The 47,080-nt window shown below is 57.6% G+C and carries 48 protein-coding genes and 6 pseudogenes (1 of these 54 only partly in view); 18 read left to right on the forward strand and 36 right to left on the reverse strand.

The window, feature by feature from the left end:
- Nucleotides 1–56: the 5' end (the start) of a CheR family methyltransferase gene (locus GA0061101_RS17500; RefSeq protein WP_167669568.1), read on the reverse strand. 754 nt of this gene lie to the left of the window's left edge; the window shows 56 of its 810 coding nt (coding positions 1–56); its start codon is at nt 54–56; its stop codon lies off the left edge, out of view.
- Nucleotides 57–1,024: 968 nt separating this feature from the next.
- Nucleotides 1,025–1,240 (reverse strand): hypothetical protein, encoded by a 216-nt coding sequence (locus tag GA0061101_RS17505; protein ID WP_092574322.1) that lies wholly within the window; start codon nt 1,238–1,240, stop codon nt 1,025–1,027.
- 101 nt (nt 1,241–1,341) lie between these two features.
- Between GA0061101_RS17505 and GA0061101_RS40115 the strand changes: the two are divergent.
- Nucleotides 1,342–1,449: pseudogene (locus GA0061101_RS40115) on the forward strand (YkgJ family cysteine cluster protein); the annotation flags it as partial.
- 250 nt (nt 1,450–1,699) lie between these two features.
- On the opposite strand, the gene GA0061101_RS17515 reads toward GA0061101_RS40115, so the two are convergent.
- From GA0061101_RS17515 to GA0061101_RS17525, 3 genes are all read right to left on the reverse strand, one after another.
- Nucleotides 1,700–1,855, reverse strand: coding sequence for a helix-turn-helix domain-containing protein (locus tag GA0061101_RS17515; RefSeq protein ID WP_081938671.1), 156 nt, complete (start codon nt 1,853–1,855; stop codon nt 1,700–1,702).
- Nucleotides 1,856–1,955: 100 nt separating this feature from the next.
- Nucleotides 1,956–2,201 carry a 30S ribosomal protein S21 gene (gene rpsU, locus GA0061101_RS17520; RefSeq protein ID WP_037191410.1) on the reverse strand — a complete coding sequence of 82 codons (246 nt, stop codon included), beginning with the start codon at nt 2,199–2,201 and terminating at the stop codon, nt 1,956–1,958.
- Nucleotides 2,202–2,343: 142 nt separating this feature from the next.
- Nucleotides 2,344–3,636: a cation:proton antiporter gene (locus tag GA0061101_RS17525; protein ID WP_092574323.1), complete on the reverse strand. Its 1,293-nt coding sequence runs from the start codon at nt 3,634–3,636 to the stop codon at nt 2,344–2,346.
- 846 nt (nt 3,637–4,482) lie between these two features.
- Between GA0061101_RS17525 and GA0061101_RS40120 the strand changes: the two are divergent.
- A pseudogene (locus GA0061101_RS40120) lies at nt 4,483–4,607 on the forward strand (alpha/beta hydrolase); the annotation flags it as partial.
- Nucleotides 4,608–4,842: 235 nt separating this feature from the next.
- Here the strand turns inward: GA0061101_RS40120 and GA0061101_RS17530 are convergent.
- The 7 genes from GA0061101_RS17530 to tkt all read right to left on the reverse strand — a co-directional run bounded on the left by GA0061101_RS17530 (nt 4,843) and on the right by tkt (nt 12,232).
- Nucleotides 4,843–5,916: an NAD(P)/FAD-dependent oxidoreductase gene (locus tag GA0061101_RS17530; protein WP_245297492.1), complete on the reverse strand. Its 1,074-nt coding sequence runs from the start codon at nt 5,914–5,916 to the stop codon at nt 4,843–4,845.
- 372 nt (nt 5,917–6,288) lie between these two features.
- Complete coding sequence (locus GA0061101_RS17535; RefSeq protein WP_092574326.1) at nt 6,289–7,170, reverse strand: hypothetical protein; 882 nt, start codon at nt 7,168–7,170, stop codon at nt 6,289–6,291.
- A 153-nt stretch (nt 7,171–7,323) separates the two neighbouring features.
- Nucleotides 7,324–7,926, reverse strand: coding sequence for a general stress protein (locus GA0061101_RS17540; protein ID WP_092574327.1), 603 nt, complete (start codon nt 7,924–7,926; stop codon nt 7,324–7,326).
- A 40-nt stretch (nt 7,927–7,966) separates the two neighbouring features.
- On the reverse strand, nt 7,967–8,284 hold the full coding sequence (locus GA0061101_RS17545) for a PepSY domain-containing protein (RefSeq protein ID WP_037191400.1): 318 nt from the start codon (nt 8,282–8,284) through the stop codon (nt 7,967–7,969).
- Between the two features lie 519 nt (nt 8,285–8,803).
- Nucleotides 8,804–9,250 (reverse strand): PRC-barrel domain-containing protein, encoded by a 447-nt coding sequence (locus GA0061101_RS17550; protein ID WP_037191397.1) that lies wholly within the window; start codon nt 9,248–9,250, stop codon nt 8,804–8,806.
- Nucleotides 9,251–9,528: 278 nt separating this feature from the next.
- Complete coding sequence (locus GA0061101_RS17555) at nt 9,529–9,978, reverse strand: response regulator (protein WP_425350001.1); 450 nt, start codon at nt 9,976–9,978, stop codon at nt 9,529–9,531.
- 217 nt (nt 9,979–10,195) lie between these two features.
- Nucleotides 10,196–12,232 (reverse strand): transketolase, encoded by a 2,037-nt coding sequence (gene tkt / locus GA0061101_RS17565; RefSeq protein WP_092574330.1) that lies wholly within the window; start codon nt 12,230–12,232, stop codon nt 10,196–10,198.
- A gap of 446 nt (nt 12,233–12,678) precedes the next feature.
- Between tkt and GA0061101_RS17570 the strand changes: the two genes are divergently transcribed.
- Nucleotides 12,679–12,897: a hypothetical protein gene (locus GA0061101_RS17570; protein WP_047555541.1), complete on the forward strand. Its 219-nt coding sequence runs from the start codon at nt 12,679–12,681 to the stop codon at nt 12,895–12,897.
- Between the two features lie 185 nt (nt 12,898–13,082).
- Entirely contained in the window at nt 13,083–14,540 is a 1,458-nt protein-coding gene (locus GA0061101_RS17575; protein WP_092574332.1) for a PAS domain S-box protein, read from the forward strand.
- A 747-nt stretch (nt 14,541–15,287) separates the two neighbouring features.
- On the opposite strand, the gene GA0061101_RS17585 is transcribed toward GA0061101_RS17575, so the two are convergent.
- Complete coding sequence (locus GA0061101_RS17585) at nt 15,288–15,473, reverse strand: DUF3008 family protein (protein ID WP_037191382.1); 186 nt, start codon at nt 15,471–15,473, stop codon at nt 15,288–15,290.
- Between the two features lie 133 nt (nt 15,474–15,606).
- Entirely contained in the window at nt 15,607–16,905 is a 1,299-nt protein-coding gene (locus GA0061101_RS17590) for an NRAMP family divalent metal transporter (RefSeq protein WP_047639743.1), read from the reverse strand.
- A 280-nt stretch (nt 16,906–17,185) separates the two neighbouring features.
- Between GA0061101_RS17590 and GA0061101_RS17595 the strand changes: the two genes are divergently transcribed.
- Nucleotides 17,186–17,407 (forward strand): hypothetical protein, encoded by a 222-nt coding sequence (locus GA0061101_RS17595; RefSeq protein ID WP_047639805.1) that lies wholly within the window; start codon nt 17,186–17,188, stop codon nt 17,405–17,407.
- On the opposite strand, the gene GA0061101_RS17600 is transcribed toward GA0061101_RS17595, so the two are convergent.
- From GA0061101_RS17600 to GA0061101_RS17620, 5 genes are all read right to left on the reverse strand, one after another.
- Nucleotides 17,369–17,596, reverse strand: a complete 228-nt coding sequence (locus GA0061101_RS17600) for a hypothetical protein (protein WP_092574334.1) — start codon at nt 17,594–17,596, stop codon at nt 17,369–17,371. The genes GA0061101_RS17595 and GA0061101_RS17600 overlap by 39 nt on opposite strands.
- The gene (locus GA0061101_RS17605; protein WP_092574335.1) at nt 17,593–18,765 is read right to left on the reverse strand and encodes a DNA topoisomerase IB; all 1,173 of its coding nucleotides are present in this window, start codon (nt 18,763–18,765) and stop codon (nt 17,593–17,595) included. The genes GA0061101_RS17600 and GA0061101_RS17605 overlap by 4 nt, the downstream gene beginning before the upstream one ends.
- 52 nt (nt 18,766–18,817) lie before the next feature.
- A complete protein-coding gene (locus GA0061101_RS17610) occupies nt 18,818–20,911 on the reverse strand; it encodes a catalase (RefSeq protein WP_092574337.1) in 2,094 nt (697 codons plus the stop codon).
- A 452-nt stretch (nt 20,912–21,363) separates the two neighbouring features.
- Nucleotides 21,364–21,528, reverse strand: coding sequence for a DUF1328 domain-containing protein (locus GA0061101_RS17615; RefSeq protein ID WP_037192009.1), 165 nt, complete (start codon nt 21,526–21,528; stop codon nt 21,364–21,366).
- 174 nt (nt 21,529–21,702) lie between these two features.
- Entirely contained in the window at nt 21,703–22,227 is a 525-nt protein-coding gene (locus GA0061101_RS17620) for a hypothetical protein (RefSeq protein ID WP_092574338.1), read from the reverse strand.
- Nucleotides 22,228–22,792: 565 nt separating this feature from the next.
- Here GA0061101_RS17620 and ku (GA0061101_RS17625) point away from each other — a divergent pair.
- Entirely contained in the window at nt 22,793–23,599 is an 807-nt protein-coding gene (ku, locus tag GA0061101_RS17625; RefSeq protein WP_092574339.1) for a non-homologous end joining protein Ku, read from the forward strand.
- A 21-nt stretch (nt 23,600–23,620) separates the two neighbouring features.
- Here the strand turns inward: ku (GA0061101_RS17625) and ligD are convergent, their stop codons facing one another.
- From ligD to GA0061101_RS17640, 4 genes and pseudogenes are all read right to left on the reverse strand, one after another.
- Entirely contained in the window at nt 23,621–23,899 is a 279-nt protein-coding gene (gene ligD / locus GA0061101_RS40900; protein WP_342587920.1) for a non-homologous end-joining DNA ligase LigD, read from the reverse strand.
- Nucleotides 23,900–24,214 (reverse strand): annotated as a pseudogene (locus GA0061101_RS40125) (DNA polymerase ligase N-terminal domain-containing protein); the annotation flags it as partial. It lies immediately after the preceding gene.
- Between the two features lie 2 nt (nt 24,215–24,216).
- Nucleotides 24,217–25,104, reverse strand: coding sequence for a non-homologous end joining protein Ku (ku, locus tag GA0061101_RS17635; RefSeq protein WP_092574343.1), 888 nt, complete (start codon nt 25,102–25,104; stop codon nt 24,217–24,219).
- Between the two features lie 87 nt (nt 25,105–25,191).
- The gene (locus GA0061101_RS17640; RefSeq protein WP_037191360.1) at nt 25,192–25,419 is read right to left on the reverse strand and encodes a hypothetical protein; all 228 of its coding nucleotides are present in this window, start codon (nt 25,417–25,419) and stop codon (nt 25,192–25,194) included.
- 130 nt (nt 25,420–25,549) lie between these two features.
- Between GA0061101_RS17640 and GA0061101_RS17645 the strand changes: the two genes are divergently transcribed.
- The 5 genes and pseudogenes from GA0061101_RS17645 to GA0061101_RS40130 all read left to right on the forward strand — a co-directional run.
- The gene (locus GA0061101_RS17645) at nt 25,550–26,272 is read left to right on the forward strand and encodes an MgtC/SapB family protein (RefSeq protein ID WP_037191358.1); all 723 of its coding nucleotides are present in this window, start codon (nt 25,550–25,552) and stop codon (nt 26,270–26,272) included.
- Nucleotides 26,273–26,342: 70 nt separating this feature from the next.
- A complete protein-coding gene (locus GA0061101_RS38695) occupies nt 26,343–26,690 on the forward strand; it encodes a hypothetical protein (RefSeq protein WP_141694086.1) in 348 nt (115 codons plus the stop codon).
- Nucleotides 26,691–26,724: 34 nt separating this feature from the next.
- Nucleotides 26,725–26,982, forward strand: coding sequence for a BON domain-containing protein (locus tag GA0061101_RS17650; RefSeq protein ID WP_245297493.1), 258 nt, complete (start codon nt 26,725–26,727; stop codon nt 26,980–26,982).
- A gap of 15 nt (nt 26,983–26,997) precedes the next feature.
- Entirely contained in the window at nt 26,998–27,141 is a 144-nt protein-coding gene (locus GA0061101_RS39435) for a hypothetical protein (protein WP_167669569.1), read from the forward strand.
- Nucleotides 27,142–27,166: 25 nt separating this feature from the next.
- Nucleotides 27,167–27,277 (forward strand): annotated as a pseudogene (locus tag GA0061101_RS40130) (IS5/IS1182 family transposase); the annotation flags it as partial.
- 353 nt (nt 27,278–27,630) lie between these two features.
- On the opposite strand, the gene GA0061101_RS17655 reads toward GA0061101_RS40130, so the two are convergent.
- From GA0061101_RS17655 to GA0061101_RS17675, 5 genes are read right to left on the reverse strand one after another with little or no spacing between them, the layout of a single operon-like run.
- Nucleotides 27,631–29,145 (reverse strand): ABC transporter substrate-binding protein, encoded by a 1,515-nt coding sequence (locus GA0061101_RS17655; protein WP_092574347.1) that lies wholly within the window; start codon nt 29,143–29,145, stop codon nt 27,631–27,633.
- Nucleotides 29,146–29,164: 19 nt separating this feature from the next.
- On the reverse strand, nt 29,165–30,874 hold the full coding sequence (locus tag GA0061101_RS17660) for a dipeptide ABC transporter ATP-binding protein (RefSeq protein WP_092574348.1): 1,710 nt from the start codon (nt 30,872–30,874) through the stop codon (nt 29,165–29,167).
- Entirely contained in the window at nt 30,871–31,722 is an 852-nt protein-coding gene (locus GA0061101_RS17665) for an ABC transporter permease (RefSeq protein WP_047555552.1), read from the reverse strand. The genes GA0061101_RS17660 and GA0061101_RS17665 overlap by 4 nt, the downstream gene beginning before the upstream one ends.
- Nucleotides 31,719–32,657 (reverse strand): ABC transporter permease, encoded by a 939-nt coding sequence (locus GA0061101_RS17670; protein WP_092574350.1) that lies wholly within the window; start codon nt 32,655–32,657, stop codon nt 31,719–31,721. Before GA0061101_RS17670 ends, GA0061101_RS17665 begins: the two co-directional genes overlap by 4 nt.
- 51 nt (nt 32,658–32,708) lie before the next feature.
- Nucleotides 32,709–33,599, reverse strand: a complete 891-nt coding sequence (locus GA0061101_RS17675; RefSeq protein ID WP_092574351.1) for a proline iminopeptidase-family hydrolase — start codon at nt 33,597–33,599, stop codon at nt 32,709–32,711.
- Between the two features lie 127 nt (nt 33,600–33,726).
- Here GA0061101_RS17675 and GA0061101_RS17680 point away from each other — a divergent pair, with 127 nt between their 5' ends.
- Entirely contained in the window at nt 33,727–34,509 is a 783-nt protein-coding gene (locus GA0061101_RS17680) for a helix-turn-helix transcriptional regulator (protein WP_092574352.1), read from the forward strand.
- A gap of 54 nt (nt 34,510–34,563) precedes the next feature.
- Entirely contained in the window at nt 34,564–35,478 is a 915-nt protein-coding gene (locus tag GA0061101_RS17685) for a proline iminopeptidase-family hydrolase (RefSeq protein ID WP_162693731.1), read from the forward strand.
- Nucleotides 35,479–35,558: 80 nt separating this feature from the next.
- Here the strand turns inward: GA0061101_RS17685 and GA0061101_RS17690 are convergent.
- A pseudogene (locus GA0061101_RS17690) lies at nt 35,559–35,825 on the reverse strand (IS481 family transposase); the annotation flags it as partial.
- Between the two features lie 292 nt (nt 35,826–36,117).
- Here GA0061101_RS17690 and GA0061101_RS17695 point away from each other — a divergent pair.
- On the forward strand, nt 36,118–36,708 hold the full coding sequence (locus GA0061101_RS17695) for a cytochrome b (protein WP_092574355.1): 591 nt from the start codon (nt 36,118–36,120) through the stop codon (nt 36,706–36,708).
- Between the two features lie 200 nt (nt 36,709–36,908).
- Here GA0061101_RS17695 and GA0061101_RS17700 read toward each other — a convergent pair whose 3' ends face one another.
- From GA0061101_RS17700 to copC, 6 genes are all read right to left on the reverse strand, one after another.
- On the reverse strand, nt 36,909–37,679 hold the full coding sequence (locus GA0061101_RS17700; RefSeq protein ID WP_342587919.1) for an anti-sigma factor family protein: 771 nt from the start codon (nt 37,677–37,679) through the stop codon (nt 36,909–36,911).
- Nucleotides 37,679–38,206 (reverse strand): RNA polymerase sigma factor, encoded by a 528-nt coding sequence (locus GA0061101_RS17705; RefSeq protein WP_092574357.1) that lies wholly within the window; start codon nt 38,204–38,206, stop codon nt 37,679–37,681. The genes GA0061101_RS17700 and GA0061101_RS17705 overlap by 1 nt, the downstream gene beginning before the upstream one ends.
- 51 nt (nt 38,207–38,257) lie before the next feature.
- On the reverse strand, nt 38,258–39,727 hold the full coding sequence (locus GA0061101_RS17710; RefSeq protein ID WP_245297494.1) for a YncE family protein: 1,470 nt from the start codon (nt 39,725–39,727) through the stop codon (nt 38,258–38,260).
- Nucleotides 39,727–40,113, reverse strand: a complete 387-nt coding sequence (locus GA0061101_RS17715) for a DUF305 domain-containing protein (protein WP_245297496.1) — start codon at nt 40,111–40,113, stop codon at nt 39,727–39,729. The genes GA0061101_RS17710 and GA0061101_RS17715 overlap by 1 nt, the downstream gene beginning before the upstream one ends.
- Before the next feature lie 149 nt (nt 40,114–40,262).
- Nucleotides 40,263–41,117: a copper homeostasis membrane protein CopD gene (gene copD, locus GA0061101_RS17720; RefSeq protein WP_162732702.1), complete on the reverse strand. Its 855-nt coding sequence runs from the start codon at nt 41,115–41,117 to the stop codon at nt 40,263–40,265.
- 14 nt (nt 41,118–41,131) lie between these two features.
- Nucleotides 41,132–41,527 (reverse strand): copper homeostasis periplasmic binding protein CopC, encoded by a 396-nt coding sequence (gene copC, locus GA0061101_RS17725; protein ID WP_092574361.1) that lies wholly within the window; start codon nt 41,525–41,527, stop codon nt 41,132–41,134.
- A gap of 451 nt (nt 41,528–41,978) precedes the next feature.
- Here copC and GA0061101_RS17730 point away from each other — a divergent pair.
- The 4 genes and pseudogenes from GA0061101_RS17730 to GA0061101_RS17745 all read left to right on the forward strand — a co-directional run.
- A pseudogene (locus GA0061101_RS17730) lies at nt 41,979–42,260 on the forward strand (transposase); the annotation flags it as partial.
- Between the two features lie 383 nt (nt 42,261–42,643).
- Nucleotides 42,644–44,458: a methyl-accepting chemotaxis protein gene (locus GA0061101_RS17735; protein ID WP_092574362.1), complete on the forward strand. Its 1,815-nt coding sequence runs from the start codon at nt 42,644–42,646 to the stop codon at nt 44,456–44,458.
- Nucleotides 44,459–44,695: 237 nt separating this feature from the next.
- On the forward strand, nt 44,696–45,430 hold the full coding sequence (locus GA0061101_RS17740) for a helix-turn-helix transcriptional regulator (protein ID WP_037191306.1): 735 nt from the start codon (nt 44,696–44,698) through the stop codon (nt 45,428–45,430).
- A gap of 398 nt (nt 45,431–45,828) precedes the next feature.
- On the forward strand, nt 45,829–46,323 hold the full coding sequence (locus GA0061101_RS17745; RefSeq protein ID WP_037191304.1) for a hypothetical protein: 495 nt from the start codon (nt 45,829–45,831) through the stop codon (nt 46,321–46,323).
- Between the two features lie 382 nt (nt 46,324–46,705).
- On the opposite strand, the gene GA0061101_RS17750 is transcribed toward GA0061101_RS17745, so the two are convergent.
- Nucleotides 46,706–47,080: GNAT family N-acetyltransferase (locus GA0061101_RS17750; protein ID WP_141694087.1), on the reverse strand; the 375-nt coding region annotated here is incomplete at its 5' end.

Raw genomic sequence — 47,080 nt, forward strand, 5'->3', positions numbered from 1 at the left:
AACTTCCCGGTGTGACGGGTGAATTGGCGGTAGATGTATCGTCCGGCACGGAACATGGCCGGCGTTCGCCGGACTGGGTGCGGAAGTGTCTCCCAAAGAGCGCGACACAGGCGAAAGGGAGCCTGACGAAGGGAATTAAATCCAGTGATGGCGAGCGGCATTATATACTCCTTCTAACGTAGCGCCGATCCCAACGAGGATCAGGCAAACAACAGGGTTTCAAATCGGATTGGTGCAAACGCGCGCTAAGAAGCTTTCCTGCGCTATCATCGAAAGACAGGCCCGGAGATTGCCGACCCCATACCGAGGCAGGCCGGCAGGATGCGGCGTCCGGCTGCTATCGTACGCATGTCGGCTCACTTCGGAGTTCGCGTATCGCAGAAGCGAGACTATCTACCGGGAGCAGAAGTGCGCAGTCGTGTCGCGATAGAGCCTACGAGGGATACAGAAAACTCTGTTGCTCTGGAGGAAACAGTGGCAGCCCATGGGGCAAGAAGTATGCCCGGACAATCTCAGATACTGCAAAATAGAGCGAAGGGCAGATCACATCGAAGGTAGAATAAGCAGCGCTGTAGCGTTTACAGGCTTGCATCGACCGCTGGACCCGTTTGGTTCCAGCGGTGTGGCTGGACCAAATACAATCACGCGGAACGCGCGACGATCCAGCAGATAGCTCTATCCTGCCCAATTCCCGATGACCTTTTCCCGTGTGGAGATGCGGAATGTTTGCGGCAAGCGCAATCGCCGCCAAAATGCCGACGATCACGAGAAATCTTTGAGCCAAGGATATCTGAAGATTCTGCATACAGAGGTTTTAGGTCGGCCCATCACTCGCCTCAATTCGCCAAATCGGAGCGGGTCATCGTCAAAAAGGCGTAGCGCCAATTCGAGTACCTCCTCGGTTTAAGATGATGGTAGGGCAATGTAAACTTGACGCTGTGAAAACAAGATCTGGGAGTGAGATCTTGGTTCATGCGGCGTGAGGGCGCCTCTGACATCTGGAGAGAGCGCCATTGGACTATCTCTAGCGATGAGGCATATCTTTCGTCAGCTCATCAAAAGAAGGTGCTCGACGTTTTGCCTTCATGAGCAAATCGAGCTCAATCGCCGAGGGGCCAAACCGAAGGAAGAGGTCTTCGGCGGTGCCACGGTCCAGGCGGTACTTTTTCTGAAATTCCGCCAGTGAATAAGGAGCACCCCTTACGGGGCGTCGTCGTTGAAAAGTCCGTTGTGAATCCATGCCCGACTTCTCCTCGCTGTTTCGACGAAGCAAATCGATAGCGTGGCTGAAAGTTCCACTACGGCCAAAATATTGCAGAAAGGCACGTGAAAATAGATCAAGGAGGAATGCGGTGTCGCGGCGCGCGCTGTTTAGCTTTGACCGGTCACATTGGTTCGAACACATCATGCTTGGTTTATGATCTTCGGCCAGATGTTTGTCGTGCCTAAGCAAGTCGAAAGCAGCAGAGCTTTGCCGGTGGCTCGGATAGTATAAGTGAAACCCGGCGAACGGCTGACACCAGTCCTCTGGAGCGGTTCAGCGATTCATGGAATCGCCAAACCGCTCTATCTGTTATTTTTACGCAATTCCAGACGGAAAACCGCTGCGCACTTTTCCTGGAATTGCTCCAGCACGCGGCACAGTGATTTGTCGGCGGTGGTGCGCTGCTTTCCAAAACAAGGGCGATGCCATACCCTTTCAGCTGCGCATCGAAGTGACGGCTGCGAGCCTCTCCGACACGTCGCCCAGTGCCCGGCGCAATGTCTCAATCAACCGACGTATAGCCTGGCTGAGGGCCGATTGGGATATGCCGAGCCTGATGGCCGCCCGAGTGAAGCTTAAAATCGCTTGCACGGGATCTCAACGGGGTCATCGTGCAGAGCCGGTTCACACTTTTGGCTCCGCGGAAGCAGGTTTCCGCCAGGCTGCGCTTTCGGCGGAGAGTAGGTTATATCTATTTGGAGCGGGGAGCCGGCTTGGGCTTTTTAGCTGTGCTTATGCCTAGCTCGCGGTTCAGTTTCTTTTGTGCGAGCTTGCGCGCACGCCGTATTCCCTCAGCCGTTTCGCGGGCGCGCTTTTGGGAAGGCTTTTCATAATACTCGCGCAGCCGCATTTCCCGGAAAACACCCTCCTGCTGCAATTTCTTCTTCAGAAAGCGTAGCGCCTGATCGACGTTGTTGTCTCTAACAAGGACTTGCAATCTTTTCTCCTGATATAACCGTGCTCATTGTTCGGGGAGAGTCCTTACGCCCAGAGCAGAGGGCTTGGCAATACTGCTTTGGGGCAGCCATCAAGATGGAGGCATACGTGAATCAGTCGTTGATTGAGCGAACATTTTCGCTCTAGGCGTCTGCCTGGTTTTCGGTCTGTTGGCTGTCCATCGTGGTTGGGCGCAAGCTGTCAGTACCTCGTTCACGATCGATCCACCGCATTACCGGCGTGACTGCCACGCCGTGGACGATCACCGAAAAAAGGATGATTAGAAAAACCGTTGCCCAGATGACCTCGATCCCGTTGAACGAAGCTCTTCCGGAGGCGTAAGCCAAATAGTAAATCGACCCTAATCCTCTGATCCCGAAAATAGAAACGATGAGCTTCTCGGCACGCGGCTGTTGGCCGCCGATCGGGCTGATCCAGCCAGCCGCCGGTCTGACTATCGCAAGCGTCAGCACGGCCACAGTGACGACACGCCAGTCGACATGCGATATCAGCGATCCCTCCGCAAGCGCGGAGCCGAAGCCGACAAGTACGACCATCATCAGGAGTCGCTCGATCTGCTCGCCAAAATCATGGAGCTCTCCATGAAAGCTGCTCTGCCTTTCGACACTGCGCAGCGTCAGTGCTGTCACAAACACAGCGACAAAACCGTAACCATGGATCAGTTCGGTCGCGCCGTATGAAAGGCATGTGAAACCCAGTGCAGCAAGTCCGTCGCCGGTTTTAGCTATGCGACTGGACCTCGGAACCTTAAATGTCAGATATCCGAGTATGCGGCCGGTGACCCACCCCAAAGCGATACCTGCCGTCAGTCTCCAGACGACATCGAAGGCGAACCAATGAGCGATCCATCCATGATCATTGCTTCCTTGTGAGGTCACGGCGATAGCGGCCATGACGAAGGGGAAGCTGAGTCCGTCGTTGAGGCCGGCTTCCGAGGTCAGCGCGAATCTGATGTCGTCTTCTTCGCCGGTCTGCGGTGGTCCGACCTGGATATCACCCGCCAGTACGGGATCGGTAGGTGCGAGTGCCGCACCGAGCAGGAGCGCGGAGGCGGCCCCCAGCCCGAGAACACCCCAGCCGAGGAGGGCAATCATCCCGATCGAGATGGGCATGGCAATCCCGAGCAATCGCCAGGTCATCGCCCATCGCCGCCATCCCAGCGGCCGGTCAATCTTCAAGCCAGCGCCCATCAATGCCACGATCACGACGAATTCTGTTAGATGTTCCGTGAGTTCGCGACTGTCGAGCGGGTTTATCCGTGGAAATGGGGCGAGTGGCGTCCACGTCAGAAGCATGCCGATCACCACACAGCAGATCGGCAGCGATAAGGGCATATGACGCAGAGCCAGCGGTAGCCACGCAGTCAGCAGCACGATCGCTCCAAAGATGAACAACGTGACCATATATGTGTTCATCCAGGCTACGTCTCCCGCACCTATTTGATAGCCAACCCTGCCGGTGCCCGCTGCGACGGCTCAGTAAAGCGCTCCCGCGTTGCAGGATTCTCCTCGCGGGCGACATGATTGGTGGCGAGGCTTGTAGTGATGAACGTTGTCGCTCCTGCATCGTTCCGACCGATAACTCTGTTTCCGATGCGCGAACTCGCAAGGCAATAGAGGACCAGCGCGTTCCCCACGCTCAGACGCCGTCTTTTCCTGCTCTTTGATATCGGTCTGACGATAGGACTATGGGCGAATATTTCCTTGTACTCGGAGCGCGGATTCGGTCGCTCGAATTTCACATCTCAGGTGGAACTTTTATTGCAGCTAAGGACTTTCGCTCTGGAGGAGTGTTGCAATGAGCAAAAATACCGACAACCCCCGCCCCGGCCTGAGAACGACGCCGGTTGATCGGCCGGCGTGGTCTCCTTGGATCGCCATTCTTGCGGCTGTTCTGGTCGCGGCTCTGGCCTGGAGCTTTTGGTCTATCATGGGTCCATCGGACTCTCGCGTTCCGCCTGCCCAGACGACGATCCAGCCATCAGCGGCTAATTCAACTCCACCGGCAACAACACCAACTCAGTAAAGGCGATAGGGCGAAGCTCCGACGGTAAAGCATTCCATCCTGCGTTCAGCGGCGAAAGTCTGCGACTGAAGTCGTCCTAAATACCCAGAACATGCTGGGGAGCCGCTGACCCAACTCAAATTATATAATGGAAGCAACGCCGCAACATCTGGGGCGCCCTCGGGTTGCTACTCCCAATGCCGTATTCCGGTGTTTTGCACTTGCTCCAACTTCGCACCGGAGACCGAGGAGAATGCATGTTCTGCGGCTTCCAATTGGAAATGATAGACGTCGGACCTCGGGAGCTTCGCGTCCGCCATGGGGGCTCCGGCCCGCCACTTCTTCTGCTGTACGGTCATCCCGCACCCATATGACATGGGGGGCGGGTCGCAGATCTGGCATAGTTCCGAACGAGGCCATCACTTGCATCTGATCGCCCTGCAGAAATGATGGTGTGTCAACGCGCCTAAAAATACTTCGCCGAAATCAATATCGAAATTTAGTCGGATAATGAACCAAAGCCTGATGAAAGCGTCGTCGTCCAAGGCCCCACCGCTCAATGCCGGCGTTCCGGAGGTTCGTCCTTCTCTTTGTGGTAGCTCTCAGTCACAGTGAGATTAATGGATGGGGAACAGATCCCAATCGGCGTCACGATGCCCCAGGATTTCGGAAGAGATGAGATCCGCCGCAATCTTGCTGAACGTTATGCCGTTGCCGCCGAAACCCATCGTTACGAAAACGTTCTTCATTCCCGGGAGGTTGCCAATCATTGGTAACCCGTTTGGCGTTACGCCGAACGCGGCCGACCACGTAAAGTCGGGCCTGCCAATCGATATGCCGGTCAGATCGCCCAGCTTCTCAATCAGAATTTTTGCCTTCTTCGCGACTTTTGACGAATCCTTATAGGCGCCGTCGCCATCTTCGTCTTCGCCGCCGACTATGACCCGACCATCCGGCGTTGTGCGGAAATAGAGATACGGATCCGAGCCCTCCCAGATGAGATAACGATCAAGCCATTCCGGTCGCTTCAGCCGCGGCCGGCTGGCAAGTGCCCAGGTCGAGATCAGCTTCTGGCTCTTGTTCGCAATCGATTCCAGAAATTCGTAACCCGTGCAGAACACGACATGCTTTGCCGTGATCATTTTTCCTTCGGACGTCGAGACGACGACCTCCTCATCGGTATTACGCACGTCCTTGATTTCAATGCCTGCAGCGATTTCGATACCATGGACCTTCGCGTTTCGAAGTAATGCTGCGGTAAGCTGTGCCGGATCGGCTGACGCTGAAATAGCGCTGTCGATCGCTGCGTGCCGATGAAGTCCATATCGTTCTCGAAGAGTAAAGGAATCGAGTAGTTCCGCTTTGATCCCAGCCTTCGCTCTGACATCGACCTCCATCTGAAGTGCTCGAGCGCCATACTCCTCACCCGACAGGAAGAGTGTGTGCTTCCGCTCAAAGGCACATTTTAATTCGAGGTCCCGGACAAGGCTGATGAGTTCCTCAACCGCACGCGCCGAGCGCTGCCAGACACGCTGTGCCTTCTTCTCGCCAACCATCTTCGCCAGCACATGCAGGGGTACATCAATCTCATGTTGTATCATCGCCGTGCTGGCTATGGTGCTGCCACGTACAGGCTGTCTGCGATCGACGACGAGGATTCTCAATGCCTTTCCCGCCAGCGCATGCGCCATGAGCGCACCGCTGATGCCCGCTCCAACGATGATGACATCGAACGATGTGGACGATGGCCTCTTCCGCGACACCACCGAAATTCTCGGAGAAGCTGCCCACAGAGGTTGGTCGTGGCGCAGGTGCTGCTTATGGGTAAGGGGCACGGGATTGTCCAATGGAGAGGCCTAAACGAGAGGATGCGATGCAATCTGCCATCGCCTGGCGGTCGATCAACGGTGGTAATCGACCATCGTTCGATCTCGGATCTAATGAGCTCGACGGCGATCAACCGTTGCGGCTGGGGGCCTCCTTCGAGAACATGACATCCAGCGAAAAGTTCGAGCCGAAGTCGCTCGAGCGTAGGGTCGCCTGCCTTACAGGCGACCCTATTTTCAAAGTGCTTTCATATCATCGCGTTCGCGACCGCCGATGACTGCAGCGACGGCGCCAATGAATGCACCGATCAGCAGCGACAATGTCCCGAAAAGGGCGAGCTTGGCACCAGCCTTGCGAGCACCCTCTGCAGCCTGCTGAGCCTTTGCCTTGGCGTCGGCAGCATTCTTCAGAATCGTGTCGACCCGCGTTTTAGCGTCGGAGTCGGACAGGCCGGTCTTCGCAGCGACAAGCTGTGTCAGATACGTCTGGTCATCCGGGGAAATGCTGCCGGAAACCGCGCCATTGGCGAGGATTGTGGCGACCTGCGCCGCTGAGGTGTCGGTGACGTTTGCATTTGCCGGAAGCTTCCGCGGGTCGGCCGGCCGCAGCAGGCTGTCGACGAAGTAGGAGCTTCCTCCCACGCTGTCGCCGGCTTTGGAAACTGCCACGGTGGCCGCGCCAGATGTCACTGTGGAAGCGGCCTGGACCCCGGCGCCGACGATCGATGAAAGGGCTGAACCGAGGACGCCAACGACGACCAGCGTCGCCAATGCCCAGGTGAGTAGTCCGTGGGCGGTGTCCCGGAAATAGACCTCGTCCGTATGGACCGATACCCATTTCGTGCGAAGGCGGCCGGTTAGGTAGCCGCCAATACCAGCCGAAAGCCACTGGACGATGATGAGCCAGATAGCCGCTGAGATTGAAACGGTGGCGACCGCAGCGCTTTGCGAGGACCATGGCGACACCATAGTCAGGCCTAGCCCGGATCCTAGCAGTGTCAGAATCAGTGTCACACCGACAGCGGCGAGTGCTCCTGCGATGATCGGGGCCCAATTCACGCCGGAGGCGGAGGATTCAGGTGCAACAGTGCGCGCAGCATTTGCGTCGATTGTCGTCATGATGCGCTCCTATCGTACAAAGAGCATGATGAGGATGATAATCGGGATCGGAATGCCCAGGAACCAGAGAAGAATGCCGCGACCCATGAGAGCCTCCTTAAGATAGATCGGTGAGAAGGGAGAGCCCTGACCTTGAGGCCAGAGCTCATTTCATCAGACGCCTGGCTGGCGATAGCGGGCCCGCTCTTCCTCGATGGCCGCCGGTTCGTACGGATCAAGGCTATCGTCGAACTTGGTCCAGCCTTGCTTGGTATAGGCGTTGCGACGCTCAACCGGATCGACCCAGTTCGACTGCTTGAGAATTGTCTCCGTATTGAGCGCGACTGCGTCCTCGACCTTCGCGGTGACGAGCGTCCCGCCGCGACGGACACCTTCGGCATAGACATGTGCGTCAGCTTCCGGAACGCCGGAATCAGTCAGGGCACCGATCAGGCCACCTGCAGCACCGCCGGCGACTGCGCCAGCGACGGCACCAACCGCGGTCGCCGCAAGCCAGCCGGCCGCTACAACGGGGCCCACGCCCGGAATTGCGATCATGCCCAGGCCCGTCAACAGACCGCCCGCGCCACCAACGACAGCGCCAAGCCCCGCACCCGTACCGGCGCCATTGGCCGCACCCGAATGATCCTTGTCATGATCGTGAGCATTGTTCGAAACGATGCTTATCTGTTCTGAAGGCACACCAGATCTCTCAAGCGCCTCGACTGCGGTTTCGGCATCCTTGTAGTCGTCGAAAAGTGCGGAAACTGTTTTCATTTTAGTTCTCCTGAAATCGATAGATTCGGATGTGCGGCACTCACATCGCGACGATGTTGCCCTGGTAGTCGAGAGTGACCGACACGGACTTGCCGTCTTTGGTTGCTGTTGACTGCCACAGACCCTTGTCATCAAGCTTGAGCGCCGTGACGCCGCTATACCCCGCCTTCTCTATGCGTTCCTTGGCCTGTGCCTCGGTGAAGCTATTGTGGCCTGCGACGGGCGCCGTCGGGTTCTTGGTGTTGGGGGTAGCGACGGCCGGGGTGTTGGCATCGGTCGACGGGGTCGCGGATGTCTGGGCGACAGCCGTCAGCGCTGACGCTCCAAGGAGCGCCGCGGCGAAAATCATCGTTTTCATTGTGTTTCCTCATATTGCCGGATCTTCTTCACGAGACCCGTAAGTCTACAACCATGTGCGCAGCAATTGGTTCCGGCCGGACTAGACGATTGGGTGAGGGGTTGCCTTTTATTGATGCCCGACTGCAAGCCGTGCCGGCGACGACTAAGTTTAGAACTACCTTGCGGTTCACGGGTTTTGCTGGCGAGACCACAGGCCAACCGACATGAAAGAAGGGTATGGTGAGCATGGCGGTTTTTCGGTTTTCCCACCATGGTTAGCGAAACAGCACACGGGCGTACTGCCTTTCCGTCCGCGATTTCCCATCACCGCAAGAATGCTTTCAAGGCCTCCATCAGGGCCCTGGAAATTTCTGCGGGGAGGGCGTCCGCCATCGATCTACCGTTCTCCATGTCATGCGCGCGCGGAATAGCCGCATAGGAGAAGAGGCGGTGATGCGGAGCCAACGTTTTTGGAGCCGGCTCTTTTTCAGTGCAACAGGTCAGAAGGAAGAGGGCCAGCGCGAAGCTGGCCCCAGCATTATTTCCTCAATTTGGAATAGTCGAGCTTCGGGGCCATCGAGAGATCCTGTTTCGAGGTGTCGACATAAGCCTTCCAGGTTCCGTTGTCCGGCGCCAGCGCGATCGACGATGGATCGAGAACCACGTAGGTTTCACCGATGCCGAGGAAGCCGCCGACACTTGCAACAACGCCAATCACCGACTTGCCCCCACCGATGACTACGTCGGATATTTTACCAATGGTTTCGTTCTGCTTGTTGTATATGCCGATGCCGACCAATTTCGACGTGACCAGATCATCGTCCTGGATGTTGACGTATTTTAAGGGGCCGCTCGCCGTCTTGCCCATTGTGATGCCGGGGCCAGCCATGGCGGCGTCTGCGCCGGTTGCAGCAGTCGTCTGAGCGAAGGCTGCGCCACTCATAAGTGTGAGCGCCAAGCCGGCAAGGATCGAACGAATTTTCATGAGATACTCCTGTAAAGTACGGCAGACGAAGGTGCATGCCATTACCGGGAGTTAACCCTTGCGAGCGAAAAACGTTCCCTAGTTCATTGATTTATATTGTTTTTCCTCTTTGTGCGACGACAGCCGTCGGTTGGGCTTTTATTCCGTGTGCGATCAAAGGGATGGAGTCTTATGGATAACTGGGGCATACAATCCTGAGGAGCATCTATCCTTCCGACCTTATAGGCAAGCAACAAAAGCTCAGCACAAACGTGGATGATGATCAGTGTCGACCTCGCTCAGGCCGCCACCATTTCGCGTATTGCGCTGATAATTCTCTCGGGGTTGTAGGGCTTGCTGAAAAACCGCCCATCGATCGGGAGGTTCTCTTCCAGAATGGACCGGTGGCCGGATGTCACGATGATCTTGATGGGCGGCCAGCGATCTCGAACAGCGGCTGCAAGTTTCAGACCGTCCATGCTGCCGGGCATATCGATGTCGGTGAACAGGGCTTGTATTTCAGTATGGTGTTCGAGGACGACAATGGCTTCGTCGGCGTTTGCAGCCTCAAAGACCAGAAACCCGCCATCCTCCAGAGCGCTTACAATGTCTATCCTCGTTAGTGGTTCGTCCTCGACCACGAGAACGGCAATACGGGCATGGGTCATTGAAATATCAATTCTCTTGGGCCACCGCTCTTTTGAAAGTGGTGACAGCAGGTGTGAATTGGCGCAGTTCAAGGTCAGCATCAGTGGATATGTAACGCGGCTCGCCTCGAAATTGATCCGTGCCTTTCAATGTATATCGAAAGTAAGTACATGGTGACCATAAAAGCGCCTGTTCCGGGCATAAGCGTTCGCAACGCTATGTTTCCGATCAAGCGTTTGAATATCTGGATGTGGTCGTGCACCGCGAGATACTGGCAGCTATTGGGCATTTCGTGAGTGGCACGGGTGATTTCGGCGCTCAAGCCGTTCTCAAGACCGTTCGAGCGGCGCGGACCACGGCGTCGGTCGTGATATCGAACTTCTTGTAGACGTCGTCGATCTTGCCCGATGCGCCGAACTCGTGCATGCCGACAAAACGGCCGTCGAGTCCCAGATAGCGATCCCAGGAATCCTGCACGGCTGCTTCAACGGCAACACGTGCCCGGGTTTCGCCGAGAACCTTGCGTTTGTAATCATCATCCTGCTCTTCGAATATCAGGCGGCAGGGCATGGAAACGACCGCAGTCGGAATCCCTTCGCCCTGTAAGACGGCTCGCGCTTGCGTCGCAAGATGCAGTTCGGACCCGGTTGCCATGATCGTGAGGCGTCGCTCTCCGCCTTCGGCGTCGAGCAGAATATAGCCGCCCCTAGCCGAGAGATTTTCGCCACCGGCATCACGCCGAAGAAAAGGCATCGGCTGCCGGGATAACGCGATCAGCGCCGCGCGTCTGGGTGCGTCGAGGATCGCTTCCCAGCATTCGGCAGTCTCGATAGGATCGCCCGGTCGATAGACGGCAAGCCGGGGAATGGCGCGCAGCGCACTCAGATGTTCGATCGGCTGGTGTGTTGGACCATCTTCGCCAAGACCTATGGAATCGTGCGTCATCACGAAGATGGTGCGAATTTCCATCATAGCGGCAAGGCGAATGGACGGTCGGCAATAGTCGGAAAACGTCAGGAATGTTCCGCCGTACGGAATGAGGCCGCCATGTAACGCAATGCCATTCATTGCGGCTGCCATGCCATGTTCGCGGACGCCATAGTGAACATAGGAGCCGGCATAGTGACCGGGTGTGATTTCGACCTGATTTTTCGCTTTTGTATTGTTGGATGGTGTCAGATCCGCCGAACCACCGAGCATTTCGGGAATGGCATCGAACAGATGATTGAGCACGATGCCGCTTGCCTGCCGCGTCGCCAAATCCTTCTCGATGGCAAGCAGCTCGACCTTGGCCGATGCGATTGCCTGACGCCAGTGGGAAGGTAGTTCTCCTTTCATGCGCCGTTCGAAATTTTCCCGAAGCGATTCCGGCATCTCCTTCACACGATCGGCCCAGGCCATCCGTGCCTGTCGGCCCCTCGCGCCGATCTGGCGCCAGCTGTCGAGCAGCGGTTGCGGGATTTCAAATGGAGGGGCGGACCAAGCGAGGATCCGGCGGGCGCCGGCGATTTCCTCTTCTCCCGGCGCGTCGCTATGCGCCTTTTGCGTGCCGGCCTTTGTCGGAAAACCAAAGCCGATGATGGTTCGGCAAGAAATCATCGATGGCCTGTCGGTAACTTTCCGTGCCTCGATGATGGCGCTGCGAATAGCGTCCGTGTCGTGTCCGTCGATTTCCTGCACGTGCCAGTTCGAGGCACGGAAACGGTCGGCTTGATTGTCGGATTCGGCAAGGCTGGTGGCGCCGTCGATGGATATGGAATTGTTGTCGAAAAAGGCGATCAGTCTTCCGAGCTTCAGGTGGCCAGCGAGCGAAATCGCTTCGTGGCTGACGCCTTCCATCGTGCATCCGTCACCGAGGAAAACATAGGTGAAATGATCGACGAGATCGTCGCCAAAGGCGGAATTCATGATCCGTTCGGCCAAAGCAAAGCCAACCGAATTCGCCAGCCCCTGTCCCAAAGGCCCCGTGGTCGTCTCGATCCCGGGCGCGTGGTGATATTCCGGATGTCCGGGCGTCCTGCTATCGATCTGACGGAACCGTTGGATCTCTTCGATCGTCATGTCCTTGTAACCCGTCAGGTACATAAGACTGTAGAGCAGCATCGAGCCGTGGCCATTCGAGATCACGAAACGATCGCGGTCGAACCAATATGGATCGTCGGCATCGAACTTCATGAAGTCTGAAAACAGCACGGCTGCGATGTCCGCCATGCCCATCGGCATTCCCGGATGGCCGCTTTTTGCCTTTTCGACAGCATCCATGGACAGAAAGCGGATGCAATTGGCGAGCTCGCGCAGATGCTGATCTTTGGGAGCCGGTACGGCCTTGTCGGCCGCTTGAGATTGGTTTTGCATTTATTCCTCCAAGGACTTGTTGCCGTGTCATCTGACGCGCAGATGGTGATCCTGCGTAAACCGGGAACTGTTTTGGCTGGCGCCACGCCTGATTTCAGCAAGGAACCCAGAACGCCACTGGGTGGCTTTGGGTTCCTGTTTCGTGCTTCACCGGCTTTGGCGGTGCGAGCGACTAGGCATCCCTTACCCGCTTGCCTATGCCCCCGCCGCAGTCCTTGCCAAAAGGACGGAAATATCGCGGTTTGTGGGGTCTCAAGCATCCTTGTGGGCACCCCATTCCGGCAGGTAAGTCGCCTTCAACCAATGGCGGAGATCTTCCCCATACGGCCGTCGCCGCTCCTGCTAAACTTGATAGGCGCGCTGTCTGAGGTAATTCTCTTTCTGCGTCGCCATGTCGATCCTTGCCTCAGCAGAGAGAGAATAGTGCGTCACGCGTTCATTCAAGGATGCCGCACCTGATCGTGATCGCCAAGTCGTCCAAATTTTTAAACCCGGCAGAGAACAGTCATGCTTTCGATATCAGTATCGCCGCGCCCCATAAGATCTCCGGCACCGTCTCGGTCGGCGTTAACCTGGGGTCGAATTTCTCGCTGACCGGATCGCCGGCGTCGCATCGCGCACTCATAAAATGGACCTATGCGACGAAAAAAGACAATTTCTACTAATCGTTATAGTATTTTTCGATCTACAATCCCTACTCCTGCCGCCTTAATAGTTTCATCTACGAGGCCGCCCGAGTGTACTTTAATTGCGGGTGAAGAAGACCTGTCCTCGGCTTTATTACTGCGGCCATACTATCTGCGCATGAGGTCGCGGTTTTCAAGCATTGCCGGGAAACGGAGTGTACGCGATGAACCATCTGTCGATTGCTGAGAATGATGTGATCACCGAGTCCTCCGAAATTTTTGCTAAAGGTGGATCGCAACCAAATTCGCTTTATCATCCGCTGGCGCTTCAGGATGTTCTCGAGGCATTGCCGGAAGCCGTCTATACGACGGATGCCGTCGGTAGGATCACGTTCTACAACAAAGCAGCAGCTGTGATGTGGGGTGTCAGCCCCGAGCTTGGAGCGAGCGAATTTTTCGGCTCATGGAAGCTCTATCGGCCCGATGGGACACCTCTCCCGCACGACGAATGTCCCATGGCGATCGCGTTGAAAGAGCGCCGCGCCGTCAGAGGGCTGGAAGCGGTTGCCGAGCGGCCGGATGGTACACGTGTGGCTTTCCTTGCACTTCCAACTCCGATATTCGACGCCGCCGGAAATCTTAGCGGCGCAGTCAATATGCTCGTCGATCTGACCGAACTGACCGTTGCGGAAGAGGCGGCCCAAAGGTTTGCTGCAATCGTTGAATCGTCCGACGACGCGATCCTCGCCAAGGATTTGAACGGCACAATCGTCAACTGGAACCGTGGCGCCGAGCGTCTGTTCGGTTACACGGCGGAGGAAGCAATCGGCCAGCCTGTTCTCATGCTTATTCCTCTGGATCGACAGAACGAGGAGCCAGAGATCCTGGCGCGCATCCGCCGTGGCGAACGCATCGACCACTATGAAACGATCCGGCGCCGGAAGGACGGCAGGCTCGTCGAAATATCATTGTCGGTCTCGCCGATCAAAAATCGCGAAGGCCGCGTAGTCGGTGCGTCCAAGATCGCTCGCGATATAACCGAGCGCCGGCGCGCGGAAGAGCAGCAACATCTGTTGATCAGGGAGATGGACCACCGCGTCAAAAATCTGTTCAGTCTTGCAAGCAGCGTTGTGTCCTTAAGCGCGCGAGCCGCGACGACACCGGGCGAGCTCGCATCCGCTGTTTCGGCCCGATTGAACGCATTGGCGCTTGCGCATGCCTTGACGGTTCCCCGCACGTCTGACGCAGCCAGTCGCAACGAGCAGACAACCATGCTGCACGCCTTGATCCAGACGATTGTGGCGCCCTACGATGTCAGCACCGACAACCGGCGATCGCGGGCCATCATTACTGGCCCCGATGTCACGATTAGCGGCAGCGCGGTCACGAGCTTTGCATTGCTGCTGCATGAATTTGCAACCAACGCCGCGAAATATGGAGCTCTTTCCACCTCGGACGGACGCGTCGATATAACATGCGTCGAGGATGGGGAGCACTTTATGCTGACGTGGACTGAGATCGGCGGGCCGCGGGTCGAGCGGCAATCCGATGGTGATGGATTTGGCAGCATCCTCGCCAAGGCGACGGTCCGCAGCCAGCTCGGCGGCGAGATTTCTCGGGAATGGAGACCCGAGGGTTTGTCGATCCGCCTCACGGTTAGGGCAGACCGTCTCGTTGCGTAATCGCAGTCCCTGTTTCGGTCGCGGATCCAATCGACCGTTCCGCAATATTGCCGCGCCATGCCGACCGAATACTTGCCTTCTTGATCCACTCCTTAAATAACGCAATCGAAATGGTACGCGTGAGGCGGTGTTGCTGCCCGAGGCGGGCTCCCACCAGATGAGCGCTCGCAGGTGAGCCAATGGTGGATTTCAACTTTGGCGCAACACAAGGTCAAGGTTTTGACCCCGACCTGGCATTGTTCTGCGAAGTGCCAGAACTATGTCATGATTTCTTCGCGTGATCGTCAGTCGTGCGGGTGGATTGGGACGAATACTCTTTGCCGTCTCGATAAAAGAGAGCGAAAGCGTCTCGCCCCGCCGAGAGCCGGCAAGAACGGCAACGGTGCCCATACTCTCGTGAAACGAGCCAAAATAGCGCCTCGTCCCTGCGTCATATCGGATACTGATGCACATCGATATGCCAAATATGATCGCTGTCGTGCAGCGCCCGTCAAAGACGGCCTGCCGCCCCACGCTATTGCCTTTGAATTCGCACGTCAGCGCGTGGTCTGAGCCATTGGCACGCTCCAACCTGCCAGTTCCGGTAAACTGTCCGTCAAAAGTGCGAAGAAAGTCCGCATCCTGGCTGAGGGCACCGGGTGCCGACCGTGCCCATGTTGTCGTTGTGATTGCGACCAGAAGTAAGACCGTCGTAAATGCCTTGAGCATTGTGGAACGATGAGGCACCGGTCATTCCTCCACGCATCGTCATTTGGATACGTGTTCCGGTTTACCCTTTATCTTGGTCGATGCGAACTCCTCCAGTTGCCGCTCGCTCATGGATCTCTCCATTTCTTTCGAGACTCCCTTCAATTCGCTTTTCGGAGTCTCGCCACGCTTTGCGGACAGCGCTGCGCCGGCAGCCCTTTGTTGAGCTTTGGATTTCGCGGGCATTTCGATCTCCTTTGAAGATTGCCGCTTTCATGGACGGTAGTTCTATAACTTCGGAAGGCATTGAACGTTCCAAAATGCCAACCGAAAATCCCTTCGAGACGCATGCTGCAACCGCAACAACAGAGCCTCGCATCTACCAGGTTGCGAACAGGCCGATAGCGGCGGCAACCATGATAAACGTTGCCAGCCATCCGACGATCTTCAATCCGATATGCAACCGAAATTCGCCCATTGCCGGACGATGGCTCGAGAGATGCATCATCAACGCCATGACGGGAACTGCGACGACGCCGTTGATCACCGCACTCCAGAAGAGCGCCTTGATTGGATCTATCGGACTGAAATTCAGGCCAATTCCGAGGAACGTTGCGATAGCGATAGCTCCGTAGAAAGCCTTTGCCCTTCCGGCCGTGCGTGAGAGCCCCACGGGCCATCCAAAGGTCTCTCCAAGCGCATAGGCGGATGAGCCGGCGAGCACGGGCAGGGCGAGCAGCCCGGTTCCGATGATGCCGAGAGCAAAGATGAAAAACGCAAAGGGCCCCGCTATCGGCCGGAGCGCCTCGGCTGCCTGCGAAGATGTCTGGATATCGGTGACGCCGTGCGCGTTCAACGTTGCTGCGGTCGTCAAAATTATAAACAGTGCCACCACGTTCGAGATGAGCATACCGATATAAGTATCCCACTGGATACGCTGAAACTCCGGCTTCGCTTGCTCGGGCGCGCGTTTAAGCGGTTTTGCCTGCGGGCGTTCTTTGACCTCCTCAACTTCTTCTTCAGCCTGCCAGAAGAACAGGTAGGGGCTGATTGTCGTCCCGAGCACGGCAACAACCGCCGTGATGTAGGGCCCATCGAAGGTGATGTGCGGCACGACCAGATTATAGCCGACGGTGCCCCATGGAATATGCACCACGAAGGCGACGCCGACATAAGCAAAGAGCGAGAGGGTGAGCCACTTTAAAACTGAAACATACCGCGAATATTGCGAAAACACTTCCAGCAGCACCGACGCAAGGCCGAACAAGGCAACGTAGATCAACGCCGGGCCGCCGATCAGCAGCTTGAGTGCCGCCCCCATCGCGCCGAGGTCAGCCCCAATGTTGATGACATTGGCGACCACCAGCAATGATACGACGCTGTATACCACGCCAACGGGATAGTGCCTCTTCAGATTGCCGGCGATGCCTTGACCTGTTACGCGCCCGATCCGGGCACTGATTTCCTGAATGGCGCACATCAAGGGCCAGCTGAAAAGCATGACCCAGCCCATGCTGTATCCGAATTGAGCACCGACTTGCGAGTAGGTCGCAATGCCGCTCGGATCATCGTCGGACGCCCCGGTGATCAGCCCGGGACCAAGGATCTTTAACAGATTCGGACGCTCTGACTGTTTGCTCGCCGCCTCAGGCGATGGCTCGGTAGAATTGGCGTCCATCGAAAATGTCTCACCTCTTGATCGTGCGGCGTCGAACAGCGCTCATACGCTAACGATCAAGGCGACCATTGGTTTCAGTCCATGCCAGCTATTTATTGTTTGGGTTGAGGAGTGTCATGCTGACTTGGTGACTATGGCAGTCATCCGCGTGACAGACCTCGTGCCCAGCAAAAGATCGTTCAAATCCAAACTCCCGCTAACGCGGTTTCTGAAAGATATGCTAGGTGATTTGAGCATCAGTTGTGGGTCGTTACCCAGAGTGCCAGGGAAAAGAAACGCGATGATCCGCAAATATCTCACCAGCCATGAGCATCCGTTGCAGTCGGCCGATTTGGATATCTGTCAGCGGGCTTTCGATGCTCTTCTGATCGAGTTGGACATCGCCAAAGACACAGAAGAAGCGGAGCGCGTGGCTGCCGTTATCATCGAGTTGTATCAACAAGGGGTTCATGATGAACACCAGCTACTCGTTCTCGCTGGTGGAGCCCGCGGCAAGATCTGAACGGGTGTGGGTATAGACAAGTGAATGCGGTGGATTTGCGTCGGTAGTGAGCGGGAAAACTGCCGCGTCAGTCGGCGGGTTCAGCTCACGATTGGTCGCCTGGCGAATGCGCGCGAGGAGTTCGATCATGTCCTTAGGCTGCGGTTTCTTTGACGGATCGAAATGCTGGTAAAGCTGGATCGTGTTCATGCTGACTGCTCCAACCACCGAAGCACTGCGATTTCATCTTCGTCCAACCATCTCAGCATGTTGCTGGATCTCGTCTTCACCTTCACTTGCGTAATTTCGGCTAGGGCGCCGTTCTCGAAGTCTTCAAATACACGCGGGTGGATGTAGGATGCTCGGCACACAGCGCGCGTGTTCACCAGTTTCGCCGCCACGGCATCGATGACTTCGTTCACTTGTCTTGCTCGCGCTGCGGCGGTGTCGGCAGGTTGGATAGCCGCCAGCGTGGAGGCCGCCATACGGGTGGCGCCCCAGGTGCGGAATTGCCGCGAGCTGAAGTCGCCGGCCGCCGCGTCACGAATATAAGCATTAACGTCCTGCGAGCGTATCGAATGACGAACGCCATCATCGTCCACATATTGGAACAGCTGCTGGCCAGGCAACTCCTGCAGCATTCGTATGGCGCGGATGATGCGGCGATCGCTGTAGCTCAGTCGCCATTCCTTGCCGGATTTCCCCTTGAATCGAAACTGGACGCGTGATCCCACCACTTTGACGTGGCGGCTGCGCAAGGTCGTCAAGCCATAGGAGTGGTTTTCCATCGCATAAGCCTCGTTGCCGATGCGGATGAAAAGCTTGTCCATCAGCCAGACGACGGTAGCGAGCGCCTTTGCTAGTCCGGGCTTCCTTCGGCGAAGGTCGATATCGATCCGCTTGCGGATTTTAGGCAATGCTCGGGCGAACTCCGCCAGTTGCGCGAATTTCTCCCGGCCGCGCTCTGCGATCCAATCCGGATGATAGCGATATTGTTTCCGTCCCCTGACATCGCGGCCGACGGCCTGCAGGTGCGATCGCGGATCCGGTGAAATGATCACGTCGATGTATGCGGGAGGAATGGCCAGGGCGGAAAAGCGGTCGAGCTCAACCTTGTCGACGATGCGGTTTCCGCTCTGATCGTAATAGAGAAAGTCTTTTCGGCCCTTCTTGCGGGTAACGCCGCCGTCCAGTGTGGCGAGATAGAAACATCCGGAACCATGGTCACCTTGCGGCGCTGCCGGGTCAACAGCTGCGCGTCCGCGTCCCTCTACGACCTCGGCCGCGGCTGGTCTGGCGGCGCTGTCGCTGCCGCCGCCATTTAGTCCCCATCCCAAACGCGCTTTGCCCTCAGTCGTGGTCCTCTTGCTCGGGCGCATTTGAGATCTTGGGTCCGCGCGGGTGTTTGATGTTCTCTGCATCGCGCGCAGCTTACGCAAGCATACGGATGTGGGGCTCGCGATTCCAATAACGCTTGCCGGCTGCACCGACAAAAGCGGAGAGACCGACCACACCTGCGTCAGGTTGAATGCCGGCTTTGTCGAGCAGAGGCTTGGCCGGTTCATCATAACCGATGGCCTTCAGATGGCCGAAGGCATCCATCACCCATTGCACGGCAGCCCCTTCCTTGACGAGCATTGCCGCGCCCTCCTTCGACAGGATGACCGCCACGGCGTCGAAGAGTTGTGACGGCGAACCGAGGAGTTGCCCGTCGGCCTGGATCGTATTGCCATCTGAAAGTTTCGTTCCCCCCACCTTCGGCGCGACGATGAAGGGTGTGGCGCCGGCGGCGGTCAGAGAGTCGATAAGATCAGAGATTGCCTTGGCGTCGCTGCCCGCGGCGATCATGATGCCGATCTGCCGACCTTCGATCGTGTCCAGCATGTTGCGATGTATGGACAGGGACGGCGAAGGATCGAGATCGATCGGTTTGCGAGCGGGCGGATTCTTGTTGGGCAGGACGATGCCGAGACCGGCGGCGACGCGGTTTGCCAGATCGGCGTCGACATTCATGAGGTTGCCCACCATGCGTGGCGGCACCTGCTCGAGCTGCACCTTCGATAGCTCGAACACGAAGGCGGAGGCGATGTGAGCCTGTTCCGACGGCGTTTGCGATTTCCAGAACAGGCGTGCCTGACTGTAGTGATCGGCAAAGAGTTCGCCGCGTGCCCGCAACTTGTCACCTTGCTCTTCTTCCCCGGCCTGGTGGGCGAAGGTTCGAAAGCCGGTGACCGGACATTCACGCGGCCCGCCAGGCTCGCCGCTTGCGGCAAGGCTGTTGGGTTCGTAATTGGCGCGGCCCTTGGGTACGTTCATCTGCATCTGGCCGTCGCGCTGGAAGTTCATCACCGGACATTTCGGCGCGTTGATCGGCAATTGATGGAAATTCGCGGTGCCGAGCCGTGATTTCTGTGTGTCGAGATAGCTGAACAGACGCCCCTGCAGCAGCGGATCGTTGGTGAAATCGACCCCCGGCACGATATTGGCTGGACAGAAGGCGACCTGCTCGGTCTCGGCAAAGAAATTGTCCGGATTGCGATCAAGCACCATCCGTCCGACGATCTTGAGTGGCAGGATCTCCTCAGGAATCAGCTTGGTGGAATCGAGGACATCATAGGGAAGGCTTTCGGCGAATTTGTCGTCGAAGAGCTGCAGGCCGAGCTCCCATTCCGGAAAATGGCCGGCGGCGATCGTCTCGAACAGATCGCGGCGATGATAGTCGTTATCGGCTGCCTGTAGTTTCAACGCTTCGTCCCACACCAGCGACTGCATGCCGAGTTTCGGCCGCCAATGGAATTTCACGAAGGTTGATTTACCGGCCTCGTTGACGAGGCGGAAAGTGTGGATGCCGAAGCCCTGCATCATGCGGAGCGAGCGAGGAATGGCGCGATCCGACATCGCCCACATCAGCATATGGGTCGCTTCCGGCATCAGGGATGCCCAATCCCAGAAGGTATCGTGGGCACTGCCGGCTTGCGGATAGGCCCTGTCCGCCTCCATTTTGACGGCATGGACGAGATCCGGAAACTTGATCGCATCCTGGATGAAGAAGACGGGGATGTTGTTGCCGACGAGATCCCAGTTGCCTTGCTTGGTGTAGAATTTCACCGCGAAGCCGCGCACATCGCGCGGCGTATCGACGGAACCTGCGCCGCCGGCAACGGTGGAGAAGCGGACGAAGACCGGGGTCTTTTCGCCCTTGCGCTGGAACAGATCGGCCTTGGTGATGTCAGGCAGCGGCTCATAGAGTTCGAAAAACCCATGCGCGCCCGAACCGCGGGCATGCACGATCCGTTCGGCGATGCGTTCGTGATCGAAATGAAAGATCTTTTCGCGCAGCACGAAATCTTCAAGAAGGGTCGGCCCGCGCACGCCCGGTTTCAAGCTGTTCTGGTTGTCGGAGACAGGGATGCCCTGGTCTGTCGTCAAATGATCGACGCCCCCATGCGGCCCCTTGGCAGGCACCTGCTGATGCGTCTCGCCGCCTTCGCCGCGCGAGGTCTCGAAATTCGTGTCCGTTGCCATTGGGGGTCCTCCTTCGGATGTCATTCTGCGGACCTAACGCCCGCTATTCCCGGTTGTTCCGAGCGACGTGCGTTCGTCGCTCATGGGCCGTTCAGGGGGCAATGAGCCCAATGCCAAGATCGTGTTGGTGGCGACGGTAAAGGTGGGCAGGTGCTTCGACGATTGTCGCCTCCAATGTCGGATGCACGATGCCGTCAGGGAAATGGCCGCCGAGCACAGGGGGCAAACAAGCGTAAAACCAGGAATGGTTTTCCGATCATGGATTTCGCGCGACGCGCTATACCCCGACCCTCAGCGGCCTCATTTCCTTGTGGGCGATGTGGTGATTGCCTTTAGAAGACGCTGATCGAAGCCGGGCAATGCCGATGAGAAATTCAGTTCCTCGGCATTTTCCGAAATCGCAAAGCCCGCCCGGCTTTTCAGCCGGGCTGCGTCACAGGCGTTGTCCATTCCTACGGCCGCCGCACGACTCGCATAACCAGCGAGATGACCAGCAGAACCAAGAAGATGAAGAACAGTACTTGTGCGATCGAAGCAGAAGCGCCCGCGATTCCCCCGAATCCGAGAACCCCCGCAATCAGCGCCACAACAAAAAACACCAGAGCATAATAAAGCATGGTGATCTCCTTTTCGGTGTATGAGGAGACAACGGAACTCATCAAAATTGGTTCCAAAACATCCATAATCTTATTGCCTTTGATCTTTCGCGCTTGGCTGCGGGCATTGATCTGCTCAAGCGAGGCAACAATGGAGGTCGGCAATGAAGGCGTCCCACGGCATCTGCTTGTACATCAGCCGAACCCAACGGCGCGTTGAAATAATCTATCGTCCTCATCGGGTTCGGGTGGTTCGGCTGCCTGAAGATAGAATTTCGCAGGAACTGTCAGAACAAACCAAAGACTTGCCCCCAGTAAGAAAAACATCCCCGTCGGGTCGGCTGTTCCTGCGAAAAACGGGAGGCTTGCGGACACGAACAGGACGGTCATTCTCACGGACCATTCTGCCTCCCGTTTTGTGAAGGCGCGCGTCCTGTGGAGTGCATATTCTCGTCGGCTGTAGATATTGGCTACTCTGAACGAGGAAACCAATTTCCAAACCGAAGGGAGCGCGAGCATGGCGAGAGCTGAAGCGCAGAGGACAAGCCCAGAGTCGTGAAGAAAATGTGCGGCGGCGATCAAGAGAAGCGAGAGCACAGCGAGATGCCATGTCGGCTCAAGCCGCTCGGGATGTTGTCCGAAACGAATATGCCAGGCTCGCAAGCCGCTAGCTGCGCCGTCTAGCAACGGTCGATCGATGTAGCTGTTAATCCATTCCATCCGCGGGTCCTCATAATCAGACCTGAACGGAACATCATTTTATTGGGTCATCATCGTGGCAACGCCACTGCCAAGTGTCGATCCGACATCACAACGGTTGGCGCGCGTCGAGTTATGTTCAGGGCAGAGTGGAAAGGTGTGGTTTCGATTTTGACTTAACCGCCAACTCCTCCGCGGGCGCATTCCAAGGGTTCGGATGGGAACCATACAGCTGCCCACCTTTATCTCATTGGGATTGGTCGAGTGCATGCGGAGACGCTGTTCCGGGTCGCTCTCCAGAGCGATCTCGTGAGATGATCACACCAGCAACTATGATGAATGCGAGAATTGCTGCCGTCACAATGGAGACCATCAATGACCGGTATTTTCTTGGCTCGGAATATGGCATCGCCGTATCCTTCTATTGCCGAGGACAGGAGTGCATTCCTCAACACCCTGGGGTCTTAAATGTTCCGAGTGGCCACAGCGAGCCTCCCGTGCGCGACAAACATCCTCCGCCTCGTTGCAGCCGTCAGGGAACTAAGCATGCCGAAGTCCGTTCCACTTTCGCGACGGAGGAAAATCCATGGCGCCACGCTCGTTCTGGAAGGGCTATTTGAAACTATCACTCGTGACCTGTCCAGTCGCGATGGCACCGGCGACGACCGAAAGCGAGAAGGTGCGATTCCATACCCTCAATAGGAAGACCGGGAACCGCATCGTTAGCCGCTATGTCGATTCCGTGACCGGCAAGGCCGTGGACGAGGATGACGAGGTCAAGGGATACGAGCGTGGCGAGAACGAATTTGTCATCCTTGAAGATGAGGAGCTCGACGCGGTGGCGCTGGAAAGCACCCGCACGATCGACATTGAGATGTTCGTGCCGCGCGACAGCATCGAGTGGATCTGGTTCGATACGCCGCATTATCTGACGCCGGATGATCCCGTCGGTGAAGAAGCTTATTGCGTCATCCGTGACGCCATGGTCGCCACTGGCATGGTCGGCATCTCGCGACTGGTCATGTACCGCCGCGAGCGTGCCGTCATGCTCGAGCCGCGCGGACGGGGGATCGTTCTGTGGACGTTACGGTTTGGCGATGAAGTGCGCGATGAGCAGGATTACTTCGGTGATATCGAGAGGCAATCGGCGGAACCCACGCTGATGACGCTTATGGAGAAGCTGATAGACAAGCAGAAGAAGCCGTGGAACCCGAGCATGGTGACCGATCCGATCCAGCAAAAGCTGCTCGATATCATCGCTTCCAAGAAAAAGGGCCGGAAGCGTCCCGCCAAGGTAAAGGTGGAAGAAGAGGCTGCGCCCAGCAACGTCATCAATATCATGGACGCGCTCAGGAAGAGTATTTCGCAGGAAACGAGAACCAAAAAGCGATAGCGGCGCGGTCGTTCGAGTGTTTTAGGCCGCAGGCTTTCTCTTCCGCGGTGACCGGCACAGCGGTTCGGCCGCCGCCTTGAAGTCCGCCCACGGGTCCGAGCGCAAAGCCGCCAGCCGTGTCGGCACATTCAGCACCGTAAAATCGTTCGGCCCTATGGGAGGCGTTAGTTCCTCCCATGATAGTAGAATGGAAACCGTCGCTCCTGGGCGGGCTCGGGTCGAGTAGGGGGCAACGGCCGTCATGCCCCGTTGATTGCGCAGGGCCGTCCCGACCGGTAGGTCTTTGAATGCGGCGACGATATCCCAAACGAGGACGGTTCCGCCGCCATATTCGCCTTTCGGGATTGTGCCTTCGAAACCTCCGTATTCCAGCGGGTGGTCCTCCGTGTGGACGGCTAGCCGTTTGTTGCCGGCAACCAGGCTGGGGCCTTTGGCGACCGCCCAACTTTTAAGAACGTCGTCCATCTCCAGGCGAAAATCATAATGCAGCCGGCGGGCGGCATGTTTTTGAATGACGAAGCTATTGTCCGAACCCTTGCGTTTTCTCGCAGCCATGCCTTTCGGCTCGATTGTTTTCGAGAAGTCGCGTTTGCTGTTATAGGTTTCGAGCGGCATGGTCAGCCCGCCTTGCGCCGTGGTGGCGAGGATGTACAGGTGCGCGATTTCGTCGTTCGGCGCCGCGCTGAGCCGGTTTTGTCCGCCGCCTGCTTCGGCCCTGCTTTATCGCCATCCATGCCGGCGCTCTGGCGCAGTGCTTCCATAAGGTCGGTGACCTTCGCGATCTTCGGGGGCTTGCGTTTCGCAATGGCCTTACCTTCGACTTTCGCCTTCACCAATTCGATGAGCGCTGCTTCGTAGCGATCATCGAATTCGCCGGGCACGAACGTGCCGTGCTTGGTATTGATTATGTGTTCGGCAAGGTCGAGCATCTCGCCTTTGATCTTCATCTCGGGCACGTCCTCAAAGGCCTCTTCGGCGGCGCGGACCTCATAATCGAAATTCAGTGTCGTCGCGATCAGTCCCTTGCCATGGGCGCGGATCAGCATGGTGCGCATACGACGAAACAGGACGACCGCCTGCGCAATGGCCACGACCTGTCTCTTGCGCATGCCTTCGCGGATCAGCGCAAAAGCTTCCTCGCTGGCGCGGGTGGCGGGGGCAAGATAGTAGGAGCGGTCGAAATAGACGTCGTCAATATCAGAGCAGGCGAGAAAGGCCTTAACGCGCAGGACCTTGTCGCTCTCCGGCACTGCGGCGGTGATCTCTTCGGGCTCCAGCGTGATATAGTCATCCTTGTTGATCTCATAGCCCTTGATCTGGTCCTCGCGCGGCACGGGCTTGCCGGTTTCGCTATCGATGAATTCGCGCTTTACGCGATTGCCCGTTGTGCGATTGAGTGTGTGGAAGGAAATCCGATCGGACGTGGAGGTCGCAGTGTAGAGTGCCACCGGGCAACTTACCTCGCCGAATTTGAGAAATCCCTTCCATTGCGCGCGCGGGGCCATGCTTCATGCTCCATTTCCACGTTAGGGTTCAACGGCATTGGATCGGCATTGTTCCGTGCTGTCGGATGTCGTCCCCGGATTGCGAGATCACCTCTCGAATTCATCGTCTTCGCCAGCGCAGAGTAGTTCCACCAGTTCGGCCACCTTGCCACTCGGCAAGGTCCTGCCCTCGCTGATCAGAGCCTCGTCGCTGTTGACCCAGGCCCAGGCCTCCGCGAGCTCTTTGGGCGTTGCGCTTATCGCCGCGATATCAGCCATCAGGGTTTCATCGACCGGGCCAAGAACCGAGACGACGTCTTTTGCCGTTATGGTCATGTCTTTTCTCCCGAAAATACGGGGAGGCGGGCCATTGGAGTGCCTCCCTCTTCCAGTGGGCGGAACGAAATCTCTCCGGCTTTGTTCCAGAATTTAAGATCTGCCGTGAAACGAGTGGGCGGAGGCCGCTATGCCAACGATGATCGAGTTCATGCCCCTAAACCCTTCATGGGTTGATATCATCGGGCGTCTGCTGCTGGTCATTGCCACCGGCGCGCTGATTGGCGTCAACCGCGAGGTCGGCGGACATGCCGCCGGGTTCCGGACGACGATCCTCGTCGGGTTGGCGGCGTGCCTGGCCATGATCCAGGCCAACCTGCTGCTTTCCACGATCGGCAAGACATCGCAATCGTTCGTCTCCATGGACGTCCTGCGCTTTCCGCTTGGCGTGCTGACGGGCGTCGGCTTCATTGGCGGCGGCGCCATTCTCAAACGCGGCGATCTCGTCACGGGCGTCACGACCGCGGCTACGCTGTGGATCATGACGGCGATCGGCCTTTGCATCGGGGGCGGACAATTGGTGGTCGGATCAATTGGCGCCATCGCGGCCTTTATCGTGCTGTCGCCGTTCAAATGGTTCGATGAATTGATACCGCATCAGCACAAGGCGCGCATGGAGATCGAACTCGCAGACGTCGCCGAGATCGCAAAGATCCAGGCAATATTCGAGCCGCTCGGCTACACTTTCCTCTTCATCGCTAAAAGGGAAGGTAAGGCCGATGCCACCGTCCATGTAACCTATCAGGTGCGCTGGAAACACTCTGGCGTCGGCGGCGCCGCGCTGGAGCTGCTTACCGCCGTTGAGGAGCGCTACAAGGTCCTCTCCTTCGAGATGGTGACGACGACCGCGTGATTGGCCGATGCCCGTTGCGGAACATTCTTCATCGGCGTTGGTTTGCCTCTCGGAGCGAAAGGAGAATACTATGGTCAGATTCAAGAACGCCGGGACTAAAGACACATCCTCGCCTTCCAGCGATGTTCGCACCCAACAGGCGCTTGATCAGGCTGCCGGCGGCTCCGGAGACATCGAGTCGATCGCACCGGAGCCAATTCCGGGCTACCCGGAACCTGGCACCGACGATGCCCGCTCGGCGGATACGTTGGTTGGCGACAGGCAGCGTAGCCAAGCGCTGGACAAGGCCCGGGGCCGGATTGCGGAGGCCGTGTTAGCCTCGCAGCCGCGTAAACGCTATGCGACGCGAGGTGCAGCGTTCTTTGCGATCGGCGGCCTCGTCGGATTCCTGCTGCACAGCGTTATCGCAAGCCGATAAGCCGATGATGAAGGCTGCAAGCGAGGAGGGCGTCATGCAAGACCCGCACGAGGAACACGGCATTTCGCAGCGGCGACCGGATGCCGAGATACGTCAGGAAATCCATAAGAGATTGAACGAGGACCCGTTGCTGGATGCCGGCGGTATCTTCGTTTCCGTCAGCCGAGGCCATGTCCTCATCGAGGGATCGGTCGAAAACACAGAGTCCAAAGGTCGGGCCGAAACTCATTCCCGACAGGTGAACAGTATCACTGGCCTCGATAGCAATCTCTGTATCCGTAAGGCGCAATAGGATGCGGAGGCCAACATGCGTACGTTGTTGCTTGTCATTCTGGGACTGATGGTAGCGTCGATCCTCAGCATTGTCGTCATCAAGCCGTTCGTGACCGGTACTAAACAGGATTCGACCATCGGCCTGAAGACCATCGAGCAGCCAGCGCCGAAGCCATAGGTACGCGCCGACTTACCGGCTTTCCGGGCTGGAGGAGACGCATCGTGCCAGATTCCGCCGTGGCTGGCGAAAGCTGCATCTGGTGCTGGATGCCGATAGCGGCGAGATCATTGCCCATATCCAGACGGATCCGGACACCGAAGCCCGTCGGTGTGTCTTTGACCTCGATGAGATCGCTGATGGCGACCGGAATGCCGTGCGACGCCCCGAGGTCGTGACCTGAGCGAAGAATCTACCGCGTGACGTTCGGCATCCTGCATAGCGGTAGCGACGAAATAGGAGACGGCATTCAGTTTCGGCGCGAGGCGTTCCATGCGTTCGATTGCCTGTCTCGTCGCCTCGACCGGTGACAGCGTGCCATCGCGCTAAAGTCGCCCGAGTTCCCACACGCCAAGAAAAGCAGTCTCGCTCATGTGGAGTTTCTCACTCTCACCCAGTTGATAAGACGCCGCCACCCGAGGGGTGGCGGAGATCATCGCAGCTATAGGATCAGTTCTTGACCGTGTCTTCCAGGAAGAAGCGGCCGAGCGGATTCTGGTAGAAGTTCTCGATATTCTTGCGAGAAACGTTGATGTAGGGACTGTAGTAAAGGTCGATCCAGTTGACGTCGTCCTTCGCCATCTTCTGCAGGTCGATATACATCTGCTCGCGCTTCTTCGGATCGAGCTCCAGACGAGCCGCAGCCACCAGTTCCTTCACCTTCTCGTTCTTATAGTTGGTCGAGTAGTTGTTGTTGGAATCGTGGCCGAGGACGAAGGTGGTCTTCTGGTCCGGGTCGAGGATGTCGTTCGTCCAGTAGTTGACCGAGATGTCGTAATCGCCGGCAACCGTCATGTCCCATTCCTGGCTCGGATCGACCTTCTGCAGGGTGGCGGTGATACCGACCTTCTGCAATTGCTGCTGCACCAGCACGGCCGTCTGCTCGTCGACCTCGTCGCCTGCACGCAGAAGATAGGTCAGCGTCAGGTTGGAAACGCCGGCTTCGGCCAGCATCTTCTTGGCCTTTTCCGGATCGTAAGGGCGCTGCAGATTATCGGCGTAATGATAAAGCGCGCCCTTCGGAATGTAGGAATTGGCGACCGTGCCCTGGCCGAAGGTGACGGCATCGACGATCGCTTTCTTGTCGATGGCGAGGTCGAGGGCCTGGCGGACTTCCTTCTTGCCGAGCTCACCATGCGCGTGGTTGATCAGGAGATGATCCTCGCGCGTCGAGGCATCGATGTCGACATTGAGGTTCGGATCCTTCTTCAGCTCCGCCACGCGGGAAAAGGGAACGAAGATCGCCGTATCGAGCTGACCGGCCTGGACGTTCAGCATGCGGGTGTTGTCATCCGGCACGGAGATCCATTCGACGCCATCGAGCTTCACCCGGTCGGCCTGCCAGAAGTAAGGGTTCTTCTTGAGGATAATGCGGTCGCCGCGCCGCCATTCCGAGACGGAGAAAGCGCCGGATCCGATCGGCTTTTCGGCATAGGCGTCGGCGCCGAGCGTCTCCATGCCCTTCTTGGAGATGACGGAGGCATTCGGCAGCGCCAGCGTCGACAGGAACGGCGCGGAGGGATGCTTGAGCTTGATGGTCAGCGTATGGGCGTCGGTCGCGACGGCCGTGTCGATCACCTTGTAAGAGTCGCTCCAGAGCGAGGCCGCATCGTCACGGATGCGCAGGAGACTGAAGGCCGCATCCTCGGCCGTCAGCGGCGAGCCGTCGGAGAATTTCGCATCGCGGATCTTGAAGACGTAGGTGAGGCCGTCATCGGATGTGGTCCAGCTTTCGGCAAGGCCGGGCTCCAGCTTGGTGCCGGTCTTGTCGACGCGGATCAGCACGTCGTAGACGTTCGAGAACACCCAGTTGTCGATGTTCTGCGCTGTCTTGATCGGATCGAACGTGGTCGAATCCTCGCGGCGGCCAATGGTCAGCACGCCGGCTGCTTCGGCATAGGTTGCGGTGAGGGTGAGGCCGGCGACGATAGTCGCGAGCCCGATTGATTTCCATCTGCTGGTCATAAGATCGTTCCCTTGGTTGTTATGGCACGCGTTTGAAAGGCAGGATTTCAGCGACGTTGTTTTCGCCGCGAAGATCGGTGTCGGCAAAGAGTTGCTTGTTCGGATCGATGTCCGGAATGGCTGCGATGAGAGAGGCCGTATAGGGATGTTTCGGTCGCGCGAAGACCTCCTCGGACGGGCCTTCCTCGACGATCTCGCCGCGATACATCACGACGGTGCGTTCGCAGAGATTGCGAACGATGGCGAGGTCGTGGGCGATGAAGAGCAGGGTCAGGTTCATCTTCCGCGTTAGCTCGCGGAAAAGCTCGATGATCTGCGCCTGGATGGTGACGTCGAGGGCGGCGACGCATTCGTCGGCAATGATGAGCTGAGGATCGACCGCGAGCGCGCGGGCAATGCCGGCGCGCTGGCACTGCCCGCCGCTCATGCTGCGCGGCCTGCGCTTGGCGAATTCGCGCTCCAGCCCGACGAGATCCAGCAGTTCACCGACACGGGCGGGGATATTGGCGGACGCGACCTTGCCCTGCACCTTGAGCACTTCGGTGAGCATGTCGCCGATCGTCAGCCGTGGATTGAGTGCGTTATAGGGATCCTGAAACACCATAGCCGCCTCGCGCCGGAGCTTGGCGAGGCCCGCCGTTCTCTGCTGGGCGAGGTCGATGCTGCCGAAGGTGATATGGCCGGAGGAGAGTGGCGTCAGGCCGAGGATGGCGCGGGCAAGCGTGCTCTTGCCGCTGCCGGATTCGCCGACAATCCCGACGGTCTCGCCGGGCATGATCCGCAGGCTGACGCCCGAGACGGCGTTGACCGTTCTGGCGCCGCCGCCCTTGAGGAAGCCGCCGCCGACGTGGAAGCGGACGTGCAGGTCGTCGATTTCGAGAAGCGGCTTGAGCGGGGTGTCGGCCTTTATGGCTTCCGCGATGGATGCCGTCTCGTCCGGCATCGACGGATGGCTCTTGATCAGGTCGATCGTGTAGGGGTGGCGCGGTTGCGACAGAAGCGTCCGCTTCGGACCTTGTTCCAACAGCTTGCCGCCGCGCATCACGGCGATGCGGTCGCAGGTCTGGGCGACGATGCCAAGGTCGTGGGTGATGAGGATGATCGAAAGGCCGCGCTTGTCGCGAATGTCCATCAGGAGCTTGAGGATCTGCGCCTGGATGGTGACGTCGAGCGCGGTCGTTGGTTCGTCGGCGATCAGGATTTTTGGATTGCAGGACAGGGCGACGCCGATCATCGCGCGCTGGCGCATACCGCCGGAGAATTCGTGCGGATAGTTGTCATATTGCCTGATGGGATCGGGAAAGCCGACCTGACCGAGGATTTCGATGGCAGCAGTGCGTGCCTCCTGCGCATTGAGGCCCTGATGATAGCGAATACCCTCGGCGATCTGGTTGCCGATCCGCATGACCGGATCGAGATGGCTGGTCGGGTTCTGGAAGATCATGCCGATCTCGCCGCCGCGCACCTTCAGCATGTCGCCGTCGCTGATTGTCGTCAGGTCGCGGCCCTCGAGCAGAACACTGCCGCCTTCGATCTTCAGAAGTGAGGAGGGAAGGAGGCGAATCAGCGAGCGGCAGAGCAGGCTCTTGCCGGAGCCGCTTTCGCCGACGAGGCCGAGGATTTCTCCCTTGGCGAGATCCAGCGACACCGCATCGAGCAGCGTGCGCTCGCCGCTGTCGAGATGCGCCTTGACGGTGAGATCACGGACGGAAAGGACAGAGGCGCTCATTCGTGCACCCCCAGCAATTCGCCGAGCGCATCGCCCAGCATGCTGAAACCAAAGGCGAGACAGACGATGGAGAGGCCGGGAAACAGCGTGATCCACCAGGCCGTGGTGATGAAGCTCTGGCCTTCGGCGACCATGACGCCCCATTCGGCCAGCGGCGGCTGTACGCCGAGACCGAGATAGCTGACGGCGGCGCCGCTTAGCAGCACGAGCACAGCATCCGACATCGAAAAGACGATCGAGCCGGCGATGGCATTCGGCAGCAGATGGCGGAACATGATGCGGAAGCGGCTGAAGCCGAGGCTGACGGCGGCAACAGCATAGTCGCTGTTCTTCAACACCAGCATCTGCGCGCGGATGAGGCGGGCATAGGAGACCCAGCCGACCAGCGCCATGGCGATATAGAAGCTGCTCAACCCCGGCCCGAGAATGGCGATGATCGACAGCATCAGCACGAGGAAGGGGAAGGCGAGGATGATGTCGACGACCCGCATGAAGACTGCATCGATCACGCCGCCGAAGAAGCCGGCGATGGTGCCGATGGTCGTGCCGATGAGGAAGGGAAAGACCACGCCGATCACGGCGATCTGCAGGTCGATGCGCGTGCCCCAGAGGACGCGCGAGAGTATATCGCGGCCGAAATTGTCGGTGCCGAAGGGGTGAAGCAAAGACGGCGCCTGCAGGCGGACATCGGCATTCTGCAGGATCGGGTCGTAGGGTGCGATCAGTGGAGCGCCGAGCGCCACCAGCAGAAAGAACAGGAGAATGCCGCCACCAATGACGAGGGTTAGCCGCTTGCCGAGCAGATGGCGCCAGGCGACGGAAGCAGGAATAGTTGCCTGAAGGCTCATATGGTCACCCTCGGATCGGCGGCGACGGTGACGATGTCGGCGAGGAAATTGACGAGCACGGTGGCGCAGGCAAAGACCATGGCGATACCCTGGACCACCATGTAATCGCGCGAGAAGATGGCGCGCACCAGAAGCTGGCCGATGCCGGGGAGCGCAAAGACGCTTTCGACGACGACGGTGCCGCCGATCAGCCAGCCGATATTGACCGCCAGCAGATTGATGGTCGGCACCAGCGAGTTCGGCACCACATGCCGCCAGAAAACGATGCTCTCCGGCATGCCGCGCGCGCGCGCCGCCGTCGCCACGTCAGATTTCAGGGATTCGATCATCGCCGCGCGCAGGCTGCGGGTCAGCACCGTCGATAGCGACAATGCGATGGTGAGGCTCGGCAGGATAAGATGCAAAAGCTTGTCGCCGAGCGTCTCGCCGTAGCCGGAGACCGGAAGCACGCCGAGATCGACGCTGAAGAGGATAATCAGCATCAGGCCGAGCCAGAAGGGCGGAAAGCCGATGCCGAAGGTGGAGACGATGCGGACGACATGGTCCGCCGCACGGCCATTGTTGCGGGCGGCAATCGCCGCCATCGGCACGGCGATGAGGATCGACAGGATGACGCTGGCAACGACGAGTGCCACCGTCGGCTCGATACGCGTGGAAATCAGCTTCAGCACGTCGATCTTGTAGAGGATGGACTTGCCCATCTCGCCATTGGCGAGGTTTTTCAGGAAATAGAAGTATTGCAGCCAGATCGGCTGATCGAGGCCGTATTGGGCGCGGATATTGGCCAGCGCCGTCGGCGTCGCGCGCGTGCCGAGGATGTTGCGGGCGGGATCGCCAGGAATGAGACGCACTAGGACGAAGGTGATAACGCTGATACCGAAAATGACGGGCAAGAATTGCAGCGGGCGGCTGAGAACGAACCTATAGCGATGCATGGTGACACTCGCTCCCTTGCCTTCTTCCGTCGTTGAACGCTTCCTGTTGCATCATGCCTGCCTGTGCCTCGCCAGAAAATCGAGAAGCGCTGGATAATAGTCGCCGGGGTTTTCATAGAAGGGCATGTGGCTTGCGCTCGTAAACACCTTCAACTCCGCGTTCGGAATGGCGAGCTTCATGCGCAGCGCGCAGGCGGGCGTCAGTTCATCGTGCTCGCCGACCGTGATCAGTGTCGGCACGGTCATGCGCGGCAGATCCGGGATGCGGTTCCAGTCCTTGAGGTTGCCGATATAGAGGAATTCGTTGGGCCCCTGCATTGTCGTGTAAGGTCCCATATTCCAGTCATCGAGTGAACGGCGCACGGGTGCCGGCCATTCCTGCAGGCGGCAAACATGGCGGTAATTGAGGATCGTCACGGCGGCCATGTATTCCGGATGATCGTAGGTGCCTTGCGCCTCGTGCTTCTGCATCATCGCCACCGTTTCCGGGCCAAGCGCCGCCCGCAGCCGCTCCAGTTCCGAGATAAGGTGCGGCATGTCGGCGACGGTGTCCTCGAGGATCAGCGTCCGAAGGTTCTCCGGATAGGTGAGCGCATAGTCGATTGCGAGCCAGCCGCCCCAGGAGTGGCCGAGCATATGAACCTTGCCGAGGCCGAGCGCCTTGCGAACGGTTTCGCTTTCCTCGACATAGCGGCCGATGGTCCAGAGCGCCGGGTCCGTCGGGCGGTCGGAGGCGCCGGTTCCGAGCTGGTCGAAGGCGACGACGCGGTAACCCTTATCGACGAGGCAGGAATGCGCCTCGCGCAGATAGTCGCAGGGAAGACCGGGACCACCGTTCAGGCAGAAGACGGTCTCCGCGCCGGAGCCGAAGCTATAGGCGATCACCTTGTGCCCGTCGACTTCGACCTCCATGCGTTCATCCGGGTGCATTTCGCGCCACATCAGCTTACTCCGGCAAAGATTCTTCTTGCTCAACATTTGGGCATGATTAAATTTTTACCGTAAACCGCGATCCACACCAGCTATAAGAAGTGATAGGGTCGGAGTTTGGATGTAGCCGGAGTTCTCCATGCTTGACGAAATCGGAACGATCAGACGCAAGTTTACCGCGCATGATACGCTGGACGGACGGATCGACCAGGCTTTCGAGGCGATGCAACAGCTCGGTTTCGAAGCTCTGGTCTACGACTATACGCCGGTGCCCTTCGATCTCGACGGCGAGATCATGGTTCCGTCATTTCTGAAGCTGCGCAATATTTCCGATGACATGCTCGAATACTGGCTCGACCGAGGCTATTTCCGCATCGATCCGGTGCAGCAGGTGGCGCTGCGCACCTCGGCGCCATTCTTCTGGAACTACAATGTCGAGGCCGATACGGCGATTAACCGCTATCTCGGAGAAAATACCGAACCGGTCGCCCGCTACCTCAATGAGCGCGACATGTCCACCGGCGTCACCGTGCCGGTGCACATGCCGCGCGGCGACTATGCGACGGTAACCGGCATCCGATTCGGCGCGAACAAGGATTTCGAGCGCAACGCGCTGCGCTACATCGCCGATTTCGGCCTGCTCGCACATGTCTTCCACGAGACGGCCTATGCGCTGTTCGATTCCAGTGCGCGCAGCGTCGGCAAGATGCGGCTGACGGAGCGGGAGCGGGAGTGCCTGCGTCATTCGGCGGAAGGGCTTTCGGCCAAGGAGATTTCCCGCGTCATCAACCGCTCGGTGCCGACCGTCGTCATGCACCTCAATGCCGCCGCCAAGAAACTCGGCGCCAAGAACCGCACGCAGGCGGTGGTGCGGGCCACGCATTACCGGCTGCTGGAAAACGAGCCATCCTATAACTTCTGATAGCTGCCGCCGGCCTTGAGGCCGCGTTATGCTTTTTCCGTCCTTGTCAAAAAGATGGAGAAACCCGTGGCCGCCGTCGCATCGAAAGAAGCCTTCCTGCCCTTTCGCGAATACCAGACCTGGTATCGCATCACCGGATCGCTCGATAGCGGCAAGCTGCCTCTCGTCGTCGCCCATGGCGGCCCCGGCTGCACGCATGATTATGTCGATTCCTTCAAGGGTATCACCGAGATCGACGGTCGCGCCGTCATCCATTACGACCAGCTCGGCAACGGCAACTCGACGCGCCTGCCGGAAAAAGGCCCCGATTTCTGGACGCCGGCGCTGTTTCTCGAAGAGTTGGATGCGCTGCTGAAGCATCTCGGCATCCAGGATCGCTATGCTTTCCTCGGCCAGTCCTGGGGCGGCATGCTGGGTGCCGAACATGCTGTGCGCCAGCCGAAGGGACTGAAGGCGCTCGTCATCGCGAACTCGCCGGCGAACATGCACACCTGGGTTTCTGAAGCCAACCGGCTGCGTCGCGAGCTGCCGCAGGATGTGCAGGACACACTTCTGAGACATGAAGAGGCCGGCACGATAACCCATCCGGAATATATCGCCGCTTCCCGCGTCTTCTACGACCGGCATGTCTGCCGCGTCGTCCCCTGGCCGCCCGAAGTGGCGCGCACTTTCGCGATCATGGACGAGGACAACACGGTCTATCGCAACATGAACGGCCCGACCGAATTCCACGTCATCGGCACGATGAAGGACTGGACGATCGAGGATCGTCTGTCCTTGATCGAGGCGCCGACGCTGCTGATCTCCGGAAGATACGACGAGGCGACGCCCGATGTGGTCAAACCCTATGTCGATCGCGTCGCCGGTTGCAGATGGGTGCTCTTTGAACATTCCAGCCATATGCCGCATGTCGAGGAGAAGGAGCTTTGCCTCGCCACCGTCGCCACCTTTCTGTCGCAGCATGATTGAAAATGCGTATCGTCTCGCCTCATGATTGGCGGGTGCCCCGATGACGATGAGCTTGGGGGCCGTTCCGGATCGACTGGCCAGCTGTAGAGACAATCGTCGAGCGGCAGAAGGGGATGTCGACGGAAAGCAATGATAATCGCCTCCTCGTCACCGGACAGGACCGTGGACTTCGGTTCGCTTGGACCGGTCGGCAGATCGGCGACTGAGGTTCGCTTCTTCCATTTGGCTACGGTCTTCTGGTTTATGCCATAGCGCTTGGCAAGCGATCTCAGGCTCTCTTGACTATCTTGTATCGCTCGACGGATTGCCTCTGTCGTCGTGGCGCTGCCGTGAAGAATCTGGGCCATAGCGCTTCCCTCCATTCAATGGATAAGATTGCACCATCAAAGTCCGGGATCAAACAGCTAGGCTGGAAGATCTCAGGCGGAAATCACCTGTTTCCCGTCACGCGGCCAAAACCTTAACAGGGATTTTTGCAGAAATTCCGATCTTGTCGTCATTGGACGCGATGCCCTTTCAGGTAGCCGCAAGCTTGCCGTGCTCAATGGGTTTCACATTAAAAATGGGAGGGGTAAGTCATCTCCGGGCGGGTGGATGTCCGCCCGGAGTGTTCCGTTTGTTTCACTTCGAGAAGTTGACATGACTGATCATCCCGTTGCCGTAGCGCCGTCCCGTTTCCAGGATGGCTATGACATCATTACGATATTCTTCCATTGGCTGACCGCTTTGCTGGTCGTCAGCCTTTTTGCGAGCATCGAACTGCGCGGATTTCTTGTGCAAGGCACCTGGATCCGCAGCGAGATGCAACCCCTGCACATTTCTCTCGGCATCTTGTTATTGCCGACCATTCTTCTGCGCAGTCTCTGGCGTCTCTTCTCGCGGGAAGATCGTCCTGCGCCGACCAGTGGACTTATGGATATAGCCGCCAAGCTTGCGCATTTCGGACTTTATGCACTGCTCATTGCACAGGTTGTGCTCGGCTTCGCCGCGACTTGGGCGCGGGAGGGAATTTTCACGTTTTTCGGGTTGTTTCCACTACCGCGGTTGATCAATGTCGATCCCTCGCTGCGCCACACAATCACCGACGTGCATCAGGTCGTGGCCTGGGCAATCATCCTCCTCGCCGCATTGCATGCGCTTGCGGCGCTCGTTCATCACTATGTTCTCAGAGATGATGTTCTGGCGCGAATGTTGCCTGCAGCCCGCCGGCCAGCCGATAGACGGAAGTGATCCGTCGCGGTAATCTTCCGACCAGTCGGTCCATCATGCTTCAAAACGTTTTCGACTGGCCGACCCCTTGCCTGCAGGGCCCGGTTCGTCGTTGGCGGTGGTAAGCCAAGCCGCGTCGCCCAGGGCGACCGTGGGGATACTGCGCAAATGACTCGTCGGTTACGGCTACCCGAACTTAAGCGGGGCAGCTGCGACAATGGCTACATGGTCGATAGCTGCGCCCGAATATCATCTGCGATCGGATGCAGGGATTTCGCATCAGTCGCACCCATGAGACTAAAACCCATCCCGCCATTAGCCCAAGTCCAGCCGCTGACCTTTCCATCGGCATGCTCGACCATCGGTCGGTTCTGATCAACGATCATGTGCCTGGCCAACATTACCAGCCGGTCCCCCTTGTCGTCGTTATACATCAACATGAACCCAGGCCCGTGAACGGTGGAAACGATGCGTCCGCCCATGAGACGATAGCCTGACCGGGACAGGTCCGGCAGCACCGTCTTGGTGCCCAGCGTTCTCGAAGCGATGTCCGCTAAGCCGGAAAGATCGTCTGCCTTGAATTCGACGGGCTGGACAGCGCTGCCGGCAAATGTCGTATAACTCGCAGACGCTTCCTGAGCGAGCGCTGCCATGCCTTCCGAGGGCGGCAGCGAATAGCCGCGAACCGCCCAGCCACCGGTTGCGCCGACAACGATGAGAACCATGGCCGCGGCGGCCATTCTCCAGGCAGGCAGCTTTTCGGACTGCCGTCGCGCAGCGATCTGCGCCAGGTTCAAACGCATTGGAATGGGCTCCTGGGCGACTGGATCCAGCGCGGCCCGCAGAGTTGCGGCATCTGCCTTGAGGGCGGCGGCTCGCGAAGCTTCATCCGGGTTTGCGGCCAGGTAGGCCTCGACTTCGTCGTGTCGCTCCGGCTGGAGCGCGCAGTCGACGTAACCCTGGATATCCTCTTCTGTAATTGGTCGTTTCATCACTTTACAATCCTGAGCTGGGGTTGCCCTGCTATGACATTTGCGCGTGGCGACTCAAGTATGGCCCGCAATTGTTCTCTTGCTCTCGAAAGCCTGGACATCACGGTTCCCGCCGGAATCCCAAGAACCTTTGCTGCCTCTGCGTAAGACAAGTCCTCAACGGAGATCAACAGGATAACGCTTCGATGATCGGGCGGCAGTCGCTCTATGGCCAGGAGAACCTCCTTGCCATAGATGGTCTCTTCCTGTGTGGCCGCAGTTGCATTTGTTGCTTCAGGCATGTCCTCGATCGGTATGGCGTATCCGCGTCGTGTCTTCTGCCGCAGCCTATTGATGGCAAGGTTATGAAGAATGGCGAAAATCCATGTCCGGGGATCATCGTTACGGCGACGGTGCCAGTTGGCGACAACTTTCTCCAGGCAATCCTGGACCGTATCATCGGCCGCTTCAACGTCACGCAGCAGGCCGCGTGCATAACGCCGCAGTGTCGGGATGAGCGGTTCCACAAGAGAAAGCATGTCGTCCACTGGTCACCTTTGTCGTTGAGGGGCCCGCCTCGACGAGGCGGACCTGCACGTTCAATCGGCTTGCACCTGGACAACACTATCCGGCTTGCCATCCAGCGCGGTGGCGACGACCAGATAACGACGTTCATCCTTGTGCTTGGCCTCGACGATCTGTCGGATCGGCCCCACGGTGTTGACGATAGCGGAACCCGCCGGGTTCGTCATAAAAGATGCAAGGCCTTCGAGCGGGCCGCTGCCATTGGCGTTGTCAGACAGGGCGAGTACATACGGTTTTTTGGGATCCAGGCCGGTGACGGACGCCTGCAGAACCTGTGTCAGCCCCTGGTTGAACAGCGTAACGCTCGTCGACTGCTTCTTGTCCTTGTCTCCCTTGGTTGCAAGCTTCAGATGGGCAGCATCACCCGCAGTACCGAGCGGCACGAGATTCTGCATGCCATCGCCTTGAGGTACCGCGTTCGGGACGTAGGCGACAGCCTGCGGCGCCTGGCCGATCGGGATGTTGGCGATAACCTTGTTAGTCAGGGTATCGATGACAGCGAACTGGTCGGCATTTTCGAGCCCGACATAGATCCGCGTGCCGTCTCCTGATGGCCAGATACCGTGCGGCAGGTTGCCCACTGGGATGGTGGCGACCTGGTCGAAGTTGTCGGTCCGGAACACCTTCACTTCGTTTAAGCCACCGACAGTCACATAAGCGAAACTGCCGTTCTTGTTAACGACGAGGTTGACGTGGTTGGTGATCGGTCCGGTGTCTAGCGTTTTGATGAGATCAAAGGGTGCCTCGGCATTGAAGACCTGCGTCTTGCCGACATCCTTCAGCGTGAACCAAACCTGCTTGCCATCGGCGGAAGCGGCAATGTTCGGGCAGAAGGGGCTTGCCTGCTTCACATGGCCGACAATCTGATGGTCTGCGACGGTGACGACGGCGACATCCGGGTTGAAGGATGAGCAGATATAGCCGTACTTGCCATCCGGCGAGAAGATCTGCATGCCGGGGCCAGGAGCAACCTTGATGCGGGTCTTTTCTTCGAAAGTGCTCGCATCGATGACGGAGATATAGTCTTCGCCCCGCACCGTCACCCAGACTTCCTTGCCGTCGGGCGTAAAGAAGGCCTCATGCGGGGAGCGTCCGACATAGGTCGTGTGCTTCACGGCATTGGTTGCCGTGTCGATGAAGGTGACGGAGTTCGAACCGATCGAGACGACGGCGAGCGTCTTGTGATCCGGGGAAAACCCCATGCCGTGGACGAGGACCTGGCCCTTATAAAGGGGGCTCAGGTTGCCGGGCTGCGGATCGCCGAGCTTGATGACGCCAAGCAGTTTGTTGTCGACCGGATCGGAGACCGACACCGTATTGGAGAACTGCTCGGCCGCATAGACGCGGTCCTTGTGGCTGATCGGAATGTCCGGTGTGGATGCGGCGAATGGTGCCTGGCCCGCGAGGGCGGCAAGCGGAGATAGCATGCTGCCGGCAAGCAGGATGGCGGCAAATGATGTGCGTAGCATTGGAAGACCTTTCATTACATTTTCATGCCCGGAGCCATGCCTTGCATAGTTCCGGAGGGCGCAGCCTGGGTGGGTGCGGAAGTCGGAGGCGGCAGGGGATCGCCGATCGCGAGCTTCATCGCGATGATTTCCTGCTGCTGTTCGACGATGATTTCCTGGGCGATCCTGCGGAGCTGCTCGTTTTTGCCGTATTTCAAAGCCGCGATGGCCATGTCGATTGCGCCTTGGTGGTGGGGCGTCATCATGGCTACGAAGTCGCGGTCGACGTCGCCGCTGGGCTTGATGGACATACCGTCCATCATTTTTGTCATAGCAGCGTCGTTTTCAGTGAGATAGGCGGCTTCAGCCGCATTTTGCGCTGACGCTACGACGGCGATGTTGCTGCCGTTGTCCTGCGCCATCGCCTTGTAAGCTGAGAATGCCGCAGCAGAAGCAAGGCATAGAGTCATCAGGTATCGGGAAGAACCGTGCATGTTCATCTTCTTCTCTGTTGTTACGTTGGGGTAGACAGCGTGGCGCGGGGTTTATTCCATCAGGCACGAAATTAATGTCAGGCGGGATCCTGCAGGCCAAATGAAGCGACCAAACCGAGGGCTGCGGCCCCAAGCACGAGCTCGGCCGCGCAGCCGCACGCGAGCAGCGATCGGGCAAACGATCCGTCTCTCCGGATCATCGGCACGAAGGCATAACGGTTCACGATCGCAATCGCCGTCATAAGGCCGACGGCCAGAATTTTCAGACAAAGCTTTTGATCGTAGGGGGAAGAGATATGAATCGGAAGTCGTCCAACCGTGAGCCAGAGGTTGACGATCCCGCTGGTCAGGACGAGAGCGACCGCCACATGTCCGGCCGTTGAAAAGCGCCGCATGGCCTTGATCGAAACCGATCGGAGCTCCGATATAGCTGCCATGCGCAAGATCAACATGAATGGGATGAGACCTCCCAACCAAGCGCAGCCCGACAGGACATGGACAGCGTCAACTGCCTGATGAGCAACACCGCCAAGGCCGCTGTCTTCGGCAGCATGTCCACTCAGGGCAAGTTCGCACAGCATCAATCCTGCGATCAAGACGGATGTTCGATACGCGCGCAGAAGATTTGCCAAAAGCAGCATGATGGCAGTCGCAACCTGAAGTGCCAACGCCTCGCCCACGGCTGTTTCTGCAACGAGATGCAACGTGCTGACATCGTACACCGAGGCCCAATGTCCGGTGATGTCGGCAGTTTGCACAGGGAGTGCAGACACGCTCGTTGCGACCACAACACCGACAGCGACGCTAACCGCAGTCTCCAGAAGCCGCACGAGCGGCGTTACCAAAGTCCGACCGGCAAGGAAACAGGCAAAACCCAGACCGCCCCACAGCAGACAAAGGGCACCGTCGTGTAAGAAACGAAGGCACGTCACAGCGCTTTCCGGCGTCATGGTGCGACAGAAAAGTCATATTTTCCCTCGGTCTTATGACCATCCTTCGAAAGCGCGTGCCATGCAACACTATAGCGGCCCGGCATGAGGGGTTTAATGAACGCGGCGGAGAGCTCGGTATCGTCTGGAGCGCCAAGCACTGGCTCACTGAGCGAAACCGGTGCGCCCCTGTTGTCGGTGATGGAGACACCGGAAAATGCAAGCTCCAATCCCTCGGTGAAATCCATCGATATCCTGGTGGGAGATGCCTGGACTGTCGAGCCGGTCATCGGCATCGACGTTTTCAGATGGGCATGGGCCCAGGCGGGCGCGGCAAGACCGACGATGCCGGTGCCGGCCACGAGAATGCGTGCGACGTAGGTTTTCATTTCGGAGCTGATTGCAATGTTCATCGGAGCACCCTTCGAGTGGCTTTGATCTCGTTACGAATGGGTAGACATCCCGAAAGCCGACTTATTCCGTCGTGCCGCGAAATCCCTGAAACCTGCGGGAAACACCGGAAAAGGTCGGGTTTTCACCGATAACGGCAGCTCCAGTCGTAAGAATGGAATCGCGGTTCCACCGGACCTTGCGAAGTGGCAACCTACGAAGAATCGGAGGGAGCCGACGCGTTACATCCGTCACGAAGAGGGCGATTTTGACACCGCCGCGAAACCAAACCGGTCTCTAATGACGATGGCGCCGGTGGTTGGGCGGACGACGACAGTCTGTCCGCCTGAGAATGCCAATGCCGCAAAGGACCTCATTATGACCAATACAGCCATTTCGACCACGTCCTCCACAGCCAAATGGATGGAGGCGCGCCCAGGAGAACACTCGTTTATCCGGGTTCCGGCAGGCGACATGGCGATCGTGCAACGACCGACAGATATCATCCTTGGTTCAAGTGCCGGCGATGCCCGAGCGACTGTCGTCACCGGCCTTTCGTTGCGTGCTGCCGTAGGACCAGTTGCAACTCAAGTGGGACTTCGAGCGCATTTGATGAGTGACGAAGCAAAGGCATTCGTTGCCGCAGGCGAAAGCTTTGTGGCACACGAGACACTCAACCACTCCAGCCGCGAATATGTCCGAGATGCCGTCCAAGTCAATTCAGCCGAGGGGTTCAATGCACGGGTCCGGCGGTCGGAATTATACCTAAGTATCCATAAACATTAGTCTTCAGTAAAAATTAAGCTTTATGCCCTATTAATAGGGTGTCCGGACATTAAGTCGAGACCGACATGAGGTCGGTACTTCCAGGAACTTCGACGTTGCTTTAGCGAGAGGTTTCTGGCATCGGGGCATCTGGTCAACTCTCCAAACTTTTTACAGCCCCTTGCCGGATTACATCCTGCCACGGAAGTCTGGAGAAATCGCCATGCTTGCAGATAGCGCGAGCAGAAGTGATTGCAGTTGCTGCTATCAGCTGGCTATCCCGCTCAATCGGTCCGGCTTGAATTAGACTACAAATACGATGAGGGGCAGTGCGCTTGCCTCTTTTACAGGGTCGCCAGAGGAGAGATCTGAAGATGTTCGGCAGTTCCAAAGTGTATCGCATGCGGACAAAGTCGTTGGATTCTATTACTGCCAACATCATGATCGCCGACGCCGATCTGAACATTCGATACATGAACCAGGCCGTCGCCGGGCTGCTCAAGGAAGCCGAAACGGAACTGAAGAAGGAACTCCCGCGGTTCGATTTCGACAGACTTGTCGGAAGCAACATCGACATCTTCCACAAAAACCCGTCGCATCAGCGAAACATGCTCGCGGCGCTAAAGACCCAGCACCGGGCCACGATCTGGGTCGGACATCGCGCCTTTGACTTGATTGTTACCCCGCTGCTCGAAGGAAACAAGACGACGGGCTTTGTCGTGGAGTGGGCAAACGCGAAAGAACGACTGCAAAATGTCGACTTCCAGGGCCAGATGGTGGCGATCAGCCGTGTTCAGGGGATCATCGAGTTCACGACCGAAGGCGAGATCGTCACGGCAAACGACAACTTCCTGAAGGCGATCGGTTATCGCCTGGACGAGATCAAGGGTCGCAGCCACAGTATGCTTGTCGATCCGGAATACGCCAAGACACCGGCTTACAAGGAATTTTGGGAGGCGCTGCGCCGGGGCGAGTTTCAAGCGGCTGAGTTTACCCGCTATGGCAAGAACGGCAAAGTCGTTGTCATTAACGCATCCTATAACCCAATCCTGGATTCCAAGGGCAAAGTCACCAAGGTCGTGAAATTTGCAACCGACGTGACCGAGCGAGTTCATGCGGTTACGACCATCGGTGCGGCGCTGACCAAGCTTGCAAAGGGAGATCTCTCCTTCAGTCTCGACGAGCCCTTCGCACCGGATTTCGAAGGACTGCGAAACACAATGAACGAGGCGCTGAGCCAGATGCGCAACGCGCTCGGTGATGTCGCGCATTCAACCGATCGGATTGATACGGGCACGCGCGAGATCAGTCAAAGTGCCGAAGATTTGTCCAAGCGCACCGAACAGCAGGCAGCGTCACTCGAAGAGACCGCCGCAGCCCTTGATCAGATCACGGTCAACGTCAACAACGCCGCAAAGCGCGCCGAAGAGGCCCGTCATGCCGCAGCCACGGCAAGTGAAAATGCCGAGCGCTCCGGCAAGGTGGTCGCCGATGCGGTTGGAGCGATGTCGCGGATCGAGAGTTCGTCCAACCAGATCTCCAATATCATTGGCGTCATCGATGAGATCGCCTTCCAGACCAATCTCTTGGCTCTTAATGCCGGAGTTGAAGCAGCGCGCGCCGGCGAAGCAGGTAAGGGTTTTGCGGTGGTGGCCCAAGAAGTGCGAGAACTTGCGCAACGCTCCGCGCAAGCTGCCAAAGAAATCAAAGAACTGATACGCAATTCGTCCGAGGAAGTCAGCACCGGCGTGAAACTGGTCAGCGAAACCGGAGAGGCCCTGCGGACCATCCAGCACAACATTGTGGCAGTCAATAACCACATGGAGGCGATCACCAGTTCGGCAAAAGAGCAGGCGACCGGTCTATCGGAAGTCAATACTGCTGTTAACCAAATGGATCAGGTCACGCAGCAAAACGCCGCCATGGTTGAAGAAACCAATGCCGCTAGCGCCACGCTCGCCCAGGAGACGACGCGACTGCGTGAACTGATAGGAGAGTTCCAACTGGGTGGGCTAGGGCGGCCGAATTCAGCGGGCATCAGACAATCGGCAGATCATACATCAAACCGAAGGCTCGAGCTTGCGAAGCCAGGCCACCGACCGGTGCCCTCGCCGGCCAGGCACATGCTCACCAAAATAGCCGGTAAAGTCGATGGTGGAGCTGCTGCCGAAAGTTGGGAAGAGTTCTAAGACCGGCCTGATAGGCAGTTTGTTGTTCACCCTCAAAGCTGAAAGCACGCCTCATCACAAACGTTTTGTCTTTTCCAGTCGAATTAAGCAGCAAGGTCGCTCTGGCCGGGAGTCTCCACAAAACGATCATCGCTTTTGCTTGCTGAGGTCAATTGTTAATTCACAGGTCAATTGTTAATTCACGGTTAACCATTCGGCTACACAAATGGGGTACCTAATTCAACAATCGAGTCGAAGATGCCCGTTAGCGCTTTTTCCGTGCTCGCACCTGATGCGCTGGATCCTTACGTAGACCTTCGCTCGGTACCAAAATATCGGTATTTCGGTAAAAACAATCTCATTGATAGATTTCGCGAAGGTGTACCGTTCGACCACATCTCTATATCCGGGCTAGACGTCGATCACTATCGTTTTGGGGACGGGTTTTCGATCGACACAGACCTTCCTCCAGGATTTGTGGAGGCGTACATGGAAGACAAGCTTTTCAAGGTCGATCCGTTTATAGCAGCCACCAAGGCGTCGAAAACCGTAATGGTCGAAAGTGAAGTCTACCAGGACGTAGAAGTCCCGCAGCGGTTGCTGTATTTGCAGCGCATATTCGGGGTTCACAACAGAACCATGGTCCCGATCTTGCGTGAAAATACGGTTTACGGCGCGGTCGGCTTCACCCGCATGTCAGCGTTCACGGAAAGCGAGCTTACCTTTCTCACGCTCATCGCAGAACCCATCCATACCGCCGTAACCAAACCACTGATGGACCGCTTCGCCGTGCAACACCTACGTTTGTCAAAAGGCGAGATGGCGTGTCTTTCTCAGGCGAGCCTTGGGCTGACGAGTGAAGGCATTGGCAAAGCGATTGGTTACCAGGTTGACACCGTCAACAGCTACATCAAGTCTGCAGTGAAGAAGCTTGGGGCGTCGAACAGAACGCAAGCGATCGCAGAGGCGATACGCCGCCGACTGATTTCGTGACGGGGCGTTTTCATCCAAGTCATCAAATTGGGAACCTCAGGGACGATCGTTGATTACGGTCAAGCTCGCAATGTCGGATGCTAACGGCCCTTTTTGCCTCTTGCAAAGAACTGACTAGAGCGTTTTGTTTCTTTACGCATTCCAGATGGAAAACCGCTTCGCACTTTTCCTGGAAATGCTCTAATGATCAGCATCTTCAGGCGAGAGCTTAGCGACGAGCTCTTCCTTCTTCTTGAAAGCATCGGGTAATCTCGAGGTCTCGTCCCGTGCGAACTTCCGTTCTTGGCGCATTTTTGTCGCGCTAGAGCTTCGGATCTAAGGGCATGATTTTAAGATATTACCTTTAGAAGTTTGGCCGTCATGCCGCTGCATTGCTCCCAACCTTTTAGGATTCTGACATGAAGAAAATTATCGCTTTGGCCTTGCTTGTCTTAGCATCTCCCCTGGCCGCACACGCTGCGACCCTGAAGTTCCCCAGCGAAAAGCCCGTCGCAAGTATTACCATTCCGGATAGCTGGAAGCCGGAGGAAACAGAGAGCGGCGTCCAAGGAACATCGGCGGATTCGGCCATCTATCTTTCCGCCGACGTTGCCAGCAGCAAGTCAATGGACAAGGTCGTTACCGACGCCGTCGATTTTCTCGCGAAGAACAAAATCACGGTTGATCCCTCGACCCGGAAGGAGACACCCGTCACCGACGTCAACGGCATGCAGATGACGACCCTCGAGTGGGACGGCAACGATGAAGACGGCCCGGTCAGCGTTGGTCTGCTCTTCGTGCAGACATCCGGTGACAACGCTCTCGTCGTAACCTACTGGGGAACCAAGGGAGAGGAAGACAAGCACGGCGCCGAAGTTCAGGCAATCATCGCGTCGATCAAGCCGATTGAGTGATCGGTGAGGATGCTGTCGGTCCGGTCGCCACCGCCGCTGGCTGGAGGCCCGGATCGGCCGCAGGCTTGTCTCCAAGTTAGTTACCGTCGGAGCTCGAAGTCGCAGGCCTTGGAAAACTGGCTCGGCATCTCGGGATAAGTTCCGGACCTGCACATCGACACACTAAAGGTGAAATCCAGGAATTTTCATTGATCCGACTGCAATGTACGCAACGATTCAACCTGGGAAAATAGCGTATCTATAGGCGGATCCGCACAGCAATGCCGGCTACGTCAAATCGTTGGATACAGTTCTCATGATTAACCACAAGGCGACGGTCCCTCTAAAAGGTCCGTGTCGAAAGTGATGATACTGTCTTCGTCTCGGTCACGACTCTATGTTGCTATTCGCAAATCACCTTTTCCATCTGGATCGCTCCTTGGCCAAGACCCACTAATTCTGTTGGGTCCCAAAGCTTCTCAGACCACCCAGCCTTCAGATAAAAGCCTACCGCGTCAGGGGCAGCATTAACGCGGAGAATGCGGACCCCGCGTCTTTTGGCCTCTGCCTCAATGAAATTGTTTAGCCTGAGACCGTATCCCTTTCGCTGTTTGTGCTGAACGATAGCAACAAGTCTCACTATGCCAGTTTCGCCCCGTTCATCCAGCCGCGCCACCCCGAGCGGCTCTTCGTTCTCAAACAGAAGGAAGGGTGTATTTCCATCGGCGCGATCATCTGGGTGGTTCTCATCGTAAGAGATCGAATGCCGACCCGGCGC

Origin of the sequence: Martinezella lusitana (genome assembly GCF_900094565.1) — a bacterium.
Lineage (GTDB): Bacteria > Pseudomonadota > Alphaproteobacteria > Rhizobiales > Rhizobiaceae > Rhizobium > Rhizobium lusitanum.

Coding starts and splice junctions, on each gene's coding strand:
- GA0061101_RS17505 (WP_092574322.1), bottom strand. CDS start 1,240: ATGGATTCACAACGGACTTTTCAACGACGACGCCCCGTAAGGGGTGCT.
- GA0061101_RS17525 (WP_092574323.1), bottom strand. CDS start 3,636: ATGAACACATATATGGTCACGTTGTTCATCTTTGGAGCGATCGTGCTG.
- GA0061101_RS17530 (WP_245297492.1), bottom strand. CDS start 5,916: ATGGCGCATGCGCTGGCGGGAAAGGCATTGAGAATCCTCGTCGTCGAT.
- GA0061101_RS17535 (WP_092574326.1), bottom strand. CDS start 7,170: ATGACGACAATCGACGCAAATGCTGCGCGCACTGTTGCACCTGAATCC.
- GA0061101_RS17540 (WP_092574327.1), bottom strand. CDS start 7,926: ATGAAAACAGTTTCCGCACTTTTCGACGACTACAAGGATGCCGAAACC.
- GA0061101_RS17545 (WP_037191400.1), bottom strand. CDS start 8,284: ATGAAAACGATGATTTTCGCCGCGGCGCTCCTTGGAGCGTCAGCGCTG.
- GA0061101_RS17550 (WP_037191397.1), bottom strand. CDS start 9,250: ATGAAAATTCGTTCGATCCTTGCCGGCTTGGCGCTCACACTTATGAGT.
- GA0061101_RS17555 (WP_425350001.1), bottom strand. CDS start 9,978: ATGCTGACCTTGAACTGCGCCAATTCACACCTGCTGTCACCACTTTCA.
- tkt (WP_092574330.1), bottom strand. CDS start 12,232: ATGCAAAACCAATCTCAAGCGGCCGACAAGGCCGTACCGGCTCCCAAA.
- GA0061101_RS17570 (WP_047555541.1), top strand. CDS start 12,679: ATGCCGCACCTGATCGTGATCGCCAAGTCGTCCAAATTTTTAAACCCG.
- GA0061101_RS17575 (WP_092574332.1), top strand. CDS start 13,083: ATGAACCATCTGTCGATTGCTGAGAATGATGTGATCACCGAGTCCTCC.
- GA0061101_RS17585 (WP_037191382.1), bottom strand. CDS start 15,473: ATGCCCGCGAAATCCAAAGCTCAACAAAGGGCTGCCGGCGCAGCGCTG.
- GA0061101_RS17590 (WP_047639743.1), bottom strand. CDS start 16,905: ATGGACGCCAATTCTACCGAGCCATCGCCTGAGGCGGCGAGCAAACAG.
- GA0061101_RS17595 (WP_047639805.1), top strand. CDS start 17,186: ATGATCCGCAAATATCTCACCAGCCATGAGCATCCGTTGCAGTCGGCC.
- GA0061101_RS17600 (WP_092574334.1), bottom strand. CDS start 17,596: ATGAACACGATCCAGCTTTACCAGCATTTCGATCCGTCAAAGAAACCG.
- GA0061101_RS17605 (WP_092574335.1), bottom strand. CDS start 18,765: ATGCGCCCGAGCAAGAGGACCACGACTGAGGGCAAAGCGCGTTTGGGA.
- GA0061101_RS17610 (WP_092574337.1), bottom strand. CDS start 20,911: ATGGCAACGGACACGAATTTCGAGACCTCGCGCGGCGAAGGCGGCGAG.
- GA0061101_RS17615 (WP_037192009.1), bottom strand. CDS start 21,528: ATGCTTTATTATGCTCTGGTGTTTTTTGTTGTGGCGCTGATTGCGGGG.
- GA0061101_RS17620 (WP_092574338.1), bottom strand. CDS start 22,227: ATGGAATGGATTAACAGCTACATCGATCGACCGTTGCTAGACGGCGCA.
- ku (WP_092574339.1), top strand. CDS start 22,793: ATGGCGCCACGCTCGTTCTGGAAGGGCTATTTGAAACTATCACTCGTG.
- ku (WP_092574343.1), bottom strand. CDS start 25,104: ATGGCCCCGCGCGCGCAATGGAAGGGATTTCTCAAATTCGGCGAGGTA.
- GA0061101_RS17640 (WP_037191360.1), bottom strand. CDS start 25,419: ATGACCATAACGGCAAAAGACGTCGTCTCGGTTCTTGGCCCGGTCGAT.
- GA0061101_RS17645 (WP_037191358.1), top strand. CDS start 25,550: ATGCCAACGATGATCGAGTTCATGCCCCTAAACCCTTCATGGGTTGAT.
- GA0061101_RS38695 (WP_141694086.1), top strand. CDS start 26,343: ATGGTCAGATTCAAGAACGCCGGGACTAAAGACACATCCTCGCCTTCC.
- GA0061101_RS17650 (WP_245297493.1), top strand. CDS start 26,725: ATGCAAGACCCGCACGAGGAACACGGCATTTCGCAGCGGCGACCGGAT.
- GA0061101_RS39435 (WP_167669569.1), top strand. CDS start 26,998: ATGCGTACGTTGTTGCTTGTCATTCTGGGACTGATGGTAGCGTCGATC.
- GA0061101_RS17655 (WP_092574347.1), bottom strand. CDS start 29,145: ATGACCAGCAGATGGAAATCAATCGGGCTCGCGACTATCGTCGCCGGC.
- GA0061101_RS17660 (WP_092574348.1), bottom strand. CDS start 30,874: ATGAGCGCCTCTGTCCTTTCCGTCCGTGATCTCACCGTCAAGGCGCAT.
- GA0061101_RS17665 (WP_047555552.1), bottom strand. CDS start 31,722: ATGAGCCTTCAGGCAACTATTCCTGCTTCCGTCGCCTGGCGCCATCTG.
- GA0061101_RS17670 (WP_092574350.1), bottom strand. CDS start 32,657: ATGCATCGCTATAGGTTCGTTCTCAGCCGCCCGCTGCAATTCTTGCCC.
- GA0061101_RS17675 (WP_092574351.1), bottom strand. CDS start 33,599: ATGTGGCGCGAAATGCACCCGGATGAACGCATGGAGGTCGAAGTCGAC.
- GA0061101_RS17680 (WP_092574352.1), top strand. CDS start 33,727: ATGCTTGACGAAATCGGAACGATCAGACGCAAGTTTACCGCGCATGAT.
- GA0061101_RS17685 (WP_162693731.1), top strand. CDS start 34,564: ATGGAGAAACCCGTGGCCGCCGTCGCATCGAAAGAAGCCTTCCTGCCC.
- GA0061101_RS17695 (WP_092574355.1), top strand. CDS start 36,118: ATGACTGATCATCCCGTTGCCGTAGCGCCGTCCCGTTTCCAGGATGGC.
- GA0061101_RS17700 (WP_342587919.1), bottom strand. CDS start 37,679: ATGAAACGACCAATTACAGAAGAGGATATCCAGGGTTACGTCGACTGC.
- GA0061101_RS17710 (WP_245297494.1), bottom strand. CDS start 39,727: ATGAAAGGTCTTCCAATGCTACGCACATCATTTGCCGCCATCCTGCTT.
- GA0061101_RS17715 (WP_245297496.1), bottom strand. CDS start 40,113: ATGGCGCAGGACAACGGCAGCAACATCGCCGTCGTAGCGTCAGCGCAA.
- copC (WP_092574361.1), bottom strand. CDS start 41,527: ATGAACATTGCAATCAGCTCCGAAATGAAAACCTACGTCGCACGCATT.
- GA0061101_RS17735 (WP_092574362.1), top strand. CDS start 42,644: ATGTTCGGCAGTTCCAAAGTGTATCGCATGCGGACAAAGTCGTTGGAT.
- GA0061101_RS17740 (WP_037191306.1), top strand. CDS start 44,696: ATGCCCGTTAGCGCTTTTTCCGTGCTCGCACCTGATGCGCTGGATCCT.
- GA0061101_RS17745 (WP_037191304.1), top strand. CDS start 45,829: ATGAAGAAAATTATCGCTTTGGCCTTGCTTGTCTTAGCATCTCCCCTG.